Genomic DNA, 56,791 nt, shown 5'->3' with positions numbered 1-56,791 from the left:
GCGTTTAAAATGCTTAAGGCAAAATCGAGAGTAAGTGCCTTTAAATACAAGCTTAAAAAGGCATTGATGGAATTAGGCCCTTCTGGCTTCCCATTTGAAAAGTTGGTAGGCAAATTATTGGCACACGAAGGATTTGAAACAAAGGTTGGTGTGATTGTACAAGGCAATTGCGTTCAGCATGAAGTGGATGTGATAGCGCAAAAAGGTGAAAAACATTATATGATTGAATGTAAATACCATAGTGATCAAGGCAGGTTTTGCAATGTAAAAATTCCTTTGTACATCCATTCCCGTTTTTTAGATGTGGAAAAACAGTGGAGACGTAAAAAGGGTCACCAGAACAAAATCCACAAAGGAGGTTTATATACCAATACACGTTTTACATCTGATGCCATAAACTATGGCAATTGTGTTGGCCTGCTAATGACCAGTTGGGATTATCCAAAGGAGAGTGGACTCAAAGATAGAATTGACCAGGCGGGATTGCACCCCTTAACAGCCTTAACAAGTTTAACGAAAGCTGAGAAAACAAAATTATTGGATGAAGGCATTGTTCTCTGTAAAGAACTCCACGAAAGTCCGAACTTGTTGGATAAAGTAGGGATTCCCAACTCCCGACACAAAAGAATTCTGGAAGATTCACTTGAACTATGCAAAATCTAATCCTAGAACAACCGATGAAAACTAATCAAATAAACATTCACTTTTTGGGGGCAGCAGGTACAGTAACCGGCTCAAAATATTTAGTGGATACAGGAGATAAAAAGATACTCATAGACTGCGGACTTTTTCAAGGGCTAAAGGAATTACGCCTTAAAAACTGGGAGTACCCACCTGTTAATGTTGCAAATATTGATGCTGTTTTGCTCACCCACGGCCATATGGACCATACAGGTTATCTGCCGAGGTTGGTGAAACAAGGCTTCAATGGTTCCATCTATGGTACGAATCCTACTTTGGACATTGCAAAAATCATATTGAACGATAGTGCAAAAATTCAGGAACAGGAAGCAGAACGTGCCAATAAAGAAGGCTATTCCAAACACAGTCTCGCAGAACCGCTTTACGATTTAAAGGATGTAGAAAAAACCATTCCGCATTTTAAGGGCATTCCACAAGCACAATGGATTCCGTTATTTGATGGTATCAGGGCTCGGTTCCAGTACAGCGGGCATATTCTGGGTGCAACTTATATTGAGTTGGATATTTATGGAAAACGCTTTGTCTTCTCTGGAGACATTGGTAGAACCAATGATTTATTGCTCTATCCACCCCTTAAACCAAAAAAAGCGGATATACTTTTCGTTGAATCCACTTACGGAGGAAGGTTTCATCCTGATGAAGTAGAAGCGCTTCCAAAAATCGAAAAATTAATCAACGATACCATCAATAGAGGTGGCAGCTTATTTATTCCCAGTTTTTCGGTAGAGCGTGCACAATTGATGATGCTCATCTTTTGGAAATTAATCAAGGAGAACAAAATTCCCAAAGTACAAATGATTATGGACAGTCCTATGGGTGCCAACGTATTGGAACTGTTTCATAGAACTCGTGATTGGCACAAATTGGAAGATAACGAATGTGACGAAATGTGCTCACACTTTACGGTTGTTAGTAGTTATCGGGAAACAATGGAGTTAAGAACCAATAACAAACCGAAAATTGTAATTGCAGGGAGTGGAATGCTCACAGGTGGAAGAATGCTCAACTATCTTGAAACCCAGGCGCAAAATCCCAACAACACTCTGCTTTTTATAGGCTACCAAGCCGAAGGCACACGTGGCAGAAAATTATTGGAAGGTGAGAAAGAACTAAAAGTCTATGGAAAATGGGTACCTTTTAAAATGCAGGTCGCTGAAATTGAAGGTCTCTCGGCACACGCAGACCACGCAGAACTTATAGAATGGATGGGGGACATTAAAAATAAGCCCGAACGTATATTCATCGTCCACGGTGAAAAAGAAAGTGCAGAAGCATTACAAAAAGGTATCAAGGAAACCTATGGATGGAATACAGAAATTCCGCAATTATACACCATCGAAGAAATAGAATAAATCCCAGCAATCAATAAAATAATGGACCCACACTCAAACATACTAAAATATAAACATCTCGGGATTTACACCCAAAACGAATATGTAGTGTATATGCGTGAGGATTGCCACGTCTGTAGTTCTGAAGGGTTTGTAGCACTAACAAGGATCAGGATATCAAATGCAACCACCTCAATCGTCGCAAGCTTGAACGTTTTGAGTTCCGGCCTTCTTTTACCAAATGAAATAGGCCTTTCGGATGCTGCAGCAAAAAAACTGAATGTTTCCCAAAATGAAATGCTGTATGTTTCCCATTTGGAGCCTATTGAATCGTTAAGCCACGTAAGAGCTAAAATCTATAATCAAAAACTGGATTTTAAAGCCTATAACAACATCATCAACGATATCGTAGAAGGCAATTATTCTAACATTCACCTATCGGCATTTATTACAGCCTGTGCGGGCGACCGAATGGATATTGATGAGATATGCGACCTTACTAAAGCAATGATAGCTTCAGGAAGACAGTTGGACTGGAGTAAAGATATTGTGGTCGATAAACATTGTATTGGTGGTTTACCAGGCAATAGAACAACCCCATTGGTAGTAGCTATTGTTGCCGCTTATGGACTTACAATGCCTAAAACTTCGTCACGTGCCATCACTTCACCAGCTGGTACAGCAGATACGATGGAAGTATTGACCAATGTAACGCTCTCTTCCGAAGAAATAAAAGCTGTAGTCGAAAAAGAAGGAGGATGTTTTGTCTGGGGAGGTACAGCGCAATTAAGTCCTGCCGACGATGTGCTCATTAAAGTTGAAAAAGCTTTGGATATCGATAGTGAAGGTCAGCTCATCGCTTCTGTACTTTCTAAAAAAGCGGCGGCAGGTTCTACTCACGTTGTCATTGATATTCCAATTGGTGAAACCGCCAAGGTTCGCAGTACTGAAATGGCTCTAAAATTAAAAAATCATATGGAAACCGTTGGCACTGCTGTTGGGTTGAAGGCAAAAGCTGTGGTTACTGATGGAACGCAGCCTGTTGGAAGGGGTATCGGTCCCACTTTAGAAGCTATTGATATATTAAAAGTTTTGAAAAATGAAGCTGATGCACCTAAAGACCTAACAGAAAGAGCATTGCTTTTAGCCGCTGAACTATTTGAGCTTTCTGGAAAAGAAGAAAAAGGAAAGGGACTGGAAACAGCACGTCAAATTCTCAAATCTGGAAAAGCTTATGAAAAATTTGTGGCCATTTGCAAAGCACAAGGACGCTTTTCAAAACCTGTTTTAGCACCTCATAAGATGGAAATTACAGCCGAAAGATCCGGAATTTTAAAAAGAATTGATAACCGAAAAATAGCGAAGCTCGCAAAGCTTTCAGGAGCACCTCAATCTATTTCGGCAGGAATTCTATTAAATATCCATTTGGGAGAACAAATAGAAAAGAATCAATTGCTATATACTTTATATGCTGAATCCAAAGGCGAACTTAACTATGCATTGGAATATAAAAATAACCATAACGACATCATAACCATAATTTAAACGTGCTATGAAAACAATATTATTTAGCCTTCCCGGAAATGAAAAACTTACAGAGCTTTTAGCAAAAAAAATGGATGCTGAAATAGGGAAAGCCAACGTGCGTAAATTCCCTGACGGGGAGTCATACACGCGTATATTATCTGATGTTAAAGATAAATGTGTGGTACTAGTATGCACCTTGCACGAACCGGACGAGAAACTGCTGCCTCTATATTTTTTAAGCCACACAGCCAAATCCTTGGGAGCAATGTGCACCTGCTTGGTAGCACCCTATTTGGCGTATATGCGTCAGGACAAAGTATTTAATGAAGGTGAAGGAGTGAATTCCGGTTTTTTTGGAAAATTGATTTCAGGTTTTGCCGATAGCATTATCACAGTTGACCCTCATTTGCATAGAATTAGTTCTTTGGGAGAAGTGTATCAAATTCCAAATAAAGTAATTCACGCTGCTGATGCCATTTCAGAATGGATCAAGAAATACATCAAAAACCCGGTACTTATCGGGCCCGATTTGGAAAGTGAACAATGGGTTTCCGAAGTCGCTAAAAATGCTGGCGCACCTTTTACGGTATTACAGAAAGTACGTCACGGCGACCGTGACGTGGAAGTCTCTGTTCCTGATATGGATAAGTACAAGAATGCCACACCCATTTTGGTAGATGATATTATTTCCACCGCGCGAACAATGATTGAAACCGTACAACATCTGAAAAAAGCAGGAATGAAACCCCCTATCTGCGTAGGCATTCACGCCGTTTTTTCAGGAAATGCCTATCAAGATTTATTGGATTCCGGAGTAGAAAAGATAGTTACCTGCAATACCATTCCGCATCCATCCAATGGCATAGATTTAAGCAATATTATTGCAAAAGAGGTAAAGAAATTAATGCACCATATATGAGAAAACAAGGATTTATAGTACTATTTATCTTATTCAGCATCACAATGACTGGACAAACGGAAATGCTTATAGGGCAGATTTCAGGCAGAGTGGTCATTCGTGAGAATTTTGATGAAAAAGGTGCTTTTCTCAATAAACAAATATTTGAAGCGGGTGAAACAATAAAGAAAAATGGATATTATGAAATTGAGGTAGTTACAGAATTGTTGGATAAAGACAAAAAATTGACCGATAAATACACCACGACCTATCTCTGTAAGCCTGATGAAGCCAGTATTATAATAACGGCTTTGCCGTTTTCCAACCCAAAATCAAGGCAGACCAAGGTTAATACCACCTCTGAAAAATTTAAAAGGCTTTACGATTTGGACAACCTTGAAAATATAGAATTGGAAATGACTTTTGATTCGGGACTGCTCGATTTTTTTGGTTCCAAAAGTATTATAAAGATATATGACCGAAAGTTCAATGACAACAAAAAAACTATTAATTCAAAGATCAATATTAAGACCTATGCGTGGGGGATTCGCATTAAGCAACTAAATTATACTGTTAACGAGAAATTAAATGGACAAGGTCTATTGAACTTTCAAGAATTTATCGAAGAAGACAACAGTTATTTTACAATGACTTATAAATAAAAGAAAATGAATAATTATGACACCCTTTCAGAAGCTGTGAATGGCCTCCAGGCCAGAGGTTACAAATATGATTTTAATTTAAAGCCTCACTGTCTTGAGTGCCCCTCTTTAAAGCTGGAGATACACCCACAGGATTTTTTGGTCAATGAAGTATATAGATTTGAAGGAATGAGCAGTACAGATGACAACAGTATATTATTTGATATCTCTTCCCGTTATGGGGTCAGGGGGATTTTGGTAGATGCATACGGTATCTATTCAGAAAATATTTCGGAAACAATGCGAACCAAACTAAGACAAATTAACCAGTAAATTCAGGAATTATGGAACATCACGACGAACACAAGGAGGAGTCAAAGAATTCAGCGAAGCGGGAAGCAAGAAAAGAAGAAGCTAACTTAAAGGATGACCTTGCTGAAAAAACAAAACATGGGCACAATAAGGCGATGGACCGGGACATGATGGATCATGACAGGGGGAAACATGACGATGATGAACCCGCTCATGGCCATGCAGGTCATGATCACCATAAAATGATGATTGAAGATTTTAAGAAGCGTTTTTGGGTAACTCTTGTTTTAACTATCCCAATCCTCTTTCTGTCGCCAATGATCCAGGATTTCTTTGGGTACAAATATCTTCTACCAGGAAATAAGTACATCCTTTTTGCCCTCTCGACTGTTGTTTACTTCTATGGAGGCTGGCCATTTTTGAAAGGCTTTTGGTCTGAAGTGAAAAAAGCTGCCCCAGGGATGATGACCCTCATTTCTATGGCAATTACAGTGGCTTATCTCTACAGTTCTGCCACGGTCTTTGGTCTCGAGGGTGTTGACTTTTTCTGGGAACTCGCTACGCTTATTGCTATTATGCTGGTAGGGCATTGGATTGAAATGAAATCTGTTTTGGGTGCTTCCAAAGCTTTACAGCTTTTGGTGAGTATGATGCCTGCGGAAGCGCATCGGGTAAACGGAGATCAGATTGAAGATGTAAAGCTGGATACGCTAAAAAAAGGAGATATAATTCTTGTTAAACCTGGTGAAAAAGTGCCTGCAGATGCTATAATCGTGGAGGGTGAAAGCTACCTGAATGAGTCGATGCTTACCGGGGAATCAAAACCGGTAAAGAAAAGTACAGATCAAAAAATAATTGGTGGATCTATTAACGGCAATGGATCCTTAAAGGCTAAAGTCGAACATACCGGGAAGGATAGCTATCTCAATAAGGTGATCACTATGGTGGAGGAAGCGCAAAAATCCAAATCCAAAATGCAAAACCTTTCCGACAGGGCCGCAAAATGGTTGACCTACATAGCATTGGGTATTGGTTTTGGCACTCTTGCGGTTTGGTTGATCTTAGGCTTTCCTTTTGTGTACGCACTTGAGAGAATGGTGACGGTTATGGTCATTGCCTGCCCCCATGCGCTAGGACTGGCAATTCCACTTGTAGTCGCAATTTCTACAGCAGTATCTGCCCAAAATGGATTGTTAATTCGTAACCGAACGGCTTTTGAAGAATCCCGAAAAATTACCGCCTTACTTTTTGATAAAACCGGAACCCTTACTAAAGGGGACTTCGGCGTCACCCGTATCGAATCTGTGAATGATAAATTCTCCAAGGAAGAGATTCTAAGGCTTTCCAGCGCGTTAGAACAGAGTTCTGAACACCCTATTGCTGTTGGGATCATCAAAAAAGTAAAAGATGATAAAGTCCCTATTCCAAAACCAGAAAACTTTAATGCCATTACCGGCAAAGGAGTCGAGGCCACTGTAGAGGGAAAAGAGGTGAAAGTAGTAAGTCCTGGATACTTGCGGGATGAAAATATCAACATCCCCGAAGATGCCTATAGCGATGCAGCCGAAACTGTGGTTTTTGTATTGATCAACGGTGAATTAGCCGGGTATATCGCGCTTGCCGATGAGATTAGACCCGAGTCTGCAGACGCCATCAGGATATTTAAAGAGAACAATATTAAAGTTTTTATGGCAACAGGGGATAATGAGAGGACCGCTAAAGGAGTTAGTGACAAACTCGGTCTGGATGGATATTATGCAGAAGTCTTACCCCATCAAAAAGTGGAAATAGTTAAAGAATTGGAAAGTAAGGGAGAATTTGTGGCCATGACCGGTGACGGGGTTAATGATGCGCCGGCTTTGGCTCAGGCGAACGTTGGTATTGCAGTAGGTTCGGGAACAGATGTGGCTGCAGAAACTGCCGATATCATCCTGGTCAACAGTAATCCTCAGGATATTGCCAATCTAATCCTTTTTGGAAAAGCTACTTATGATAAGATGATTCAGAACCTGGTATGGGCAACGGGTTATAACGTTGTAGCCATTCCATTAGCTGCCGGAGTACTTTATTCCACAGGTTTTGTGTTAGGACCTGCCGTTGGGGCCGTGTTTATGAGTTTGAGTACAGTTATTGTTGCAATTAATGCGCAGTTACTGAAGAAAAAGATTGGAAAATAGGAGAAAAAGTTCTTGGAAAATTTCATTTAATTTTCATGAAAAATTTTGCAATGGAGACACTTGCAAAGGCTAAAATATTTCTTTCTCACTGATTAGAATTATAAAGGGAAATCAAGGGTCCAATTTTTACTTTGAAAAATAATATGTTTAGTTTTTAATGATATGTTTTGAAATAATTAAACCCGATTAAAATTAGGATATGACGAGACACAGAATAATGATACAGAAGTGGAAATATGATGAGGTTGGTCAGGATATAAAAAGAAGTACCTCAAGAGATCCTAATGAGATTTCTGCACCACTTGAACATTTGGAAGAGCTTAAGAACAGCGACTACAAAATTGATGATCATTTTTCCAGGATTTATGGAAGGCAGATAGTTGATGCTACTGGAACAAGAGTGGGAAAGCTGAAGGATTTTTTGTTCGACAAAACCCAGAAAAGAATAAGATACCTCGTTGTGGGATTAGAGATAAATGTAAAAGAGGATAAGGATGTTTTAATTCCCATAGGAAGAGCAGAACTAAATCAAGAGAAACAAAAAATTGTTGTTCAGGAACAAGTAAGTGCTGAGAAACTAAAAACATTGCCCACCTATAAAAACTTAAAAAGTCTCGCTATTGAAGATGAAAAGAAGACTCTGCTAATTTTTTCCGCAAAACAAAAGGAGGAAATCAGTTATACGCAAGGGAATTTTTACAACCAGGAGGATTTCAATGAAAGGACTTTTTTCGGTTCTGATGAAGAATGAGGAAATGCAGGTCTACTTATAGTCAAAGGAATTCAGCTTATTAAATGAAAGCCCGGAATTTCCTTTTTTTGAAGTTATATTGAAGGTTGATTGATTTTTTTTAAAGAATTATATGTCTGAATATAAAAAGAACAGCCTTTCCCTTACCGGTGCGGTGGCAATGGGAACAGGTGTAATGATTGGTGCAGGGATTTTTGCGCTCCTTGGGCAGGTGGCCGAACTCTCCGGGGAATACTTTGCATATGCTTTTATCCTGGGAGGAATTATTTCCGGTTTTAGTGCCTACTCTTATATTAAAATGTCCAATGCTTATCCTTCAGCAGGAGGGATAGCTATGTACCTGCAAAAAGCGTATGGCAAAGGAACTATTACAGCTGCCGCATCTTTGCTCATGGCCTTTTCTATGATTATTAATGAAAGCCTGGTCGCCAGGACATTTGGGAGTTACACCTTGCAGCTATTTGATGCTGGGGAAAGAAGCTTCTGGGTTCCAGCCTTAGGGGTAGGATTGCTTATAACAGCCTTTGTTGTAAATATTCTTGGAAATAAAGCAATTGGAAAAATCTCCCTTTATATGGCAGCTTTAAAAATTGGAGGTTTAATTATTTTTGCAGCTGGAGCCCTTTGGGCTTCCGGGGTGGATCTGGATGCGGCTGTTCCTTCTGAAGAACGCAAAAACAGCATTGTTGATTATGTTGCTGCACTTGCCTTATCTATTTTGGCATATAAAGGTTTTACTACTATAACCAATAGCGGGAGTGAAATTGAAAAGCCTCACAAAAATGTTAGTAGGGCCATAGTAATTTCTTTATCAACTTGTGTGGTAATCTATTTTTTAGTAGCTCTGGCTGTAGGATCGAATCTTTCTATTACTCAAATAATAGAAGCAAAAGATTACTCGCTTGCGGAAGCTGCTCGGCCCCTGTTCGGGGATTTTGGATTAATCTTTACCGTTGGAATTGCTATTATAGCAACGGTTTCCGGGGTGATCGCCAGTATTTTTGCAGTTTCCCGGATGACAGGAATGCTCACAGATATGCATTTAATCCCCCATAGCCATCTTGGAATGTCTGGAACTATCCAAAGGCATATGCTGATATATATAGTAGTAATTGCAATTATCTTGACCATATTCTTTGACCTAAGCCGAATTGCTTCTTTGGGTGCTATTTTCTACCTGGTCATGGATATAATCGTTCATGTGGGGGTTTTGAGATATCTGAGAAAGGAAGTAAAAGCAAAATCAGCTATTTTGATTACAGCAATTATTCTTGATGTTGTTGTTCTTCTTGCCTTCTTGATTGTAAAATCTCAAACTGACATATTTATAATTTATGTCGCGGTTCCTTCTATTATTCTAATTTTTATTGCTGAATTTTTCTTTCTGAAAAACAGGTTTGACGAAGGGGAAGCTGATATGCATTCCCATGAGTAAATACAAATTCTACTTTTACAGAATAGTAGCGTAAATTATTTTAACTAAAAACGTAATTAAATGACCCATAAATATAAAATATCAGGAATGACCTGCAACGGCTGCCGAAGTACGGTGGAGAAAGCTTTGCAGGGAGTTGAAGGAGTATCTAATGTTGAAGTAAACCTTCAGAATGAACAGGCAGTTATTGAGATGAAGCAGCATGTGCCCGTGGCAAAGCTACAGCAGGCACTGGAAGAAACGAAAGGAAGCTATTCTATTGCTCTACCACTTGAGGATGAAGGTAGTTCTCAAACAATATGACGCATACCTATGCTGTTCACGGGATGACCTGCAACGGCTGCCGTAGCCGTGTCGAAAAAACCTTAAATGAAGTAGAAGGAGTCACAAAGGCTTCGGTAGACCTAGAAAAGGAAGAGGCGATGATAGAGATGGATAAACATATTCCACTTAAAACCTTTCAGAAAAAGCTGGAGGAAGATGGAGGAACTTATTCTATCACTGTGCCGGGAGAGAAACCCAAAAAACCGTCTAAAGAAAATACATAAAAAGCGACGGGAGGATCTGGAACCTTTTATTATCCAATGTACTGCGAGGAGGAAAAAACCTACAACAAACCCGGGGATTGCACGGTGTGTAGGGTGAATCTTGTGGAAGTACCGTTTTCGCAAAAGATGCCTCAGTGATTTACCTCCCTCATGCATCCTAAAACAGTAGAGGATGAAATGGGTTCCTGCCCAATTTGCGGGATGGATCTTGTGCCTATGGAAGGAGGTGTGGATGGAGATGATAAGACTTAAGAAACTGCTGAAGAAGTTCTTGACTGCTACTGTCTTCACCGTTCCTAATTTAATAGCAGCGATGTCTGAGGAAATGTTTTCAGATAATCCACTGTTAGAGCTAATGGATTGAAAGTACCGGAAATGGGTTCATTTAGGGCTATCTGTTCCTGTTGTTTTTTATGCCACCTGGATGTTTTTTGAACGAGCTTATTGAAAACAAGACCCTGGGTATTCCAGTTGCAGCAGGATTGCCGTAGTCATTTTTAGTAATACTTCTTTCACCTATAATTGCTGCCTTGGCTATTGCAGCCCTGTTGCGGTAATAGCAAATGCTTGGCGTCTTAGAGCTGCAAAGGTTTAGCATATAATGAAAATCTATGGTTCCTTGACAAAGACATTACAATCTAAATTACCATTATCCTGGGATAGTGAATGTATTTTCTAAAATAATAGAACAGGGCGAAATCCATAATAACTAATTTGTTCAAAATTGATACAAATTACGTTATGGATTTCAAAAGAGAGAGAGATGCGAATAAGCGGCTATGGTGTCTGATTTTCGCTTCAATAGTAATTGTAGAGTTGGGATGGTGGATAGCAGAAGAAGTTTTCTGTGAGCCTGTAATAGAGGTTGATTCTAAAGGAGAGAAAGAAATTTCACCTAATGATTCTTTTTTTGTAGGATTTCAGGATGAATTTCAGGGTCTATTTATATTGGCTTCTCAAAAATTATAACATAGATAAAAACAAATAAATAATAAAATGTCAGAAACATTGCTAATCCTTGGATTCATTATACTATTAATAGCTATACATGATTTCTTTTACACTACTCTTTCCGCCAGTGGGGCGGGTTTTATTTCTGAAAATGTGGCAATTTTATCAGATAGGATACTACAGTTCTGTGTGGGGATTTTTGGGAGAAAGCTTTATAACTATCACGGGCTATTCATAAATCTCATGATCCTCGCAGTATGGCTTTCTATGATTTGGTTTGGACTTTTCCTGGTTTATTCTTCCAACCCCGAGGATATTACTAACAGTAGCGGCAGAGTAGCAAATTTCTGGGAACGGCTCTATTTTACTGGATATATACTTTCTACTCTGGGGATGGGAAATTTTAAACCTATATCGCCTTTTTTTGAACTGGTTACGAGCTGCTTTTCCTTCTTTGGATTCATTTTTTTCACCAGCTCGATGACTTATTTTCTTTCAGTTTCATCTGCTGTGGTAAAGAAAAGAACCCTGGCGAAAAGCATCCATAATTTGGGTAATAGCCCCCAGGCCATAGCAAATAAGTTACTTAGACTAGATTCCCCCTATAGTTACCTACAGATCCTTGACCTTCAGGAGAAGGTAGACGAACATTCCGTAAGTCATCAGGCTTATCCTGTTGTTCATTACTACAGTCGGTCCCAAGTGAAAGACTCGTTCAGTATTAATATCACAAGATTAGATGAGGCTTTATCAATTCTTCTTAAATCTAACAAGGGAGAAAATTTTCGGGAGGAATTGAAAATTTTGCGTTCTTCTCTGTCAGATTTTCTTCGAAATCTAGATAAAAATTTCTCCCGCAGCTTGCCTAAAGCTGAAGTTTCCCCAGGCAATGAAGATTTACCGCGCAGTTTGACTCAAAGAAACTCACAAGAGTTGGTTGAGCGTAGGCGTATTTTGGGGAGCTTGCTTAGAAGCGAGGGCCTTAGCTGGCACCAGGTCGTGGAACAGGATCAAGAAAGCTAAAAAATATGTCATAATTAACAATTATATCCTCTATTCTGAATAAAAAACTTAAAAATAAAATGTCTCTCCTAGCGGAATCGATTTTTACTATAGATAGCCATGGATAAAATTACATTCAAATATTCTTCTTTTTTTTAAAATAAAATGATAGAAATACTATTGAAGAACTAATACTTTACTCTCTTTAAAGTTAATAAGAGGATAAGTTTAAATCATAGTTAAATAGAGCGGTTAAATGTCGATTTAGTATTTATAGACTTATCAGTCATATGTCAGTCTTTAACAGCCTGTTAACCACTGCTGTATATGGTTTTGTGTACCTTGCTAACAGATTGATAACAAGGAATTCCACTAAAAATAGACCATTATGAAAATCAAATCCTTTTTCTCTTTAATCTGCTTATTAACTATATCCTTCGCAACTTTTTCGCAGGAATCGGTAGGACTGGAGGTTGTAGCAGATAATCTAGTTTCCCCTGTGGCATTTGTTGAATCTCCTGATGAATCTGGAAGGTATTTCATCGTTGACCAGGTAGGGGTGATCCGAATTCATACTCCCCAAAAAGGACTTTTGGAAGAACCATTCTTAAATCTGAAAAATAAGATAGTTGAACTAAAAGATGCCCATGAAGAACGAGGTTTGTTAGGACTTGCTTTTCACCCCAATTATAGTGAAAACGGCAGGTTCTTCGTCTATTATAGTGCACCCCTGAGTGGGGATGGTCCCGAGAACTGGGATCATACCAGCCACATTTCAGAATTCAGGGTCTCTCCGGATAACCCCGATATGGCTGACAAAGCTTCAGAAAAGATCATTCTGAAGGTCGATCAGCCACAGGATAATCACAATGCTGGGACTTTGGCCTTTGGGCCAGACAATTACCTCTACATTGCCCTTGGCGATGGAGGAGGAGCAAACGATATCGATATGGGCCATGTCCCCGATTGGTATGAAAAAAATGCAGGAGGAAACGGTCAGGATGTAGAGCAAAACCTGCTGGGCAGTATCCTGAGAATTGACGTAAATGGAGATGCTCCTTATGATATTCCTGAAGACAATCCTTTTGTAGATAAGGAGGGAATGGACGAGATCTACGCCTATGGGCTTAGGAATCCATACAGGTTCTCCTTTGATATGAAAGGAAACAAAGATCTCATTGCGGGGGATGCGGGACAGGTACTTTGGGAAGAAGTAAGTGTAATCACAAAAGGTGGCAATTATGGATGGAATGTCAAGGAAGGCACTCACTGCTTCAATGTTTATAACAACGATAAAGAGAAGGAGGAATGTCCTGAAAAAGATAAGATAGGCAACCCTCTAATAAATCCCGTCATCGAGTTTAAACAGGGTGGCCTTGACGATGGAGGCAATGGACTGGTCGTAATAGGAGGCTATGTTTACAGGGGTAAAGACCTTAAAAATATGGACGGGAAATACATTTTTGGTACCTGGACACAGCATCATGGAAAACCTGCGGGAGCCGTGTTCATGTCAACTCCAAAAGAGACCGGCATGTGGGATTTTCAAGAGCTGAAAATTGCTCAGACCAACTCTACTTCAGTTGGCCATTATTTGCTGTCTTTCGGTCAGAACAAGGAAGGAGAAATGTTTGTGCTTACAACCGATGAAGAAGGCCCTGTAGGTACTACCGGAAAGGTTTTCAAAATGACTTCGGGGAATTAAAAAAAGACATTTTAAATACACGCGGAACCACCCTTTTTTAGGGTGGTTCCTTATTTATGAAAGATCATATCTTAAATGATAAAGTTACACCGTAAGTAGCAGGATTCCCGAGGTGAACTGCTCCAAAGTTATAGCCGTAGCTAATATATTTTTTATCAAAAATATTACGGCTCCATAGCATGAGCTTAAAGTCCCGGTAGGAGACCCCAATATTTCCGTGGTACAGGTTGTACGGTTCCTGCCTTAGATTATTTGCAAGATCGAAATAATGTTCCCCCAGGTACTTCCATTCTGTACGGGCTGAGAACTCCCAGTTGTCATTCAGTCCCAGGCTTGACTCGTATTGTAGAGCGAGCATTGAAGTTATTTCCGGAGTGTAGATTTGTTTGTTACCTTCAAGATTGACTTCACCGGCATCTTGCGCCACGAGCAGCGACTCATAACCGGCGTCTGTAAGACCAAAATCATAACCAAGTTCAAGGCCGGTGGCCAATAAGGCTTTTAGCTCTACTTCCATACCTTTGCTCGTGAGTTTTCCGGTGTTTCGTGTGACGATAACCCCATCGGGCATGACTAAGGTCGGTACCTGTACGTCGGTCACTTCCGTATAAAAAACAGTGGCATTCAACAGTAGCTTATTCTCTAAAAAAGAGTTTTTAGTGCCTATTTCATAATTATAGCTGAACTCTGGTTTGTACTCGTACAAAGGTGGCTGTGTAGGGTCTGTACTTAAAGGAGTGAGGCCTCCCGCCCTAAAACCACGACTATAGGTAAGGAAAACGAGGTTCTCTTCTGAAAGATCATAGGTAAGACCAACCTTAGGCGAGAAGGCATTGAAACTCGCAGTAGCGGTAGAGTCTGGTTGATATTCAAAGAGAGGTTCAGTATCAGAGTCCAATTGATATTCTCCAAGCACAGACTGCTTCTTGTATTCATGATCGTATCGCAATCCAGCGATGGCCCCGATGTTCTCGGTAAGCTGATAATTTAGCTGCCCAAAAAAGGCAATTCCTTTACCTGTTGATTCTGTAGTATTGATTAGCGAATAGTTGGTGTCTTCAGATCCCATAAGGGCGGCATCTTCCCCCAAATGGGTCGCCTGTTTTACCGGGCTTTCCTGATAGAACATAAAAGTTCCTGCCGTCCATTCCAGGTTTTTGTCCGATCTACTGGGAGAGGAGAATCTAAATTCCTGTGTAGCTACTTTTACCGTGTTCCAGTCTTTTCCATAGTCATTGATGATGGACACAGCATCCAGAGGAGAGAAGTCTGCATCAATTGGGCTTTCATAATACCTGTAATTCTGCTGGTAGGCAGTTTGTGAACTAAAATTAAAATTCCTCCCTTTGTGATCAATGACCAGAGATGTATTGAATGTGTTGTCCTTCATTGTGGAAAGTTGATTCTGGTTTAGAGTGTAAGGGTTTTCAAAAGCCGCTTCTACACCCATGTTCAGAGGAAATGCACCGTCATTCTCTGCTGTGAAGTGTTTTAGATTTAAGGTGGCATTCCAGGTGGGGCTAAAAAGGTACTTCAGATAGTAATTTCCCGAGAAATTTTTCTGATCATCATAACTGGAGCCGGTGAATTCATTGGTGTAAAATCCTTCTCTTTCCTCATATAATCCGGCTGCACCAAAAAAGAGTTTCTCTCCTAAGGGGGTTCTTATTCCGGCAATGTACCGCTGTTGGCTGTAATTGCCCAGGCTAGCTTCTCCAAATATGGTGGTTTCATTTTGAGGCTCCCGGGTTATAATGTTGATCACTCCCCCCATGGCATTTCTTCCGTAGAGAGTTCCCTGAGGTCCGCGCAGGACTTCTATTCTTTCAATATCAAAAAGTTGGGTGATATAGGTATCAAGATTGTACTGGTTTACACCGTCAATATAAGTTGCAATGGCCGGATCATAGGAGGTAGTAACAACTCCCCTTATTGAGGTAACGGTTCTTCTATCCCCGGGATCACTTGCGTAGAGGTTAGGGGAAATTGCTGTTAGATCATTGACATTCTGGATCTGGCTCTGTTCTATGTTTTCAGCAGAAAGACTGGTAACACTAAGGGGGATCTCCTGGATCACCTCTTCCCTTTTTTGAGCAGTCACAACCACTTCCCTGAGGCGTTCTCCTTCGGAACCTAAAATCACTTCCAGTTCAGTTATTGCTGAATCGACGGTAATATTTCTTATAGTTTCTGAAAACCCTGATTTTCGAATCCTCATTACATATGAGCCAAAGGGTATTTCCTGAAAAGAAAAATTTCCATCGACTCCGGTACGGGCTTGAAAAGAGGTATTCAATAACCTTATCTCAACATTTGCCAAGGGCTCAGAAGAATCTGAAATCACTTTTCCTTGCAAAGTGCCAGGTTCCTGTGCGTTTAACAGAAAGGTGAAAAGGCTGAAAAGAATTCCGAAGAATAATTTTTTGTCCATTCTTTATTAGTTTGGGTTCTGTTATATAAAACTGACTTTCGAAAAAGCAGGTTGAGAATATGTACAAAACTTAGGATGAGCAGTCCGAAGAATTCCCGGGTGGCTTCTATCCAGGGCTTATCATCAGACATGGAACCGGTGATATTTTCCGCGGAATGCAAGCTGAACCAGGTGAAGACGCCATTGGGAGCAAAGAATAAATAAACAGCGTACGAAACGAAAACGACCAGCCCTGCATAATGTAAAATTTTACTATCCTTCCGGAAAATAGCCAGCATGGAGACTAGCGCTCCATATCCGTAAATAGACATCCATAAAAGTGGGTCCGGGTCGTTGTGTTGTATAAAGGCAGAAACAAGAAAAATTACTGCAAAAAGTGCATTGGCTATTTTCACAAAAAGTTGGTTTTGAACATTAGTCACCTCTTCGACCCACCAGGAGCCGGAGCTTTTCATCTAAAGTTATGCACGGATTTTAGAAGTATCGCCAATTTAACTCCAGGATTGTTATTCCTCTAAATCTATGGTCTCTTTCTCGAGCGTACCTTCAAAATATGGAACCGGGCGTTCCCTTTTTTCTTCCTCTGTTTCTACTATGCCGTTCTCTCTTATGTCATTTATCAGCCATTGCATTTCCATGATCTCCCTACGCTGCGCCTTAATGATTTCATCTGCCAGCTCTCTTACCCTAACATCTTCTATTTGAGAACGTTCGCTGGTTAAAATTGCGATGGAATGATGAGGTATCATGCCTTCCATATAATCTGTATCCGAAACGGTTACCTGGCTTCGTACCAGCCATATCGCCCCACCTATTAATATGACTCCAAAAGCAAGAGTGAGCATATTGGCTTTCCTGTTATTGTACATGTTGAGCATATACAATAACATAATAATGATCATTGCTCCTCCCATGATCATTGTCATAAACAACCGGGTTTCACTAAACCAAAAATGATCTATAATTTGATAAGAATTTGTATACATCAGGAAGAACATAGCAAGCATTGATGTGGCTATCATTAAAAAAAATTTTAGATAAGCCTTTTGGTTGTTTTGATTATTTTCCATTTTTTAAATTGTTTGGTTAGAAATTATTTTGATTTAAAATTAATTTGATTGGGTATTGAAGGCTTTTGCAAATTAAATAGCCTGAAAATATAATTACATAAAAATTGTGTTAAATCTAATTTTTGTCTTTGGGAGTGATTTTCAGGATGACTTTATTTACCATAACCTTTAAAGAGCTGTAGTCCTTGAATTAATAGTTTACTAAGAGTGAAATAGGCTGGAACTCCCGGCTCAATAAGCTTTTTCAAGGTAGGACAAACTTCATTTTTATATGAGTACGCTGCGTTCCTTTCAAAAAAAACGATCAGTGGAACACTATCCTCTGTGACTAAATATTTTTCTCTCATCTTTTTAGCTTATAAGAATTATTAGTTATCTGATTTTACCTGGGCATGATTAATTCCTGCCACAATCATTACGCCCCCTATAATGTTTCCGATAAGGGCAGGTAGTGTATAATTGCCGAGGACGGACCACCATCCTGCCTGGTTCATAAAAGCCAGAGTGAAAGTTTCCACAGAGCCTGCTATAACATGACTAAAATGTCCTATTCCAATAATATTGGACGCTGATTCCTTTATTTCAGTCATGGGAACCACCTTATCACAAAGTACTTCTACCTGCCTATTGGGGAATACTTTAAGAATTCGGGTTTTCGGTGCTCGCGGAGGTTTAGGGCCGTAGGTATGACGTCCTGCTTCAGCAATGTAGTAATTTTCTTCTTCGTCAAAAGTAACATCTACCGGATAGGAGAGGCCTGTGTTCACTGCCTCTATACTGTAACCTTCAGGAACAACAATGTCTCCTGTATTAATTTCTCGCTGAGAAGGTTGATTCACAACTTCTTCAGGAGTAGCTGTACACGTTCTTTCAGCATCTTTACAGGAAATAAAAGCAAAAGAAAATAAGAAATAGTAGAAGTATATTTTTTTCATTTTTAACGAAATTCTAATTGATATTGATTCCATTGAAGCTCATGCTTCTTAATGCGCAGGTCTTTTTTTGAGTTATTTTATTTAATCCTTTTTAATGTTTATAGTTTGATGTCAGTTTCCAGACCAAAAAAGCCCTTATCCAGAGTTCCATTTTTTGGCTTACCAGATGACACACAATTTTATGTAGTACTCTTTTATATTACTCCTGTATTTACATTTCATTGGCTACTGTTTGGGCCTGCTGAATAGAACAAAGGGCAGAGTTAGCGGATTTTAACTAAATTAAAATTACAATAACACGCAGTCAGGGAGACTTAAATTTTATGTGTAATATGTTAGTTTTTATGGTTTTAATTATTTTTTAAGAATAAATATTACCATTTGTTAATAATATTTATGTCAGAGTGGGTAAATTTTGAAGAGGTAAGTTAACCGATACAGAGGTGGTGATTCAGAAGTTATTTTGGAAAGAAATAAAATTGTTCTACTTAAAAAATGGTGAAAGCTAAATTTTTGAATTCTAAGTAAGGAGGATATTTAATTTGTAGGCAACGGTGAGGAAATAGTAAAGTGAAAATCATATCTAATATCGAAGTCCAACCTAAGTTGGTTATGCTAAAGGTTTAATGTAGCTCCTGTTAAAATATACAAAGTATTACGCTGTTTTCTGACGTAGTTATCCATTCTATACTGTGGCCCCAGGTAGAAATCCCAAGATCCTATGGAATTAGCCGCCAGTTGAAAGGCAATACGTTGCTCAGGCTGAGGTTTGAAGCTACTTGACATGCTGTACAGTGCTTCTGTGGACAGTTTCAGGTCAAATGTTTTACTTATAGCTCTTGATAATCCTAACTGATACCGAAGCCTGAAAATGTTAATAGAAGGGCTAAATCGCTGTTCAAAACGAACACGATGCCACCACCCAATCCAAATATTACTGTTTTCATTATAATACTGTTGTAAAATTCTGGCAAAATTTTCCTGTTCTGAGTCAAAAGATTTCCTGAATCGATAGCGTATTCCAATGCTGAAATTTGAATCTTCTCCGGTAGAATATTTGACCCATGAGTTTATTTCTAAATGTTCAGTTACGTCTTCAGAAAAATTATTGACATCAATTTCATCGATAAGAATTCCCCTGTTTGCCAGGCCGAATGAATAAGACCATTTTGTCTCCGTGGAGAAATTCAACGTAAAAGTTGGCTCCAACATTAGTGCTTCAGTCTCCTGAGAAAAGACTTTGGGAGTGGTTAATATGAAAAGAGCAATGAAAATTACATTTGCAGAAAAGAATTTCTTCATTGCAGCGAAGCCGGAACATTCTAAAATGAAATTGTTGCTGTTTTTAATATCAAATGGATTTGAAATTTTTAAAGTGGTCGGGGGGGGGCGAAAAAATCTTTGTATTAAAATTAATGGGTAGAAAAGAAAGGCTACTTTTTTTAGCAGCCTTTCAATAGTCTTCAGCACACCAGTTGCAGTGATTTACGCAGTTGGACATGCCTCTTACTAGTTCTTCATTTCTCATAGTTAATTTTTTTAATTTGTTTCGAAATTACAGCTTAACGACGAAAAAGACCTTTTGGTTTTAAGGGCAAAACTTTAATTATTATGGGTTTTATGAAATTTTTAGGAGACTTTAAAATCTGTTTATTGTTTGACTTGTTACACATTCCAAAGTAAGTTTTCAGTAAACAACCTCTTGAATTCTGAGATTAGATTTAATTTTTTTGAATTAGCACTACATACGACGCATTACCTTTAACTGTTGTATTTCTCACATCTTTAATGTTCATAGAAGTCTAAGTCACCCAATTTCTGAACTGTTTGTCTAAATAAAGGTGGCAATCCAAAGCGCTTCGCTGAAAAATTATAGAAAGTGCGAACGCAGGTCTATTTTGAATAAGTTAAATTTTCAATGTGAAATTTGCCTTTTAATGAGATCAAAAACGAACAATTTAAATGTGAATCTGGAAAAATTTAATATTCTGTACTTATTCTGTACTAGGGTAAAATAAAAAAGGCCTTCGATTTCTCGAAAGCCTTGATTTTACTGGTAGCGAGAACGAGATTTGAACTCGTGACCTCCGGGTTATGAATCCGACGCTCTAACCAACTGAGCTACCTCGCCATGTTTCTAAAAGAGGCTACCTGTAAGGGCTGTGCTATCTTTTAGCGGGTGCAAATATAAAAACATTTTATCTTGCCGCAAACTATCTTTTAGTAATTATTTAAATTGATTTCTTTTTATGTTTCTAATTAATATTTATATTGCCCGAAACTAACAAAACCGCAGCATGGACGATAAAATAAAGTTTGAAATGGAATTTCCAATCCAGGCTTCCCCTTCTTTACTCTACAACTATATCGCAACCCCGTCAGGCTTAAGTGAGTGGTATGCAGATAATGTAAATTCGCGCGGAGAATTATTTACCTTTATTTGGAACGGAAGCGAAGAAAAAGCAAAATTACTGAGCAAGAAATCTGGAGAAAGAGTGAAGTTTCGGTGGTTAGCCGATGATGATACACAATATTTTTTTGAATTGCGTATCCAGGTAGACGAGATCACCAAAGATGTTTCTATTATGATTACCGACTTTGCTGAAGAAGATGAAATAGATGAAGGGAAAATGTTGTGGGAAAATATGATTTCAGATCTTAAACAAGTACTGGGTTCAGTTTAGAAATCCCTTATTTAATACTACCTTTGCCCGTTTTAAAAACGGGTTTTTTTATGGTTAATATCAACGGACAGTTGTTTGAAGAAAAAGAGGCCTCTCTTTCTATTGCTAACCGTGGCTTTGCTTATGGAGATGCGGTGTTTGAGACTATTCGCGTAATCAATGGCAGGATCATTTTCTGGGAAGATCATTATTTTAGGTTAATGGCATCTATGCGCATTATGAGAATGGATATTCCTGCTACTTTCTCTCCTGAATTTCTTGAAGCTGAAATTTTACAAATTGTACGTGAAAATGACCTTTTTGACACCCAGGCACGTGTGAAGCTCAATGTGTCCCGACAAGCAGGTGGTTTCTACACACCTCAAACCAACGAAATAGACTATCTCATTACTGCTGAAGCTCTCCCTGATGCTTTCTACCTTTTAAATGAAGACTTCTATGAAGTTGAACTTTTTAAGGATCATTACGTAGCTAAGGGATTACTCTCTACGTTAAAAACTAATAACAGGGCGGTGAATGTCTTGGCAGGTATTTACGCCATTGAAAATGATTACCACAACTGTTTGCTGCTCAACGAGCAAAAAAATGTTGTTGAGGCACTCAATGGTAATATCTTTTTGGTAGTTGGGAATGTTATTAAAACGCCTCCAATAACCGACGGTTGTTTAAAGGGGATCACCCGTGGGAAGATCCTGGAAATCATAAAGAAACTGCCCGATTACACTTTTGAAGAGGCTTCTATCTCTCCCTTTGAATTGCAAAAGGCAGATGAGATGTTTATTTCAAACGTAGTAATGGGAATACAGCCGGTCAAAAAATACCGAAAGAAAGAGTACAGCAGTGAAGTGGCTAAAGTGTTGCTTGGCCGTCTAAATACGCTGGCCAGATTAAGCTAGTTGTATGAAGGATTCTCTGGAGCGTTAGACCAGATTATATAGTTGCCACCTAACTGGATCATTTTATCTTTCCAGAAAGTGCGTGGTTTACGGTTTAAAATGTCTTTATGATCGTTGTTTTCGGCCACTATCCAGGAATTTGCATTGAGTTCCTGGTTTAATTGATCAAATTCCCACCCGGAGTAGCCTAAAAAGAATTTAATCTCTTTATCACTAATGAGGTCCTCATTGATAAGTCCTTTAACCGCCTCAAAATTTCCGCCCCAGTAAATTCCGCTGGCAATCTCAACGCTATCAGGAATAAGATCGGGGACTTTGTGGATAAAGTAAAGATTGTCCTGCTCCACAGGTCCGCCATTGTACACCTTGAAATTCCCGGTAATATCTGGCAGAAGATCTTTGAGTGCAAAATCGAGTTCCTTGTTCAGGATAAAACCCACAGAGCCGCTCTCGGTATGATCGGCAATGAGCACCACAGATCTATTGAAGGAGAGGTCTCCTGTAATGGCAGGCTCGGCAATAAGAAGTAATCCTTTGGCAGGTTTTAGTGTAGTCATTTCTTCAATAGTTTCTGCAATCTTTTACCTAAATCTAAAAAAATATTGTACAGCGTCAAATGAGAATATACAATATTTAACAAAAAAACTCCCCCGTTTGGGAGAGTTTAATATTTTATTAGCTTTTGTGAATGTTAGTTCACAGCTTTTTGAAGATCTGCACCTGCTTTGAATTTTACTACATTCTTAGCACCAATCTTAATAGTTTTTCCTGTTTGAGGGTTTCTTCCTTCTCTTGCAGCTCTTTTAGAAACTGACCAGGAACCAAATCCTACTAATGAAACGCGATCTCCTTTTTTAAGAGATTTCTCAACATTCTCAAGAAAAGATTCTAGCGCTTTTTTTGCAGCTGCTTTAGAAATCCCGGCATTTTCAGCCATTGCATCAATTAAATCTGTTTTGTTCATAATCTGAGTTTTTAATAGTTGTTGGTTGAACTTTTAATAATTTGCTTTACAAATTTATATGGAAAACTTTCCCATGCAAGTAATATCAAGGGAAAAGCCGGATATTGTTAATAACTTCGGTAAATTGTTGATAACCTTAGTTGATTTTTTTGGAAATACGCTAATATCAGCATTTATAAGGCCTCACAGAACTTTGGCGTTAGGATAAAATTCATAGCCGTTCAAAAGATCCATAATCGGCATCTTTTTCTTTCCGGGAAGCTGAACTTCCGTAAGTACCAGGAATCCTTCTTTTACCGCCACTTTTACTGTTTTTCCTTCCTGTACAATTTTCCCGGTAACATTTTCGTGTTCAGTTTTTTCAATATCGCTGGCGTAGATCTTCATGATCTCCTCCTTGTTGCCATTACTCAACATGGTCCAGGCGGTAGGATAGGGGCTTAGTCCGCGAATAAGGTTGTAGGTGTTTTCTAAAGGTGCTTCCCAGTTCACCCTGGTATTTTCCCTGTCTAGCTTATAGGCGGTCTTTAAATCGTCGCTTTCAGGTTGGGCAGTCGTTTTAACCTCTCCTTTCTTAATGGCCTCTAAAGTCTCTAGAATAAGGTGAGATCCGGTCTGCATAAGTTTGTCGTGCAATTCTCCGGCACTTTCAGTAGGGGTGATGGCTATTTTTTCCTGCATGATCATTTCCCCGGTGTCAATCTTTTCGTCTATAAAAAAGGTCGACACGCCGGTTTCTTTTTCTCCGTTAATTATAGCCCAGTTAATAGGGGCTGCCCCGCGGTACTGGGGTAGTAATGACGCATGAAGGTTAAAAGTTCCAAATTCCGGCATTTTCCAAACTACTTCGGGCAGCATTCTAAAAGCCACTACTACCTGTAAATTAGCGCTGAGTTCCTTTAGTTCGGCTAAAAAATCATCCGACTTTAAGTTTACCGGTTGCAGTACTTTCAGGTTTTGCTGAATTGCAAATTGCTTTACTGCCGATGCCTGGAGTTTTCTTCCCCTACCTGCAGGCCTATCGGGTGCTGTGATAACTCCCACAACATTATATCCTGCTTCCACTATGGCTTTGAGTGAATAAACAGCAAATTCGGGCGTACCCATAAAGACAATTCTCAAATCTCTCATAAATGTTTTAATTTATATTTATTAGATGCAGTGATAGCCAAAGCTCCTTTCTCAACCAGTAACTGTAAGACCTTAATGATTTGATCTTCCTGGAAATCAAGTCTTTCAACCATCTCTCGTGAAGTGTATTGCTGCGCTTCCAGGAGGCCTATAATTGCAAAGTAAATCCTTTTCATCTCCTCACGGTCAAGTTTGGTCTTTAAAGGCCGGCAAACAGAACAAATTCCGCAGGGCTCAGTTTCCTTTTCTCCAAAATACTGCAACAGTTGTTCACTTTTACACTGCCTGTCGTTCTCAACATATGCAAGCACCTGCTCAATTTTTTCCTGTTTAGTCTTCCCCTGAAGTTTTATGTAAGGTATTAAAGGATTAATAGTGATGTCGTCTTCCCGGGGCACCAAAAATGTGATTTTTGTGTCGTGTTGATCGTGTTCAAAATTAACTATATCTTCTTTTTGAAGCTGTTGGAGCAGCTTTGTCGCTTCCTGAACTGTAGTTCCTGCTTTCCCGGCTATCACCTGTAAATTTAGTTCAACCATGCTGTCAAAAGCCCCGCCATAGGTGCGTAAAATGGATTTTACAACAGCATCAAACTGCGGATTTGCTTCCAGGTACCAGTTGATCTGTTTTCCTGTAACCAAAAACTGAATTCGTGTTTTCTTCTGAAATTGCTCTGCCAGCGTCAGGATGCTCATCCTGTCCAGTAACTGCATCGTATTATAGGCGAGCAAAGTGTTAAGCTCGTATTTTTGGCAAAACTGGTAAAAGTTGAAATAGTGCTCTGTGCCTTCACCTTCGCCATAGGCTATCCTAAAATAAGAATTCAGTTTTTTGTAAACCAGTTTTACCATCTCAACTCCCGGAAGCGTGGCCAAAAACTGATTTTTAAGCAGGGGAATATCACTCTTGTTGGTTAGCACAACTGCTTTGGCAGGTTTCCCATCCCTTCCGGCCCTTCCGGCTTCCTGAAAATAGCTTTCAAGGCTCTCGGGCAGGTTCAAATGTATCACTGTACGCACATTTGCCTTGTCTATACCCATCCCAAAGGCGCTGGTGGCTACCATTACCCTTTTATCTTCTTTAAGCCATTGCTGCAGGCGTAAGGATTTTTCAGATTTTGGGAGTCCGCCGTGGAAAGAGGTGGCAGAAATGCCCTTTTTGAGCAGGTATTGCTCCAGTTCAATAGTGGCCTTGCGAGACCTAACATAGATAATTCCTGCTTCGTTGTGCTCCCGGAGCAATTGCTCCATGTAGTAATTTTTGTCCTGGGCCTCTTTTACAATATATGCCAGGTTTTCTCTTCGGAAGGATTTCTGAAGCAGTTTTACATCCTTCAATTCCAGTTGCTGCGCGATATCCTTTACTACCGGAAGTGTTGCCGTGGCAGTCAACGCCACTACATTAACATCAGGTTTTAGTTGGCGCAGCAAAGATATGTTGCGGTAGGCAGGTCTAAAGTCATGGCCCCATTGTGAAATACAGTGCGCTTCATCTACAGCAATAAGGTTTACCTGCATTTGTTTGATGCGTTCCTGCACCAGCTCCTGCTGCAATCTTTCGGGGGAGAGGTAGAGGAACTTGTAATTTCCGTAGATGCAATTATCCAGCATGGTGTCCACTTCCCTAAAATGGATTCCGCCGGTGAGTGCCATGGCTTTGATGTTTTTTGCCTGCAGGGCCTTTACCTGGTCTTCCATGAGGGCGACCAGGGGCGAGATAACGATGCAAATTCCGGGTTGTATGATGGCGGGGACCTGAAAACAAAGGGATTTTCCGCCGCCGGTGGGCAGCAGGGCAATGACGTCCTGCTTCCGAAGTAATTGTTCAATAATGTCATTTTGCAGCGGTCTAAAGCTGTCAAAGCCCCAGTATTGCTTTAATATGTCTTCGGGGCTATTCAAGGTGGTTAAGAATAAACAGGGTCCGTTCGGCAATGGTGCCTTCGGGGACTTCTATAGCTTCATAACCGTGAAAGGCATAGCTGCGGGCCAGCTCATCATGAATCTCTACTGCCTGCTCATAACTTTCATAGCGTTCGTTGTCTTCAGTATATATCTGCTTCCACGGAGGCAAAATAAACACCCTGTCATAAACATATTCTTTGCACACGCGATTAAATACGGGAGGATATTCATTTCCGAAGTAATTCATGTAAGCCACAACATCGGGCACACCGCGATCTAGAAAGACCATGTTGGTCTTCTTCTCATGAGCCTCCTTAAACTGCTTAATTCTTCCTTCGAGCAAGAGTTCGCTAAAGAGCAGAGGGTCTTTAAGAAACAATTGATCAATTCCCTTTTTTTGAGACTCTCTTATGATCTCCCGTGACACTTCATGAAAACAAAAATATCCGTGTTTTTCAAGGGCTTCAATGACAGATGTCTTTCCTGTACCGGGACCGCCGGTTATTACAATCTTTCTGGTATTCACCCGGCAAATTTCGCGATTTGCATCCAATTTAAAAAATAGATTCTAAAATGTATCTTTGCAGGAATCATGAAGCAAGATTATTATGAGCGAAGCTAAAGACCCGGAAGAATTTTATCGCAAGCTAAAGTCGCAATTGCTGGACACTGCAAGCTGGCCGTCTATTTATTTATATAAATTTATAGTGCCCACAAAACCTGAGAAAATACAGGGGGTTGAAGAGATCTTCAACAATATGGGCGCCGTTATTAATACAAAGCAGTCCAAAAAGGGGAACTATACGAGTGTTTCTGTAAATGTGAAAATGCAGGATCCCGATGCGGTTATAGCCAAATACAAGGAAGTAGGACAAAAAATTGAAGGAGTGATCTCACTCTAAATAATTGCAGGATAATTTAGTAGAGCTGCTTTTTTCCTGAATAATTTATTTAATTTGCAGTCGATAAACTTCTGCAGTATATTATCACCTAATATTATTCATTTTGACAAACGAATTAGAATATAACTCCGAAAGGAGTAAACTCATCATTCCTGAGTATGGAAGACATATTCAAAAGATGGTTGAACACGCCGTAGAGATCGCAGATGATGAAGAGCGCAATAAAGTTGCGAAAGCTATAATTTCAGTGATGGGGAATCTCAATCCTCACCTTCGGGATGTACCCGATTTTCAGCATAAACTTTGGGACCAGTTGTTCATAATAAGTGATTTTAAACTTGATGTAGAAAGTCCTTACCCAAAACCATCCAGGGAAATACTGGAAGAGAGACCTGAACGTATGACTTACCCGCAAAACTTTCCGAAGTATCGTTTCTACGGAAATAACATTAAGCGGATGATCGATGAGGCAAATAAATTTGAAGATGGGCCCGAAAAAGAAGGTCTTGTCTTCACAATTGCCAATCACATGAAGAAGTCTTACCTGAGCTGGAATAAAGATTCTGTTGATGACAAAGTGATCTTTGAGCATTTAAGGGAACTAAGTGACGGTAAGATCAATTTAAAAAATACCGAAGAGGACCTTAGCGAAGCTTCAGAACTTTTGAGAAGCAACAAGAAATTCACCTCTAAAAAGCCGGTTAAAAAGTCAAATAACAGAACACGCAGCCGTAAACGATACTAAAATTACGAATTTTCTATGGGATCTTTTCAAATTGAAGGAGGGCATGCTTTAAAAGGGGAAATTCAACCCCAGGGAGCAAAGAACGAAGCTCTGCAAATTCTTTGTGCCGTATTGCTCACTTCCGAAAAAGTTACAATAAATAATATTCCCGACATCCTGGATGTCAATAAGCTTATTCACCTGCTAAAACAGCTGGGTGTGAAGGTAGAAAAAATTGGAAAGGGATCTTATACTTTCCAGTCCGATGAGCTTGACCTTGATTACCTTAAGAGTGAAAAATTCAAGGAAGAAGGAAGTGGACTTCGGGGTTCAATAATGATCGTGGGGCCAATGCTGGCAAGATTTGGTCAGGGTTATATCCCAAGGCCGGGTGGCGATAAAATTGGGCGTAGAAGACTCGATACGCATTTTGAAGGCTTTATAAAACTTGGAGCCGACTTCCGTTATAATAAAGAGGAACGGTTTTACGGGGTGGAAGCGCCAAATGGTTTGAAGGGTACTTACATGTTGCTCGAAGAAGCCTCGGTAACCGGAACTGCCAATATTGTGATGGCAGCTGTACTTGCAAAAGGCAAGACTACTATTTATAATGCCGCTTGCGAACCATACCTGCAACAACTTTGCAATATGCTTAACAGTATGGGCGCAAAGATAAGCGGGGTAGGTTCAAATTTACTGGAAATTGAAGGAGTGGAATCTTTAGGAGGTTGTACGCATACCATACTTCCCGACATGATCGAGATTGGCTCCTGGATTGGCCTTGCCGCCATGACCAAAAGTGAGATCACTATAAAGAATGTAGGCTGGGAACACTTAGGTTTGATCCCCGCTACTTTTAGAAAGTTAGGTATTCAAATGGAGCGAAAAGGGGATGATATTTACATTCCGGCTCATACCAATGGTTATGAAGTGCAAAGTTTTATTGATGGCTCCATTATGAGTATCAGTGATGCACCATGGCCAGGATTCACACCCGATCTTTTGAGTATCATGCTGGTTGTGGCTACCCAGGCGAAAGGCGATGTGCTCATTCATCAAAAGATGTTTGAAAGCCGACTCTTCTTCGTCGATAAGTTAATAGACATGGGGGCCAAGATCATTCTTTGTGACCCGCACAGGGCTACAGTGATAGGACATGATTTCAAGTCTCAGCTAAAAGCTACGACCATGGTTTCTCCTGACATACGCGCAGGGATTTCCCTTTTAATTGCAGCGCTTTCTGCAAAGGGAACTTCAATAATTCATAATATCGAGCAAATCGACAGGGGTTATGAAAATATTGATGAGCGCCTGCAGGCTATTGGAGCCAGAATTAAGAGAGTAGCTTAATCGGAAAGAACCAAGAGTCAAGAGACAAGAATCAAGACTAAACAGATATAAAAAAAGCTGCCGGAAAGAGATTTTTCCGGCAGCTTTTTTTATTCGTATACATTATACCTTATACAATATACAATTGTTTAGTGGCTTTGCATTTCGGCTTTACGTTTCTTAAGTTGTTTTTCGAGGTCTTTAACGGTTTCGGCAGCAGCGGCTTCAAAGCTGTCAGAATTTGAGGAGGCATGGATCTTTGGGCCCGGAAGGCTCAATTCTATAGCACAGGTTTTCCCGTTGCCGTTGGTTGATTTTTCTTCCTTAAACATTACATCTGCAGAGATGATCCAGTCATATTTATTTTCAAGTTTATCAAGTTTTCTCTGAACAAGTTGTTCTGCCGAAAGTTTTGTGTCTGCGTGTACAAATTGAATGTTTGTCTTCATATTCTTCTTTTTTACTTAAAATATACTTCTTCAAGATAGCAAAATTGCTTCGAAAAGTGGTTAGTTTATAAAAAATATAACGTTCCAAAAATGGCATTTTCCTCAGTCTTTTCCTACTGCTGAAGCCTGGAAGCAACTTCTTTAAAAGTTACCTTATTATTTTCCTGAAGTTCATATTCAAAAATTGATTTTCCCTGTACATGGCCATCATCATAGATTGCCAGCACCCAGTTTTCAGTGATTACCTGTACCTGCCTGAATTCCATAGTGCCACCAAGCACAGGATCTAACGGAATCAGATCTTTTTGCTGTTTTAAAGCCTCAGTAATATGTTTTTTGGGATCCTGAATGTCTTCAAATTTCTTTCCGAAGTAAACCGGGATAGTCTCCTGATCTTCAGTTATAACCGGGCGGTTTTGCAGGGAGTCTATGAGCTGCCTTTTCTGGGTGAGTTCCTGTGAAAGGGAATCAATTTCCTGATTTTTGGACTCTAGCTCCCTATTCTGATTGTTGCAGCTGCTTAAGGCTCCCAAAAAGAGGAGCCAAAGTGCCATTTTTGGAAGGTATGATCTATAAGTCATAGATGTTGTTGTATGAATTGCCTGGAGTGACAAAGAACTCGCCGGTCACGTATCTAAAATGGCGTTCTATTCCCGCGATTTTCTTAAGGTCTTCTTCATCTAATTTTACATTGATGCTTTCCAGGTTTGAAATAATGTGTTTCCCGGTAGTAGATTTAGGGATAACTGCTGTGCCACGAGAGACCGCCCACTTGATGAGCACCTGCGCCGGGGAAACATTGTGCTTCTCAGCAATTTCAACAATTGCAGGTTCTTCTAAAAGAGAAGGTTCATCTTCAGCTTTCATTTGCGCACTGCGATCGCCACTTCCTAGCGGAGAATAGGCGGTATTGTGAATATTGTTTTCGCGGCAAAACTGTATAAGTTCAGGTTGTGGTAAGAATGGGTGGAGTTCTACCTGGTTCATTTCAGGGGTTTCGGTAGTTTGTGACATAAGGTCGTCCAGCTTTTTACTGCTGAAGTTTGATACCCCAATGTGCTTAACCAGACCTTGCTTTTTTGCTTCGATCATGGCATTCCAGGTTTCAATAATAGGGACTTCTTCAAGAGAAAGATAGTCGTCATCGTTAGACGGGAAACCAACCCCGTGTTTAAAAGCTACCGGCCAGTGCATAAGGTAGAGGTCGAGGTAATCTAATTGTAGATCGTCTAAAGTCTTTTTAAGGGCAGGAATTACGTGCTCTTTTTTGTGAGAATCGTTCCATAGTTTAGAGGTAACCCAAACATCTTCCCTTTTTATTTTGCCCTGAGCAAATATGTCTTTAAATGCACGTCCAATTTCGGCTTCATTGCCATAAGTGGAGGCACAATCTATATGGCGATAACCGTTATTAAGTGCAATTTTTACTGCTTCTTCAACTTTTCCCTTACCCGATTTCCAGGTGCCCAGGCCTATAGCCGGCATGGTATCTCCGTTTTTAAATTTAAGTGTTTCCATAATATTGTTTTATAAGCTTAAATTAATGAGGAAAAGGCTGCTGCCAAAGGAATTTCTATGGTTTAGCAAATATTTAGTGTTCAGTGCTCAGTATTCGTATTAGTAAGTACCCGGTAAAGATTTGAATGCTGTGGTTTTGCCGTAGTACTGAGTTGTTTTAAACTCCGCAAAACGCTCAACCCTATTCAGGACTTCACAAACCTTAAACCTTAAACCCTGAACCTTGAACCTTGAACCTTGAACCCATTATCGTCTTGGGTGAAATTCTTCCATCACCTTGCGCAGGTGGGAACGGTCAAGGTGAACGTAGATTTCGGTAGTGGTGATGCTCTCGTGCCCCAGCATTTGCTGAATGGCCCGTAAATCGGCTCCGTTTTCAAGTAAGTGTGTTGCAAAGGAATGCCTGAAGGTGTGCGGACTAATATTTTTATGTAGTCCGGTTATGGTGGCCAGTCTCTTTATTATGGTGAAGATCATGGCGCGGGTGAGCTGTTTACCACGGCGATTAAGAAATAAAGTGTCTTCGTGGCCTTTTTGAATATCCTGATGCGCTCTTATATGGTGCATGTAAAGCTCAATGTATTTGCAGGTAGTTTCGGCTATGGGTACAAATCGCGATTTACTTCCTTTTCCTGTTACCTTAATAAAGCCTTCCTCAAAAAATAGATCGCTAAGGCGTAGATTGGTTAATTCAGAAACCCGGAGCCCGCAGCCGTACAGGGTTTCCAGGATGGCGCGGTTCCTTTCTCCTTCAGGTTTATTAAGGTCTATGGCCGCGATAAGAGTATCGATTTCTTCCGTAGAAAGCGTGTGGGGTAGTTTACGTCCTGTTTTTGGAGATTCAATTAACTCGAGAGGGTTGGTTTGTCGGTAATCTTCAAAGACCAGATAGCTAAAGAATCCGCGGAGGCCCGAAATTATCCTGGCTTGTGAACGGGCGTTCATAGTTTTGGCAAGCGTGTAAATGAACTGTTGCACTTCTTCTTCAGAAATAGACAGGGGCGAGACTTTATTGTTATTTAGTTGTAGCCAGTTTGAAAGTTTCTCCACATCCAGACTGTAATTCTCGATGGTATTTGCAGCCAGGCCTCGCTCAATTTTGAGGTAATGGCGATAGTCTTTCAAGGCATTTTTCCAGTTCACAGGCTAAAAATAGGGGCTAAAAGTACGGATTTACGAGTACTTTAATATAAAGTGAGTTTTTCTTAACACTATGCCTCCTACATTTGTCCCTGAACTTTTAAAAATGAAATTTATGAAAAAGTCAATTTTGTTTATCGCAGCGATGGTATTTAGTACAACATTTGTAACTGCACAGGAATTCGTTTACTTTGGAGCAAAAGGAGGGGTGAACTTCTCGACCTTTTCAGGAGACGGATGGTCAGATTTTGAGGATGAAAGTGCAAGAACCGCATATCACTTAGGTTTAGTTGCTGAAATCCCTTTATCAGATCGTTTCTCAATCCAGCCCGAGGTACTTTATTCTGCTCAGGGATACGACATCGTAGAAATTGAAGATGGAAACGACCTGGAACATAAATTGGATTATGTAACTGTTCCCGTTATGGCTAAGTTCTATTTAGTAAAAGGGCTAAGTCTTGAAGCCGGTCCACAGTTCGGTTTTCTTGCAGATCATGAAATAGGAACTGGAGAAAACGATGTTGATGTATCTGATGATAACATTAATAAGTTCGATCTTAGTCTTGGACTGGGAGCCTCTTACAAATTCAACAACTTTTTCCTTTATGGACGTTACAATGCGGGTATGACCGACATTTATGACATTGAAGGAGTTGAAGCCAAGAACTCTGTAGTACAGGCTGGGATTGGATTCTTGTTCTAAGAAAAACTGAAAATTAATAAAGAGGTTGTCTTTAATCAAGGCAGCCTTTTTTTTGTGCCTATTGAAACTACCTGTGAATGTGAGGTTTTCCTTTCAAAGGAATTTTACTTAGTCGATAAGAGTAATATGTAAATTACTAATTTAGTGATAGATAACCTTTAAAACTTTGAGTTATGAAGAAATTTTTATGTTCTCTTATTTTTATTGCAGTAGGTTTTACATCAACCTATGCTCAGCGCGATATTAGGTTAGGAGTGAATGCAGGAATTCCGGTAGGGGATATTTCAGATGCATCAGACTTTAATGTGGGCGCAGACATTGCTTATCTCATGGGGTTTGAGAATTTCCAGTTAGGGCCTATGGTAGGGTACAATCACTTTTTTGTAGATGAGTTTGATGATGTTTCTTTTCTGCCTCTTGCTGCAACAGCAAGGTTTAGCCTCGCCAATCTTGAATTGGGAGCCGATCTTGGTTATGCCCTAGGTATTAGTGATGGGACAGACGGTGGTTTTTACTATAAACCCAAGATTGGGTTCAACCTCCTCGGGGTGGGCCTTATTGCATCTTACACCGGGATAAGTATAGATGGCGGCACGGCAGCTTCCGTTAACCTTGGGGTAGAATTCCGGCTCTAAAAAAGATTGAATTAAAAAATGACATTTTTGAGCCTGTTAAAAGCGGAAGCTGTGGTTTCCGTTTTTTTATTTTCTATTTTTACTTTATGAAAATATTGATCATTAACGGGCCCAACCTCAATTTACTCGGCAGCCGTGAACCAGGAACCTACGGAAGCCAAACTTTTGAAGATTACTTTCAAAACCTGGAAAAGAAATTTCCGCAAGTAGAATTAGCCTCTTATCAATCTAATATTGAAGGGGAAATCATAGACCGGCTTCATGCGGCCGATAAGGAATTTGATGGTATTGTGCTTAACGCTGCAGCCTACACGCATACTTCAGTCGGGATTGGAGACGCTGTAAAAGCGATTTCAAAGCCGGTGGTAGAAGTGCATATTTCCAATACTTCGGCCAGGGAAGAATTTCGGCATAGATCTTTCATTGCGCCCAATGCCAAAGGCGTGATCCTGGGGTTTGGATTGCAGAGTTATGAACTGGCTGTCTTGAGTTTTACTGAAGCATGAAAAAAGCGTTCATAAACTGGAGTTCGGGGAAAGATGCGGCCTTTGCTCTTTATCTCACTCAACAGCAGAAAGAATATTCCGTAGAAAAGTTGCTTACCACAGTTAATTCTGAAGTTGACAGGATTTCTATGCATGGCCTTCGGAGTGATTTATTGCTGAAACAGGCTCAAAGTATTGGTATTCCCCTGGAAGTTCTTCCGCTTGCGGGAAATGTTTCTATGACAACCTATAATAAAGTCATGGAAGAGGAAATGCTGAAGCTGAAGAATTCCGGATTCAATTACAGTATTTTTGGTGATATCTTCCTGGAAGATTTAAAGCTTTACCGGGAACAGCAGCTTCAAAAAGTGGAAATTGAAGGGGTTTTTCCGCTGTGGAAAAAAGATACTTCAGCCCTCATGAAGGAAATACTCGCCGCCGGATTTAAAGCTATAACTGTGAGCGTAAATGCAAAGTTTTTGGATAGGTCTTTCTGCGGAAGGCTTGTAGATGAAAGTTTCCTTGCCGATTTACCTTCAGGCGTAGATCCTGCCGGGGAGAATGGGGAATTTCATATTTTCGTTTTTGACGGACCTATATTTTCCCACCCAGTAACCTTCCAAAAAGGACAAATTGTAGAGAAATTTTTTGCTTCCGCAGGAGATGAAGAAGATGATTGCTTTAAAAAAGAGAAGGAAGCCTGGGACACCAAATTTTATTATTGCGACCTGATTTCGATTTGAAAATTTGCCAATTTGAAAATTTGAAGATTTGAAAGTTAGGAATTAGAACTTGGTGCTTGGTACTTAATATTTGGTGCTTGGAATTTTAGATTTTCTCACTACTAATATCTCATATCTAATTAACACAAATTTATCCTCCACTTTTGTGAGATGTTCATGCTAACAATTAAATTAGGGCATGGAAAGGAATATTGTGAAAAAAGGTTTTGTTTTTAAACGCTTTGAGGCCGAGAATATCCCTCCTTTTGACAAGCTTTTTGAGATTTTTAAAGAGCTTATCACTCATACTTCCGGAGATTTTGATGAGGCTATAGAATGGCTAAGACAGCTGGATGTTGAATATAAACTCACCGATGAAAACTACACTATAGATGATTTTATAGAAGACCTTAAGAAAAAAGGCTACATCCGTGAGGAAATTGAGGGGAGTGGAGGAATGGCTATTACGGCCAAGACCGAAAGAGCCATTAGGCAGCAGGCGCTCAATCAAATCTTCGGAAAACTGCGCAAAAGTCGGTCAGGGAACCACAGCACCAAGCAGTTGGGGCTGGGCGATGAGCACACGGGAGAATTCAGAAATTATAATTTTGGAGATTCGCTCGATAAAATCTCCATGACAGAATCTTTGCGAAATGCCCAGATACAGCATGGCGCCGATGATTTCCGGATGACCGAAGACGATCTTGTAGTCGAAGAAACCCATCATAAGAGCCAAATGAGTACCGTGCTTATGATAGACATAAGCCACAGTATGATACTTTATGGCGAAGACAGGATCACCCCGGCGAAGAAAGTCGCCATGGCCCTGGCCGAGCTCATTACTACCAGGTATCCAAAAGATACCCTCGATATACTCGTTTTTGGGAATGACGCCTGGCGCATTTCTATAGGAGACCTGCCTTACCTACAGGTGGGGCCATATCATACCAATACTGTAGCCGGGCTTGAACTGGCTATGGATTTGCTTAGGCGCAAGCGTAACACCAACAAACAGATCTTTATGATCACCGATGGGAAACCCAGCTGTTTGAGAGAGCGGGATGGAGGGTATTATCAAAACAGTGTGGGGCTAGATCCATATATTGTCGAGAAATGCTACAATGCCGCGAGCCAGGCACGTAAACTGCATATTCCTATTACCACTTTTATGATAGCGCAAGATCCTTATCTGGAGCGCTTTGTAAGGGAATTTACACAGGCTAACCAGGGGAAGGCATTCTTCACCGGACTTAAAGGTCTTGGAGAAATGATCTTTGAAGATTACGAGACCAACCGCAAGAAAAGAATTAAAGGTTAAAATATTAAAGGCCCAAAAATGGCCTTTTTCAAACAAATTTTCAGGACATGGATATACAAAAGCTCAGCACCTTTGGAGCATTAAAGGACTATGGCTATAAAAGCAAAAGCATAAAAGAGGAACTCAGGCAAAATCTGCTGAAGAGAATTAAGAACAATGAACCGGCTTTTGAAGGGATTCACGGGTATGAAAATACGGTAATTCCCGAAGTAGAGCGGGCAATCCTCTCAAAGCACAATATTAACTTTCTTGGGTTGAGGGGGCAGGCTAAAACCCGCCTCGCCAGAATGATGGTAAATCTTCTGGATGAGTATATCCCTATAGTTGAAGGTTCCGAAATCAATGATGATCCTTTTCGTCCTATTTCGCGCTACGCCCGTGAACTTTTGGAAGAGCAGGGAGACGAGACACCAATTTCCTGGATTCACAGGAATGACAGGTTTTTCGAAAAACTTGCCACGCCCGATGTGACCGTAGCCGATATTATTGGGGATGTAGACCCAATCAAAGCTGCCAACCTGAAACTGAATTATGCCGATGACCGCGTAATTCACTACGGAATGATTCCGCGTGCCAACCGCAGTATTTTTGTGATCAATGAGCTGCCCGATCTACAGGCGAGAATACAGGTGGCTCTATTTAATATCTTACAGGAAGGAGATATTCAAATTCGTGGATTTAAGCTGCGGTTGCCTTTAGACATGCAATTTGTATTCACTGCAAACCCTGAAGATTATACCAATCGCGGAAGTATTGTTACGCCTCTTAAAGACAGGATTGGCTCCCAAATTCTCACTCACTACCCAGTAGACGTGAAAACTGCCAAAAAGATCACGCATCAGGAAGCCAGGCTGGAGCCGGGGCAGCTGGAAATGGTTCAGGTTCCCGAACTTGCCAAAGACCTCCTGGAGCAAATAAGTTTTGAGGCGCGAGACCATGAATATGTTGATTCCCGCAGCGGGATAAGTGCGCGGCTGAGTATTACCGCATTTGAAAACCTTATAAGTACAGCCGAGCGCAGGGGTGTCAAAAATGGCGAAAATAAGACCCTTCTCCGGCTGGGGGATTTTCTTGGGGTTATTCCTTCGATTACCGGAAAGATTGAACTGGTTTATGAAGGAGAGCAGGAAGGAAGTGCTATGGTAGCCCAGGAACTTATAGGAGAAGCCGTAAAATCACTTTTCCCAACCATGTTTCCGAAGATCGAAAAGCTGCAGAAGCCCGATGCCGAAGATCCTTATTCCGAAATTGTGGAATGGTTCTTCTCCGAAAGTGGCTTTGAATTGCTTGATGAAACTTCGGATGCCGACTATAAAAAAGCGCTTGACTCCATTCCGGCACTGGAAGATTTGGTGAATAAATATCAGCCCAACGTACCTGAAGAAGACAAATATTTTCTGAAGGAGTTTGTGCTTTGGGGGCTGGTAGAATACAAAAAGCTGAATAAATTCCGGTTTTCGCAGGGAATGCAATTCAAGGATATGTACGGAAGCTATATAGAAGGACTTAGAAATGAATAAGGGATAAGGAGTAATGATTTATTATTTTAGATTGAATATTTGGTATTGAAATTCCAAGCACCAAATTCCAAACATTGAGTTCCATACTTTCTCTGAATTGCCGTCAGTTCGAGTTTTTTTATTTGCCCTGAAAGGGGCGAAGAAAAAAGTATCGAGAACAGAGGCAATGCCTGATGCCAAATTCCAAAATCTAATCATCAGGTTTTAAGCACCAAAAACCCACCCCGCCTACGGGCACCCTTCCGAAGGAGGGGACAAGCTGAAAATAAAAAAAACCTCCGGAAGTTTTTCCGGAGGTTTTTTTATTCTGTGGAACTAAATAACCCGCTCCACATTATAAATTATACATTATTCAATATACAATATACCTTCTAAAGGTGTATCACTTCCCCGTAAGCATCGGCTACGGCTTCCATCACTGCTTCACTCATGGTTGGGTGAGGGTGAATGGCTTTTAGTACCTCGTGCCCTGTAGTTTCCAGTTTTCGGCCAAGAACAGCTTCAGCGATCATATCGGTAACACCGGCACCAATCATGTGGCAGCCTAACCATTCGCCGTATTTGGCGTCAAAGATCACTTTTACAAATCCGTCAGGAGTTCCTGCAGCTTTTGCTTTTCCGGAAGCAGAGAATGGGAATTTCCCAACCTTCAGCTCATAACCGGCCTCTTTAGCTTGCTTTTCGGTCATACCTACTGAAGCTATTTCAGGGGTGGCATAAGTACATCCGGGAATATTTCCGTAGTCAATAGGCTCAACATGCATTCCCTTGATCTTCTCAACACAGGTAATCCCTTCCGCAGAAGCTACGTGAGCTAGTGCAGGGCCTGCAACTACATCTCCAATAGCATAGATTCCCTTCACGTTGGTCTCGTAGAAATCGTTAACAAGGATCTTATCCCTGTCAGTTTTGATACCTAATTCTTCAAGCCCGATGTTTTCAAGGTTAGATTTGATACCCACGGCTGAAAGTACAACTTCGGCCTCAAGGGTTTCCATACCTTTTTTAGTTTTAACCTGTGCTTTTACAAGGTCTCCCGAGGTATCAACACTCTCTACAGAAGAGCTGGTCATTACTTTTATTCCGGCTTTTTTGAAGCTGCGCTCAAATTGTTTTGAGATTTCCTCATCTTCAAGCGGCACCAGGTTAGGAAGAAACTCAACAATAGTAACCTCTGTACCCATAGTCTTGTAGAAGTGGGCGAACTCAACTCCAATGGCGCCCGATCCTACCACGATCATAGATTTTGGCTGCTTCTCAAGGCTCATTGCCTGGCGGTAACCAATCACTTTTTTGCCATCTTGCGGAAGGTTTGGCAGTTCTCTTGAACGTGCTCCTGTAGCGATGATAATATGATCTGCAGAATATTCTGTTTTCTTATCGTTTTTATCGGTAACCTCGATCTTTTTGCCAGATTTCAGTTTTCCGAAACCGTCAATAACCTCGATTTTATTTTTCTTCATCAGGAACTGCACTCCTTTGCTCATTCCATCGGCCACATTTCGGCTGCGTTTGATAACGGCACCAAAATCTTTTTCGGCTTTTTCTACTTTTAATCCGTAGTCCCCTGCATGGTTGAGGTATTCAAAGACCTGGGCACTTTTAAGAAGGGCTTTGGTAGGAATACACCCCCAGTTAAGACAAACGCCTCCAAGATTTTCTTTTTCTATAACCGCCGTCTTGAATCCTAATTGTGATGCACGAATGGCAGTCACGTAGCCTCCAGGACCACTTCCTAAAACTATAACGTCATATTTACTCATTATTCGGAATTTTATGTAACTGAATTTAAGACAGCGAATTTACGGAAATTAACCTTAAACCGAAAGTATATGGTTTCGGGAAATCCTTTCAAAAATGCCCTTTTTGACACCCGGGCAAAAAAATATCCTCTTCCCCTGAAGGGAAAAGGATATTTTATCTATAAACCGATTATTTCTTATTGGATATCGAGGGCCTGCATCACAGCATCATGGTCGGAAATGTCAATGCTCATTTCATCTATAAATTCAGATGGCACAACTACAAATTTGAAGTATTGGTTTTGAAGGTAATCTTCACTTAAAGTTTCTAGATCAAAATTTCCGGTGATCAATACCTCCACGTCTTCGTCTGTGTGGTTAAAGGAGTACTGGATAATTCTTCCGTCTTCAAGAAAATAAGATTTTGGTAATAAATTCCATGTCTCCACGTTGTCTATAACTTCAAGTCTGTAAGCTAAAATAGCATCAGACTCATAAATCTCGACATCGGCGGGAATTTGGAAGAAGTGGTTGTATAAATTGAAGTCACTGTCAAAAGTAAAATTTCTGGCAGTCAGGTCTCCAAAAGTCTGTCCCAGGATATTGACTCCCGGTTGTCCTGGAGGGCCTTGTGGGCCAACTTCTCCGTCGTCGGAGCAGGAGGTAAGGCTAAAACTGACTAGTGCAAAAAGAAAGAATATTTTTTTCATTTTTATTAGGATTTAGGTTTAGATTCAAATTCTATACTGGCCGAATTCACGCAGTAGCGCTGGCCGGTGTCGGTGGGGCCATCGTCAAAAACATGCCCAAGGTGACTGCCGCAGTTAGCACAAAGAATTTCAGTTCTAATCATGCCAAAGCTCCTGTCTTGTACGTATTCTATCGCGCCATCTAAAGCTTCGTCAAAACTGGGCCAGCCACAGTTGCTCTCAAATTTTTGGCCGCTTTCAAAGAGTTTGGCGTCACAGGCAGCACAGCAATAAGCTCCTTCCTGAAAGTGCATGTTATATTTTCCTGAATGAGGCGCTTCTGTGCCTTTTTCGCGCAGTACCCGGTATTGTTCTTCTGAAAGTTGCTTTCGCCATTCAGCTTCTGAGCGTTCTATGGGATATTTCTTAATCATATAATTTTGTTTTGTCTAAATATAAAAATTAGGGGGTGTTGGCATTCTTAAACAATTGGTAAACTTTATTCCTGCTATTTTTTCTTCGGAATAAAATCCATGGCAACCCCGTTAATACAATGTCTTTTTCCGGTTGTATTTCGAGGTCCGTCATTAAAGACATGGCCCAGGTGTCCGCCGCAATTCGCGCAAAGTACCTCTAGAGCGCTGAAGCCTCCTGTCCTGTCGGGCCTGTAGTCTACATTCTTTTCATCTACAGGGCGGTCAAAACTTGGCCATCCGGTTCCGCTTTCAAATTTGTGGCGGGTTTTATACAATTCGTTACCACAGGCAGCACAAACAAATGTTCCGGGTTCTTCAATACGGTTGAGTTTACTGGAAAAGGCCCTTTCGGTTCCTTTTTTCCGAAGTACCTGAAATTCTGCTGTAGTTAATTCCGATTTCCACTGAGCTTCAGTTTTGGAAACAGGATAGGTTTTTTGGTTTTTGGCCTCTTGCGCATTTGAGTTACAGCCAAGGCTAAAAACTAAAATTATAATAGAGATTGTAAGCTTCATAGTTTATTTACTACTGAAGATACAAGAACTATACCGAAAGAAAATCAACAATTTTCTTAATTACATCATAATTACCTAATATGCGGCGGTGGCCCAGTCCTTTGGTGGTCATAAGCTCACTATTTTCTAGCTTTTCATGAATATCATAAGCCGAATTGATGTGCACATCCACATCATCTTCATCATGAATAACAAGGGTGGGAATTTTGACTCCTTCCGCAGAAACTGCACCCGAGAGTTTATTCATATCTTCATCAAACTTCCTGTCAAAATAGCTTTTCATTTTGTCTGCTACTTTGTTATTCATCTTCATGTTACGGGCGAACTCGCGGGTGATGTGCGTAATGCTGTTCGCGGTACCTATAATGACCAGTTTTTTAACGGGCAGGCCATTTGAAACTGCCTTTAGAGACGCCATACCACCCAGGGAATGCCCTATGGCTGCTTCAAAAGGTCTGTATTTTTTTTCCAGGACTTCAATAGCTTCTATGAAGTGAGGCATCATGCTCATTTTTCCCGATGCTTTTCCATGAGCCGGGGCATCAAAACTCACCACAGCAAAACCTGCTTTTATAAGGGCTTCGGCCATTACAGCGAGTTGGGTGCCGCGGCCGCTCCAGCCGTGAGAAAGCAGTATTTTTCGGGAAGATTCGCCGTATTGGTAAACTACAATCTCCCGTTGAAAATGAGGAAGGACTAACTTTTCCTGCTTACTTTTTCTGTCCATTTTCTTTTCCCGTTCCGGAAGTTTGTACCTGAAAGGGGTTAGAAAAAGCCGAGCCGCAAACCTACTGGCCAAAAAAGGGGAAAGGGTGGTAAGTATTTTTCCTGTGGCCAAAATATAGGAGGGAACCAGGAGCCTCTGCACAGGAGTTTGATCTTTTTTTTGTTGTGTCATAAAAGGGAGAAAGTGTGCAAGGTACGAATATGAATCTTTACGGGGCAAGCTGTACAGCGCCTTTTCAAGATTGGCAGGTATTTTGTTAAACCTAATTTAAAGCTTCAAGTGGAGCCGGTTCGATTTATTAACTTTAACAAAAATAAAACTATCATGAAATTGAGACAAATAACTATAGTGGCTAGTTTTTTACTCCTGTTGGCAGGATGTAAAACAAACCCTTTTACCGGTGAAAGAAACCTGAATTTTGTTTCTAACTCGCAGATTTTTCCGGCTTCTTTTCAGCAGTATAATGAAGTCCTGGCGCAGAGTGAGGTGGTTAAAAATACTTCGGAAGCAAGAATGATCGAGAATGTAGGAAGAAAAATTGCTGTTGCTGCAGAAAGGTATCTAAACGCCAATGGCTACCAGGGATATCTTGATGGCTATGAATGGGAATATTCTTTGATAAAGGATGACCAGGTGAACGCCTGGGCTATGCCTGGTGGTAAGATTGCCTTTTATACTGGTATCATGCCTATTGCCCAAAATGAAACAGGGGTTGCTGCCATTATGGCTCACGAGGTAGCCCACGCCGTGGCAAATCACGGGGCACAACGTATGAGTGCCGCACAGCTACAACAGGTAGGTGGCGCAGTTGTAGGAGCTGCAGTTGGTGGTAAGAGTGAAAGTACCCAACAAATTATAGCACAGGCTTACGGCCTTGGTACCAACCTTGGCGGAATGTTGCCTTTTAGCCGAAGCCATGAAAGTGAAGCAGACAGGATTGGTTTAACGCTTATGGCTATTGCCGGTTACGATCCGGCTGAGGCTGCCAACCTTTGGAGAAGGATGGCGCAGCAAAGTGGAGGGCAATCACAGCCAGAGTTTCTAAGTACGCACCCTAATCCTCAAACCCGTATTAACAACATAGAACAATGGGCTCCCCAGGCTAAAGCCGAGGCCCAGAAGTACGGAGTAACTTCTTTTAAATAGAGGTCTTAAAAAAACAGTATTTTAGGAGCTGCCAAAATTGGCAGCTCTTTTAATTTGTTACTCCATGAAACAACTCCCCAAGGGAAGTAAAAAATTGCTCAATGCCTGGGCTTTTTACGACTGGGCAAATTCGGTTTACAGCCTTGTAATAGCTTCTACCATTTTTCCTATTTTCTATGCTGCTCTCACTATCGTGAAAAATGAAGAAGGCAGGGTGATACAGGATACCGTGCAGCTTTTTGGTTTTAACTTCAATAACGATTCCCTCATTAGTTACGTGACCGCCATGGCATTTATGCTGGTGGCGGTGATAAGTCCGTTCCTCTCGGGGATTGCAGACTATGTGGGGAATAAAAAGAACTTCCTGAAATTCTTCTGCTACCTTGGCGCCCTGTCTTGCATAGGGTTATTCTGGTTTAGTCTTGAAAACCTCATTTTTGGACTGGTCTGTTATTTTCTTGCATTGGTGGGATTCTGGGCCAGCCTTGTCTTTTATAATTCATACCTGCCCGATATTGCCTTTCCTAACCAACAGGATAAGGTAAGTGCAAAAGGATTTTCTTTGGGGTATATTGGGAGTGTTATCCTGCTCATCCTGTGTCTTATGCTGGTACTAAACTATGAGTGGTTTGGGTTTGAAAGTGAAGCCATGCCCACCCGTATTTCATTCGTGCTTACCGGCATCTGGTGGATTGGGTTTAGCCAGATCACTTATTACTATCTTCCAAAAGGCAACAAGAAAGAAAAACTCACGCGAGATGTACTTTTTAACGGGTACAAAGAAATTAGAATGATCTGGAGGTCTTTTGAAAATAATTTGCAGTTAAAGAAGTATCTGCGGGCCTTTTTCGTGTACAGTATGGCGGTACAAACCGTGATGTTGATCGCCACTTATTTTGGCATAGAAGAAGTGAACTGGACAGGGCAGGATGCAACAACAGGATTAATTGTAAGTATACTGTTAATACAGCTGGTGGCTGTGGCAGGAGCAACTATTACCTCCCGGATTTCTTCAAAAATGGGAAATATTGAGACCCTTATCCTGGTAAATGTAATGTGGATTGGCATTTGCGTTTATGCGTTTTTTGTGAAAACACCCATGCAGTTCTATATCGCTGCAGGGCTGGTTGGGCTGGTAATGGGCGGTATACAAACCCTTTCGCGATCCACCTACTCAAAAATGCTTCCCGAAGGTACGTTAGATACCACTAGTTACTTCAGTTTTTATGATGTTTCAGAAAAAATAGGCATTGTGATAGGGATGTCGCTTTATGGCTTGGTTACACAGGTATTTGGGAGCATTAGATATTCTATTCTTTTTCTTACAGCCTTCTTTTTGATTGGAGTATTTTTATTGCTGAAGGTGCCTCGTACGGGGAAACTTTCAAAAAAAGAAGCGGCTTAAAAACCCCTTTTTGACACCCTGCCGGGATGAGGTCTTTAAGCCGCAGTTACTTCTGAAGTTTTTTAGTTTTTGCTGATAGATCCAGAACCCATAGTCCTGAAATCCTCTTTTTTAGGATTTCCCCTGTATTCGATATCTCCCGAACCCGGAGTGCTGGCTTTTAAAGATTCTGATGCATAAACCTGAATATCTCCCGATCCTGTTACCATTGCAGAAACGTTTTTACACCTAAAATCGAAAGCACTTATATCTCCAGATCCTGTTACCTTGCAATCAAAATCTTCGGCCTTGCCAGAGAGGTCAATATCCCCAGATCCTGTAATACTTGCTGAAGCATTCCTGGTTTCAACCGGAAGTTTTACATTACCCGAACCGGTGATGTTGATAGAAAAATTGCTGGATTTCACCAGGTCACTGGAGCGTATGTCGCCAGACCCTGTTAAACTAACCTCTTCAATATCTGTAAAAGGAACGGTAATGGTAATGCCCTTATTTCGGGAAGGATTTAAAGAATAGCCTTTCTCAACTGAAATTTTGAGCCTTCCGCCACTAACTTCGGTTTCAATATGCTGTTGCAGGTTCTCTTCAGCCTCAATTTTTAAACTTCCTTCCCTGCCTTTTACCAGGATCACATCCATAGAGCCGGTAAGCGATACTGCATCATAACTTGATACTGTCCTGGTTTTTGAAACCATATTCCCGTTGCCATCTATTTTTTTGGTTCCCTGCCACCATTGTGCCTGTGTTGCGGTGATACAAAAGAGGGCTAAAAAAAGTGTTGATAATAATTTTTTCATGATTATTGTTTTTTGGGTGATTGATGTTCTTTAAATATTAATCGGTAAAGGAAACACTGCCATAGCTGGAATCTACATAGATTTTTCCTCCTGTATTTTCGGTGCGGTGGTATCCCTGGTAATAATTATCACTGCCGCTGTGGTTGCGTTTATTTACAGTGAAGTTACTGTTATTTACTCCATTAACACCTCCATAAGCCGTTTTTATCTCAAAGCTAAAAGAGGCTTCCCTGTCATATCCCAGCTTCACTCCCGTGTAATCGCTGTTGATATTGATGTCTTTAAAGCTGGGCATGATCTTTTGAATTACCAGTGAACCGTAATCCATATTGAGATTGAGGCTGCCGTACAAAAGTCCAAGTTTTATTCCCAGGTAATCGCCTTCTCCTTTCATGTTCTTTAATTTTTCCACTTTTAGGGAGCCGTAGTCGTTGTTGAAAGATAGATGTTCTACTTTCAGAATGTTGGAATCTGTATAATCGGCACTCAGGTCCAGGGTTCCGGCTTCATCTATGGTGAACTCAGAGTAATCGGCGTTGATCCTGGCACGTTTTACATAGCCAATGCTGCTGTTTCGGGTGTAGTCAAAATCCAACTCATTGTTGTTCCCGTGAAGTTCGCCTATCATGATCTTTCCGTAGTCACAGGAGATTTGAGCATCACCTTTCAGCTTGTCGAGGTTAATGCTTCCGTAGTCATTAGAGAGATCTACGCTGTTGGTCACCGGGGCTTTCACCCTGTAATTGATTTCTATGTTGACATTGCTGCTGCTACCGCCAAAAAGGCTTCCCCAAAAAGAATTGTTATTGTTTTTCTCAAGGATGGTTCTTGCTGTTACCTGCCCACTGGTTTGATTAAAAGCAACATCAATTTCCCTTAGGCGCTGTTCTACTTTTTCTTCGTCATTCCCGTTGGTGCGAACAATGACATCTATTTCTACCCGGTTCTGGTTCCAGGTTACGATGTCGATGTTGCCATAGCTGTTGGAGATCTTCAGCATATCATTGGCCGAGACTTTAAATTCTTTCTTTACGCGCTTTTGTTTGGTGTATTTTCCTCTAAGATCTCCTTCTGCACAGGCTACTGCCGGGATAAGGAAGAGAACGATCAAAGCCTTATATAGTTTTGTTTTCATGATTTGTGTTTTTTAGGGTATTTATATCATTTACTTTTTCAAGTACCATTTTTAACAGGTCAATTCTTTTTTGAAAATTTGTTATCATAGCGTAGATCACTCTTTGGTCGTGGCCGCTTTTTCCCAGGTCTTTTTTTAAGGTTTCATAATCTTTTTCAAGGATGTCCAGTTGAGTTAGGGCATCATTGATCACTGCTTCATTTTCTGGTGTTTTTTGCTCCTTTAATGCGGCTAGCTCAGTTCTTATAACCGAGGAATAGAATTCCTGGGTCTGCTTCATCTCTGGTGAAACATTTGCCAGTTCCTGTTCTCCTGTAAAGGGGTTGTTAAATATCCCCTGGAAGATGAGCACAGCCACAAGAAAACTTGCTGCTACTGCCATCACAGGTAGCCACAGGCTAATTAATCCGTTGTGCCTGGGTTTCTTTGTTTGAGAGCGTTGCCGTAGTTTTTCCCTGAAGCGATCTTCATGCCGTGGTGTAGGCTCGGCAATATCGAAATCCAGCCCCTCAAAAAGGTCCTTTAAATCGTTATCATTTTTCATAGCTCAGTAATTTGGTGCGTAGGCTTTCTTTAGCCCGTGAAATTGTTGTTCTGCAATTGGCGTAGGTAATGTTTAAGATTTCACATATCTCCTCGTAATCATAACCTTCAATTAAATGGAGGGTTAAGGCTACCCGGTAATTTTCTTTTAAAGATTCCATGGTCTTTAAGATCATCTTTACTTTTGGATTCTGCTCTTCTTCTTCGGAAGCTATCCCTGCCGATTCATCGGCTTCATGCCTGAATTGGTCGTGGTATTCCACTTCAGTATACCGGGTGTTTTTATTGTACACTCCTATGCTGTGGTTTACCACTATCCTTTTAAGCCATGCGCCAAATGTTGATGTCCCTTCAAAAGTGTCAAGTTTGTCAAAGGCTTTTAAGAAGCATTCCTGCATAATATCTTCAGCTTCCGCAGAGTCTTTTACAATACGCAGCGCCACGTTATACATCGCTTTGCTGTACTTGTTGTACACTTTCATTTGGGCACGCTCGTCTCCCCGGCGGCATTTCTCCAAAAGCTCATCAATATGTGTGGTGGTTAGTGTCAAAATCTAAAAGCTTTACTATAAAGATGAGGTAGAACAAAGTTTGTTACAGTTTTGCAGAATTTTCTTTTAATTGATTTTCTGAACGTTGGCATAACAATTGAAATAATGTGTCTAAAATGTGCTTTAAATGCCTGTTATACAGCATGAGTAAAGGTAGTAAAGTAACTAAATAGATTGTGATATAATAACTGCAGTGACAGTTTGACTTAAAAACAGATATGGGCAGAACAAAATTTAAAAATCTTGACAGTCTGTCATTACAGGGAATAGATGAAGATGCAGAATTGATTCCCCTAATGACGCCTGAAGATGAAGAAGAAATAAATAAGGAAGACCTTCCTGAAATATTACCTATCTTACCCTTGAGAAATACAGTGCTATTTCCCGGGGTGGTAATACCTATCACGGCAGGTCGCGATACTTCTATAAAACTTATTAATGAAGCCAACAACGATACTAAAGTTATTGGGGTGGTTTCTCAAAAAGATGAGAAAGTAGAAAATCCTACCGCACAGGACATCAATAAAATTGGGGTAGTTGCGAGGATTCTTAGGGTGCTTAAAATGCCCGATGGAAATACCACCGTGATCATCCAGGGTAAAAAACGGTTTGAAGTAGATGAAGTAATTGCCGATAAGCCATTTTTGAAGGCCAGGATCATTGAAGTGCCCGAGGCACGTCCTGCCGAAGAAAATGAGGAATTTAAAGCCATTATTGATTCTATCAAAGAACTGGCTTTACAAATTATAAAGAACAGCCCAAATATACCTTCGGAAGCTTCTTTCGCCATACAGAATATTGAGAGTCCTTCGTTCCTGATCAATTTTGTTTCTTCAAACATGAATCTTTCAGTAGAGGAGAAACAGAAGCTACTTGAAACGAATGATCTTAAAGAACGGGCACTTTCCACGCTTAAGTTCATGAATGTGGAGTATCACAAGCTGGAACTTCGCAATGACATTCAAAGCAAGGTGCAAAGTGACATGAGCCAGCAGCAGCGGGAATATTTTCTTCACCAGCAAATGAAAACCATCCAGGAAGAACTGGGTGGTGTTTCTCATGAAGGGGAAGTGGAAGAAATGCGCGCCAGGGCAAAAAAGAAGAAATGGCCTGAAAATGTAAAAGAACACTTCACTAAAGAATTGTCTAAAATGCAGCGGATGAATCCGCAGGTGGCCGAGTATTCCATTCAGAGGAATTATCTGGACCTGTTCCTGGACCTGCCGTGGAACGACTTCAGTAAAGATAAATTTGACCTTAAGCGAGCCCAGCGTATTCTTGACCGTGATCACTATGGCCTTGAAGATGTGAAGCAAAGGATTATAGAATACCTTGCGGTTCTTAAGTTGAGAAATGACATGAAATCACCTATTTTATGTCTCTACGGGCCCCCGGGAGTTGGTAAGACCAGTCTGGGCCGTTCTGTTGCCGAAGCTTTGGGTAGGGAATATGTGCGGGTTTCCCTTGGCGGACTTAGAGATGAAGCCGAAATAAGGGGACATAGAAAAACTTACATCGGTGCTATGCCTGGAAGGATCATTCAGTCTCTCAAAAAGGCAGGGACCAGCAACCCTGTTTTTGTTCTTGACGAAATTGATAAACTGAGTATAGGCCATAGCGGAGATCCTTCTTCAGCTTTACTGGAGGTGTTGGATCCCGAACAAAACAGTGAATTTCACGACAATTTCCTGGAGATGCCCTTTGACCTTTCCAAAGTGATGTTCATAGCTACGGCAAATAATTTGGGTAACATTCAGCCGGCCCTGCGTGACAGGATGGAGATCATCAACGTGACCGGGTACACCATTGAAGAGAAAGTTGAGATTGCGAAACAGCATTTACTTCCGAAGCAATTAAAAGAACACGGCCTTACCAAAGACAACCTGAAGATTGGCAAAAAACAACTGGAGAAGATAGTTGAAGGTTACACCCGGGAATCTGGTGTGCGTAGCCTTGAAAAGCAGATTGCCAAAATGGTGCGATATGCCGCCAAGAACATGGCGATGGAAGAGCAGTATAACGTTAAGATCAAAGATTCGGATATTCTTGATGTTTTGGGCAGCCCCAAACTCGAGCGCAACAAATATGAAGATAACGAGACTGCCGGGGTGGTTACAGGCCTGGCCTGGACGCAGGTAGGAGGAGATATCCTGTTTATTGAATCTATTCTTTCTAAAGGAAAAGGCTCCCTCAATATTACCGGGAACCTGGGGAAAGTGATGAAAGAATCGGCTACTATTGCTTTGGAATATATTAAAGGAAATGCTGAAGCCCTTGGGATAGACCCCGAGGTAATGGAGAAATATAATGTGCACATTCACGTGCCCGAAGGTGCTACTCCAAAAGATGGCCCCAGTGCAGGAATTACCATGCTTACTTCCCTTGTGTCGTTATTCACCCAGCGAAAAGTGAAGAAAAGCATCGCCATGACAGGAGAGATCACCTTGCGGGGTAAAGTGCTTCCGGTGGGCGGGATCAAAGAAAAGATCCTCGCTGCAAAAAGGGCCCACATTAAAGAGATCATACTTTGTGTAGAAAACCGAAGGGATATAGAAGATATTAAAGAAGAATATCTTAATGGCCTAACTTTTCATTATGTGAAGGAAATGTCTGAGGTTATTGACCTGGCTATCCTCGATGAGAAGGTTAAAAATCCTAAACAGTTATAGAAAGTAATTGAAAACGGGCCCCGCTAACAGCGGGGCTTTTTTTGTTTAAGAACGATTTCCTTTTAAACCTGTAAGAAATACCTATTTTTGCAGAGGTGCCAAAAATGGCATTTTTGAGAGTCTCTATTTCTGGCTCTTTAAGCCGAAGAACAAACATTTATGAACAGAAAGATCACCATTGCAATAGACGGGTTTTCATCAACAGGTAAAAGTACCGTGGCAAAGCAGCTAGCCAAAGAGTTAGGCTATGTGTACGTAGATACTGGCGCAATGTACAGGGCAGTTACCCTTTATGCGCTGCGGAAAAAATTTATTTCTGAAAATAATTTCGATGTTGCCGGACTCATAGCCGATCTTTCCCTTATAAAACTGAAGTTTATCTTTAATCCTGAAGTGGGTTTTGGTGAAATGTATTTAAATGGTGAGAATGTGGAAAAAGAGATCCGACAAATGCAGGTTTCACAATATGTGAGTAAGATTGCAGCGGTGCCACAGGTACGTGAAATGCTGGTTGCACAACAACAGGAAATGGGCAGGGAAAAAGGCATTGTAATGGACGGGCGTGATATTGGGACAGTGGTTTTTCCAAATGCCGAGCTTAAAATTTTCATGACAGCCAGCGCCCGGGAGCGTGCCCAGAGAAGGTTCAAGGAACTTTCTGAAAGGGGAGAAGAAGTGACCTACCAGCAGGTGCTTGAAAATGTTGAAGAAAGAGACCTTTTAGACACCACAAGAAAAGATTCCCCTCTTGTAAAAGCAGAAGACGCAAAAGAAATAGACAATTCCCACCTCACGCTTGAAGGACAATTTGAGAAGATCCTCGAGTTGTACGATGAGGCAATTAACAATTAGCAAGCACCAAATTCCAATCTTTCAATTTGAGAATTTGAAAATTTGTGGATTTGAAAATTTAAAATAACCTCTCGACGAGCCTGTCCTGAGCGATAGCCGAAGGACTCAAGGTGACAATGCTTTTTGGATTTAGAGCGTGGTGACAATGTCTTTCGATTCTGCCCGTGGTGACAAAGCCTCTCGACTGCGCTGGAGGAAACTATGCAGCATCTGCGAAAATCAGCGTAGTCTTCGGGAAATTCTAAGGTTGAAAGGAATGTCTCAAAAAATTTTTCGTGTATTCGTGGCAAAAAACTGCTAACAAACCTCCTTTGATAATTGTTAATTGATTATTGCAAATTGTTATAAATAGTTGTATTTTTGCACTCCTTTTAGCAATAGGTCGGGAGACTAAAAGGGTTGAAAATCAATATTATAAACACTTCTGTGTTCTTTTATTGCAAATATCTTCCGGAAGAATACAGGATACAAATTAATTATCAGCAATGGCTGAAGAAACAAAAAATCAAGAAGTTCAGGGTTCTGAAAACGCTGAAATTCAACCGGTAGCAGGTATGGAGACTAAGTCTCAACCTGATGCAGAGGTACAGCAACAAGATCCTGAGCAATTCTTAAAGGAATTCAACTGGCACAACTACGAAGAAGGAATTGATCCTATCGACGATCAAAAGCTGGAAGAATTTGAAAAGCTTGTAGCAGAAAATTTCGTTGACACTTTACATGATGAAGTAGTTACCGGAAAAGTGATCAACATCACAGATCGTGATGCGATCATTGACATCAATGCAAAAAGTGAAGGTGTAATTTCTCTTAATGAGTTCCGTTACAACCCAGATCTTAAAGTTGGAGATGAAGTAGAGGTATTGATCGATGTTCGTGAAGATGCTACAGGACAGTTGATCCTTTCTCACCGTAAGGCTCGTGTTATTATGGCATGGGATCGTGTGAACAAAGCACACGACGAAAGTCTTATCGTGAACGGTTACGTGAAATGTCGCACAAAAGGTGGTATGATCGTAGACGTATTTGGTATTGAAGCTTTCCTTCCTGGTTCACAAATCGATGTGAAACCAATCAGGGATTACGATGCATACGTAGGTAAAACAATGGAATTCAAAGTTGTGAAGATTAACCACGAATTCAAAAACGTTGTTGTATCTCACAAAGCACTTATCGAAGCCGATATCGAAGAGCAGAAAAAAGAGATCATTGGGCAGCTTGAAAAAGGTCAGGTACTTGAAGGTACTGTTAAGAACATCACTTCTTACGGTGTATTCGTTGACCTTGGAGGTGTTGACGGACTTGTTCACATCACCGATCTTAGCTGGTCACGTATCAACCATCCAAATGAGATCGTTGAACTTGATCAAAAACTGAACGTTGTTATCCTTGACTTTGATGAGGCTAAAACAAGAATCCAGTTAGGTCTTAAACAACTTAGCAAACACCCATGGGAAGCTCTTGACGAGAACCTTAAAGTAGGTGACAAAGTAAAAGGTAAAGTAGTTGTGATCGCAGATTACGGTGCATTTATCGAAGTTGCTGAAGGTGTTGAAGGTCTTATCCACGTTTCTGAAATGTCATGGAGTACTCACCTGCGCTCAGCTCAGGACTTCGTGAACGTTGGAGATGAGGTTGAAGCTCAAATCCTTACTTTAGATCGTGAAGACAGAAAAATGTCTCTTGGTATCAAGCAATTGACTCCAGATCCATGGACTGACATCACTTCTAAGTACCCTGTAGGTTCAAGACACACAGGTATTGTTCGTAACTTCACTAACTTCGGAGTGTTCGTAGAACTTGAAGAAGGAATTGACGGACTTATCTATATTTCTGACCTTTCATGGACCAAGAAGATCAAGCATCCAAGTGAATTCACTAACGTAGGTGATAAACTTGAGGTAGTTGTTCTTGAATTAGATGTAGAAGGACGTAAGTTAAGCCTTGGTCACAAGCAAACTGAGTCTAACCCATGGGATAAATACGAATCTGAATTCGCTGTAGGAACTACTCACACAGCTGCAATTACAGAGATCGTTGACAAAGGTGCGACTATAGATTTTAATGAAGATATCACTGCATTCGTTCCGCAACGTCACCTTGAAAAAGAAGACGGAAGCAAACTGAAGCAGGGAGAATCTGCAGAATTCCAAATCATTGAATTCAATAAAGAATTCAAGAGAGTGGTAGCATCTCACACTGCTATCCACAAGGAAGAAGAGCAGCAAATTGTAAAGCAGGCCCAAAAGAAAGCCGCTGCACAACAAGCTCAAAGCAACACTACTATTGGTGATGTTAACGCAGAACTTCAGGCGTTGAAAGATAAAATGGAAGGAAAGAACTAATTTCCTGAAATTTTTAAATATTTAAAACCTCTCCGGGAAACCGGAGAGGTTTTTTTATGGATAAAACCGGTTCATTTTACAATTAAGTTGCTTTAAATCAGTAAAATACCTATAAGGGGGTATTGCCTTGAGTGGAACTTTCGGGTAACTTTCTCTTTCATTTTAAAAACAGATGTTATGAAATTTCCATTATTAAAAGGTATTTATCTTCTTATGTTCTTAAGCGTATTTTTGGGGTGCGATTCAGAAGATGAAGACCGCGAGCCGCAATTACCCGAAGTAGTTACAGTAAGTGATGAATTTGAAACTGTTATCACCTATACTTCTGTCCAAATTTCAGGAACCGTTATGGAAACTGACAGTGAAATTCAGTCTTATGGTGTTGTTTGGGGTACCAATCCCAATCCCACTCTTGAAGATAATGTTGCATTACCCGAAGGGCAAAGTGCTACCACCTCCATATCGAAAAGTACTCAAAAACAATCTGAAAGCTCTTTTGTGGTGAAGATTGAAGACCTCAATCCCGGGATCAATTATTACTTCAGAACCTTTGCTACAAATGAGGCGGGTACGGCTTATGGAGAAGAGCTGAGTGTTGAAACAGATAGCCTGGAAGGATCTAAATGGGAAATTACTTACCATCATGATGAAGATACTTCCTGGATTGGCCATGTAGTTTTTCATGAAGATGGTACGGCTTTTTATACCGAGCCCGCAGCACCCGAGGTATACGATCTATGGGGAGAGTGGAGTATGGAAGGCAAAGTTTTAACCTATGATATGATCCCTGATGATGAAGGCGAGAGCTACATTCTTACAGGTGAGCTCCATGAGAATGAAATGAGCGGAACATACACTTTTCTTACTTCCAACGGAATGACACACCGGCCGTGGACTGCCACGCTCATAGAATAATTATAGATTATCAGGCGTCTATCTTGCAATTAATACCTGGTAACTGCCATGGGAATGTACTGCGGAATGAAGATTTTAGAACAATTTTTGGATTTGGTTTAAAACGATAAATAGAACTTCTTAAAATTTGGAATTACCCGAAACTCAGCTTGTGAAAATGCTGGAGAAGCCTTATCTTCAATAAAAACCAACCAATCATGTCCAAAACCATTATATTCAGGAATCGTCCTGCAGGGAAGCCTTCCGCATCAGATTTTGAAACTGTTGAAGAGAACGACCCAAAGCCGGGAGAAGGAGAGATTCTGCTCAAAGCACTATATATTTCGGTAGATCCATATCTGCGTGGAAGAATGAGAAATGAAGAATCTTATATTCCTCCTTTTCAGCTCAATGAGCCGCTGGAATCTATGGTGGTGGCCGAGGTTGTGGAAAGCAAGAACCAAAATTTTCAAAAAGGAGAGTATGTTTCAGGAATGCTAAAATGGAAGGAGCTGCAGGTATCTGCCGGTACCGGCTTGAACAGAGTAGATACCGAACTCGCACCTTTACCAGCCTTTCTTGGCGTGCTGGGATTAACGGGGCTAACTGCTTACCTGGCGCTTGATAAAATTGGTAGACTTAAACCTGGAGAGACCCTTGTAGTTTCGGGTGCAGCCGGCGCTGTGGGAAACATAGCCGGGCAAATCGGAAAGATTAAAGGCTGCATGGTAGTGGGAATTGCCGGTAGTGATGAAAAAGTAAAACATCTGGAAGAAAAATTTGGCCTTGACAAAGCACTAAACTACAATAAAGAGGAAGACATGGCCGATGCCATTAGAAGGATTTGTACCGATGGGGTAGATGTTTACTTTGACAATGTAGGAGGTGAAATTCTGGATGCCGTGTTGCAAACCATCAATAAAGACGCCCGAATCATTAATTGTGGTGCGATATCTCTTTATAATGAAACTGATGTACCAACAGGACCACGTCCCGAAAATATTCTCATCAAAAAAACAGCTTTGATGCAGGGCTTTTTAATTCGTGATCACGCAAAAGACTTCGGAAGAGCGCTGCGGCAGTTAAGCAGCTGGTTAAAGGATGGAAGCCTCGATTATGATGAAACCACCGTAGAAGGCTTTGATAAACTCCCTGAAGCGTTTATAGGTCTGTTTGAAGGGCGTAACATGGGTAAAATGGTCGTGAAGGTTTAACTCTCAAAGTTCAAGGTTTAAGGAAGTAAAAATCATATCCGGTAATGAAAAAATTTACCGGCAATTAACCCGCAACCTAGAAACCCGCAACTTATAAGGCGTGAAAGGTTCAGCCTAAATATTCTTTCCCCTGCAAAATTTGCTCAAGCACTCTTTTGTGTATGTTTAGATCTTTTTCACTGTACAGTACAAAAATGATATTTTTGAGATGTTTCAGAGAAGAAATGCTTTCTATGAATTTTGTGAAAGCCACTTTTGCAGCATCTTCTACAGGGTATCCAAAAATGCCGGTTGAGATAGCCGGAAAAGCAATAGAAGAAATTTGCTTCTCTTCAGCTAGCTTCAGAGCATTTGAATAACAGTTAGCCAATAACCTATCTTCCGGCTTGTCCTGCCCGTAAACCGGCCCCAGGCAATGAATAACGTACTGGTTTGGGAGATTATACGCTTTTGTTATTACAGCTTCTCCGGGTTTTATAGGTGCCATTGACCGGGCTTCACTAGTAAGCTCTGGGCCTGCGGCTGTGTGGATAGCTCCCGCGACTCCGCCGCCGGTTTCCAGCTGCGCATTGGCTGCATTGACCACTGCCTCACAATCTCCCTGATTCGCAATATCACCCTGCCGCAGCTCTATTGTTACTCCCGATATAGATTTTTTCATACTTCTCTAAAATAGCAAATTTTTATCCCTCTTCAAACGCTTCCTGATTTTAATCATGCTTTTCAATTGCTGTATTTTTTAATTTACAATAAATTAAATCAGAGTGTTATGAAAGATAAAGTTGTAATTATTACAGGCGCGGCCTCGGGAATAGGAGAGGCCACAGCTCTTCTTTTTGGCCGCGAAGGTGCTAAAGTTGTAGTTTCTGATATTAATTCTGAAGTAGGAGAGGAAGTAGTGAAACGCATTAAGAAATCGGGTGGTACAGCCAGTTTCTTTAAAGCAGATGTAGCCTCAGCTGCCGAAAATAAGGCCCTGGTAGATTTTGCTGTAAAAAATTACGGGAAGCTTGATATTGCTGTGAATAATGCAGGTATTGGGGGCGAGGCAAACAAGATTGGAGATATGAGCCTGGAGGGTTGGCACAGGGTGATAGATATTAACCTGCACAGCATTTTCTACGGAATGAAGTACCAAATCGCAGCTATGCTAAAAAATGGCCAGGGGAGCATCATCAATATCTCTTCTATTTTAGGTAGTGTGGGCTTTGAAGGTTCTGCCGGGTATGTTGCTGCAAAACATGCTGCTGTGGGTTTAACTCGTAATGCGGCAATAGAATATTCTTCTCAGAATATTAGGATCAATGCTGTGGGACCGGCATTTATTGACACTCCTTTGTTAGACCAGCTTGATGAGGATATAAAAAAACATTTGATTTCTTTACACCCCATAGGACGTTTGGGCAGGAGCAATGAAGTAGCCGAGTTGATCCTTTGGCTCGGCAGCGACAAAGCTTCATTTGCCACCGGAGCATATTATCCTATAGACGGCGGCTACCTGGCAAGATAAGATTGAAGTACGAAGGTAGAAGTACGAAGGTTAAATAAAATTTGGAAGTACGAAGTGTTTAAAAAATAAAAGAGGCTGTCTGAAAAGGCAGTCTTTTTTTGTATAAAAAGGTGGAGCTGCTTATTTTTAAAGTATGAGCAG

At 40.7% G+C, this 56,791-nt stretch carries 57 protein-coding genes, 1 tRNA gene and 1 pseudogene (1 of these 59 cut by a window edge); 34 read left to right on the top strand and 25 right to left on the bottom strand.

The features are described from left to right. The 15 genes from OQ279_RS09235 to OQ279_RS09165 all read left to right on the top strand — a co-directional run. Positions 1-663: the 3' portion of an ATP cone domain-containing protein gene (locus OQ279_RS09235; RefSeq protein WP_189602877.1), read on the top strand. Its footprint begins 177 nt before the window's first position; the window shows 663 of its 840 coding nt (coding positions 178-840); its start codon lies off the left edge, out of view; it ends in the stop codon at positions 661-663. Between the two features lie 14 nt (positions 664-677). Beyond that, on the top strand, positions 678-2,054 hold the full coding sequence (locus tag OQ279_RS09230) for an MBL fold metallo-hydrolase RNA specificity domain-containing protein (protein WP_266069663.1): 1,377 nt from the start codon (positions 678-680) through the stop codon (positions 2,052-2,054). A 21-nt stretch (positions 2,055-2,075) separates the two neighbouring features. After that, entirely contained in the window at positions 2,076-3,578 is a 1,503-nt protein-coding gene (locus OQ279_RS09225; protein ID WP_189602879.1) for a thymidine phosphorylase family protein, read from the top strand. 7 nt (positions 3,579-3,585) lie between these two features. After that, positions 3,586-4,479: a ribose-phosphate pyrophosphokinase gene (locus OQ279_RS09220; protein WP_189602880.1), complete on the top strand. Its 894-nt coding sequence runs from the start codon at positions 3,586-3,588 to the stop codon at positions 4,477-4,479. Further along, positions 4,476-5,120, top strand: coding sequence for a hypothetical protein (locus OQ279_RS09215; protein WP_266069597.1), 645 nt, complete (start codon positions 4,476-4,478; stop codon positions 5,118-5,120). Before OQ279_RS09220 ends, OQ279_RS09215 begins: the two co-directional genes overlap by 4 nt. 6 nt (positions 5,121-5,126) lie before the next feature. Continuing rightward, positions 5,127-5,432, top strand: a complete 306-nt coding sequence (locus OQ279_RS09210) for a phosphoribosylpyrophosphate synthetase (protein WP_266069596.1) — start codon at positions 5,127-5,129, stop codon at positions 5,430-5,432. An 11-nt stretch (positions 5,433-5,443) separates the two neighbouring features. Next, a complete protein-coding gene (locus tag OQ279_RS09205; RefSeq protein ID WP_266069595.1) occupies positions 5,444-7,588 on the top strand; it encodes a copper-translocating P-type ATPase in 2,145 nt (714 codons plus the stop codon). 199 nt (positions 7,589-7,787) lie between these two features. Further along, on the top strand, positions 7,788-8,339 hold the full coding sequence (locus OQ279_RS09200) for a PRC-barrel domain-containing protein (protein ID WP_189602884.1): 552 nt from the start codon (positions 7,788-7,790) through the stop codon (positions 8,337-8,339). Between the two features lie 112 nt (positions 8,340-8,451). Then, complete coding sequence (locus OQ279_RS09195; protein ID WP_189602885.1) at positions 8,452-9,774, top strand: APC family permease; 1,323 nt, start codon at positions 8,452-8,454, stop codon at positions 9,772-9,774. A gap of 60 nt (positions 9,775-9,834) precedes the next feature. Further along, positions 9,835-10,077: a heavy-metal-associated domain-containing protein gene (locus tag OQ279_RS09190; protein ID WP_189602886.1), complete on the top strand. Its 243-nt coding sequence runs from the start codon at positions 9,835-9,837 to the stop codon at positions 10,075-10,077. After that, positions 10,074-10,322 carry a heavy-metal-associated domain-containing protein gene (locus OQ279_RS09185; protein WP_189602887.1) on the top strand — a complete coding sequence of 83 codons (249 nt, stop codon included), beginning with the start codon at positions 10,074-10,076 and terminating at the stop codon, positions 10,320-10,322. The genes OQ279_RS09190 and OQ279_RS09185 overlap by 4 nt, the downstream gene beginning before the upstream one ends. Before the next feature lie 150 nt (positions 10,323-10,472). Beyond that, positions 10,473-10,574 (top strand): heavy metal-binding domain-containing protein, encoded by a 102-nt coding sequence (locus OQ279_RS09180; RefSeq protein ID WP_265164187.1) that lies wholly within the window; start codon positions 10,473-10,475, stop codon positions 10,572-10,574. A 489-nt stretch (positions 10,575-11,063) separates the two neighbouring features. Next, positions 11,064-11,291 (top strand): hypothetical protein, encoded by a 228-nt coding sequence (locus OQ279_RS09175; RefSeq protein WP_266069594.1) that lies wholly within the window; start codon positions 11,064-11,066, stop codon positions 11,289-11,291. Between the two features lie 27 nt (positions 11,292-11,318). Next, positions 11,319-12,296 carry an ion channel gene (locus OQ279_RS09170; protein WP_189602888.1) on the top strand — a complete coding sequence of 326 codons (978 nt, stop codon included), beginning with the start codon at positions 11,319-11,321 and terminating at the stop codon, positions 12,294-12,296. 367 nt (positions 12,297-12,663) lie between these two features. Further along, entirely contained in the window at positions 12,664-13,980 is a 1,317-nt protein-coding gene (locus tag OQ279_RS09165; protein ID WP_266069593.1) for a PQQ-dependent sugar dehydrogenase, read from the top strand. Positions 13,981-14,044: 64 nt separating this feature from the next. On the opposite strand, the gene OQ279_RS09160 is transcribed toward OQ279_RS09165, so the two are convergent. From OQ279_RS09160 to OQ279_RS09135, 6 genes are all read right to left on the bottom strand, one after another. Then, positions 14,045-16,411 (bottom strand): TonB-dependent receptor, encoded by a 2,367-nt coding sequence (locus tag OQ279_RS09160; RefSeq protein ID WP_266069592.1) that lies wholly within the window; start codon positions 16,409-16,411, stop codon positions 14,045-14,047. Continuing rightward, positions 16,357-16,866, bottom strand: a complete 510-nt coding sequence (locus tag OQ279_RS09155; RefSeq protein WP_266069591.1) for a transmembrane 220 family protein — start codon at positions 16,864-16,866, stop codon at positions 16,357-16,359. The genes OQ279_RS09160 and OQ279_RS09155 overlap by 55 nt, the downstream gene beginning before the upstream one ends. A 51-nt stretch (positions 16,867-16,917) precedes the next feature. Then, complete coding sequence (locus tag OQ279_RS09150; protein ID WP_306419770.1) at positions 16,918-17,433, bottom strand: DUF305 domain-containing protein; 516 nt, start codon at positions 17,431-17,433, stop codon at positions 16,918-16,920. Between the two features lie 416 nt (positions 17,434-17,849). Continuing rightward, on the bottom strand, positions 17,850-18,416 hold the full coding sequence (locus tag OQ279_RS09145; RefSeq protein WP_266069590.1) for a formate/nitrite transporter family protein: 567 nt from the start codon (positions 18,414-18,416) through the stop codon (positions 17,850-17,852). 615 nt (positions 18,417-19,031) lie between these two features. Next, positions 19,032-19,718 (bottom strand): DUF2490 domain-containing protein, encoded by a 687-nt coding sequence (locus tag OQ279_RS09140; RefSeq protein ID WP_266069589.1) that lies wholly within the window; start codon positions 19,716-19,718, stop codon positions 19,032-19,034. Between the two features lie 752 nt (positions 19,719-20,470). Beyond that, a tRNA-Met gene (locus OQ279_RS09135) sits at positions 20,471-20,547 on the bottom strand. Between the two features lie 166 nt (positions 20,548-20,713). Between OQ279_RS09135 and OQ279_RS09130 the strand changes: the two genes are divergently transcribed. After that, positions 20,714-21,100 (top strand): START-like domain-containing protein, encoded by a 387-nt coding sequence (locus OQ279_RS09130; protein WP_266069588.1) that lies wholly within the window; start codon positions 20,714-20,716, stop codon positions 21,098-21,100. 50 nt (positions 21,101-21,150) lie between these two features. Further along, the gene (locus OQ279_RS09125; RefSeq protein ID WP_266069587.1) at positions 21,151-21,996 is read left to right on the top strand and encodes an aminotransferase class IV; all 846 of its coding nucleotides are present in this window, start codon (positions 21,151-21,153) and stop codon (positions 21,994-21,996) included. Here OQ279_RS09125 and OQ279_RS09120 read toward each other — a convergent pair. From OQ279_RS09120 to OQ279_RS09100, 5 genes and pseudogenes are all read right to left on the bottom strand, one after another. Beyond that, positions 21,993-22,553 carry a YqgE/AlgH family protein gene (locus OQ279_RS09120; protein WP_266069586.1) on the bottom strand — a complete coding sequence of 187 codons (561 nt, stop codon included), beginning with the start codon at positions 22,551-22,553 and terminating at the stop codon, positions 21,993-21,995. The genes OQ279_RS09125 and OQ279_RS09120 overlap by 4 nt on opposite strands. Positions 22,554-22,687: 134 nt before the next feature. After that, positions 22,688-22,969 (bottom strand): annotated as a pseudogene (locus tag OQ279_RS09115) (HU family DNA-binding protein); the annotation flags it as partial. A 174-nt stretch (positions 22,970-23,143) separates the two neighbouring features. Further along, the gene (gene fmt / locus OQ279_RS09110; RefSeq protein WP_266069585.1) at positions 23,144-24,091 is read right to left on the bottom strand and encodes a methionyl-tRNA formyltransferase; all 948 of its coding nucleotides are present in this window, start codon (positions 24,089-24,091) and stop codon (positions 23,144-23,146) included. Beyond that, the gene (locus tag OQ279_RS09105) at positions 24,088-25,992 is read right to left on the bottom strand and encodes a RecQ family ATP-dependent DNA helicase (protein WP_266069584.1); all 1,905 of its coding nucleotides are present in this window, start codon (positions 25,990-25,992) and stop codon (positions 24,088-24,090) included. The genes fmt and OQ279_RS09105 overlap by 4 nt, the downstream gene beginning before the upstream one ends. Then, a complete protein-coding gene (locus OQ279_RS09100) occupies positions 25,985-26,521 on the bottom strand; it encodes an AAA family ATPase (protein WP_266069583.1) in 537 nt (178 codons plus the stop codon). The genes OQ279_RS09105 and OQ279_RS09100 overlap by 8 nt, the downstream gene beginning before the upstream one ends. A gap of 82 nt (positions 26,522-26,603) precedes the next feature. On the opposite strand from OQ279_RS09100, the gene OQ279_RS09095 reads away from it, so the two are divergent. The 3 genes from OQ279_RS09095 to murA all read left to right on the top strand — a co-directional run bounded on the left by OQ279_RS09095 (position 26,604) and on the right by murA (position 28,971). Continuing rightward, a complete protein-coding gene (locus OQ279_RS09095) occupies positions 26,604-26,897 on the top strand; it encodes a DUF493 family protein (protein ID WP_266069581.1) in 294 nt (97 codons plus the stop codon). Between the two features lie 103 nt (positions 26,898-27,000). Next, on the top strand, positions 27,001-27,642 hold the full coding sequence (locus OQ279_RS09090; protein WP_266069580.1) for a DUF4290 domain-containing protein: 642 nt from the start codon (positions 27,001-27,003) through the stop codon (positions 27,640-27,642). A 15-nt stretch (positions 27,643-27,657) separates the two neighbouring features. Continuing rightward, entirely contained in the window at positions 27,658-28,971 is a 1,314-nt protein-coding gene (murA, locus tag OQ279_RS09085; RefSeq protein WP_266069579.1) for a UDP-N-acetylglucosamine 1-carboxyvinyltransferase, read from the top strand. A gap of 128 nt (positions 28,972-29,099) precedes the next feature. Here the strand turns inward: murA and OQ279_RS09080 are convergent, their stop codons facing one another. The 4 genes from OQ279_RS09080 to xerD form a co-directional block, all read right to left on the bottom strand. Beyond that, positions 29,100-29,399: an HPF/RaiA family ribosome-associated protein gene (locus OQ279_RS09080; protein WP_266069578.1), complete on the bottom strand. Its 300-nt coding sequence runs from the start codon at positions 29,397-29,399 to the stop codon at positions 29,100-29,102. A 113-nt stretch (positions 29,400-29,512) separates the two neighbouring features. After that, complete coding sequence (locus OQ279_RS09075) at positions 29,513-29,980, bottom strand: hypothetical protein (protein ID WP_266069577.1); 468 nt, start codon at positions 29,978-29,980, stop codon at positions 29,513-29,515. After that, positions 29,970-30,917 (bottom strand): aldo/keto reductase, encoded by a 948-nt coding sequence (locus tag OQ279_RS09070; protein ID WP_266069576.1) that lies wholly within the window; start codon positions 30,915-30,917, stop codon positions 29,970-29,972. Before OQ279_RS09070 ends, OQ279_RS09075 begins: the two co-directional genes overlap by 11 nt. Before the next feature lie 246 nt (positions 30,918-31,163). Beyond that, positions 31,164-32,060 carry a site-specific tyrosine recombinase XerD gene (xerD, locus tag OQ279_RS09065; protein WP_266069575.1) on the bottom strand — a complete coding sequence of 299 codons (897 nt, stop codon included), beginning with the start codon at positions 32,058-32,060 and terminating at the stop codon, positions 31,164-31,166. Between the two features lie 112 nt (positions 32,061-32,172). On the opposite strand from xerD, the gene OQ279_RS09060 reads away from it, so the two are divergent. The 6 genes from OQ279_RS09060 (at position 32,173) to OQ279_RS09035 (ending at position 37,440) form a co-directional block, all read left to right on the top strand. Beyond that, complete coding sequence (locus tag OQ279_RS09060; protein ID WP_266069574.1) at positions 32,173-32,760, top strand: porin family protein; 588 nt, start codon at positions 32,173-32,175, stop codon at positions 32,758-32,760. 173 nt (positions 32,761-32,933) lie between these two features. Then, positions 32,934-33,395: a hypothetical protein gene (locus OQ279_RS09055; RefSeq protein WP_266069573.1), complete on the top strand. Its 462-nt coding sequence runs from the start codon at positions 32,934-32,936 to the stop codon at positions 33,393-33,395. An 86-nt stretch (positions 33,396-33,481) separates the two neighbouring features. Further along, positions 33,482-33,901, top strand: coding sequence for a type II 3-dehydroquinate dehydratase (gene aroQ, locus OQ279_RS09050; protein ID WP_266069572.1), 420 nt, complete (start codon positions 33,482-33,484; stop codon positions 33,899-33,901). After that, on the top strand, positions 33,898-34,623 hold the full coding sequence (locus OQ279_RS09045) for a Dph6-related ATP pyrophosphatase (RefSeq protein ID WP_266069571.1): 726 nt from the start codon (positions 33,898-33,900) through the stop codon (positions 34,621-34,623). Before aroQ ends, OQ279_RS09045 begins: the two co-directional genes overlap by 4 nt. A 178-nt stretch (positions 34,624-34,801) precedes the next feature. Further along, positions 34,802-35,920, top strand: coding sequence for a vWA domain-containing protein (locus OQ279_RS09040; RefSeq protein ID WP_266069570.1), 1,119 nt, complete (start codon positions 34,802-34,804; stop codon positions 35,918-35,920). A 47-nt stretch (positions 35,921-35,967) separates the two neighbouring features. After that, positions 35,968-37,440 carry a magnesium chelatase gene (locus OQ279_RS09035; RefSeq protein ID WP_266069569.1) on the top strand — a complete coding sequence of 491 codons (1,473 nt, stop codon included), beginning with the start codon at positions 35,968-35,970 and terminating at the stop codon, positions 37,438-37,440. Between the two features lie 371 nt (positions 37,441-37,811). On the opposite strand, the gene lpdA is transcribed toward OQ279_RS09035, so the two are convergent. The 5 genes from lpdA to OQ279_RS09010 all read right to left on the bottom strand — a co-directional run bounded on the left by lpdA (position 37,812) and on the right by OQ279_RS09010 (position 41,760). Beyond that, entirely contained in the window at positions 37,812-39,203 is a 1,392-nt protein-coding gene (gene lpdA, locus OQ279_RS09030) for a dihydrolipoyl dehydrogenase (protein ID WP_266069568.1), read from the bottom strand. Between the two features lie 176 nt (positions 39,204-39,379). Beyond that, positions 39,380-39,892 (bottom strand): hypothetical protein, encoded by a 513-nt coding sequence (locus tag OQ279_RS09025; RefSeq protein ID WP_266069567.1) that lies wholly within the window; start codon positions 39,890-39,892, stop codon positions 39,380-39,382. Positions 39,893-39,897: 5 nt separating this feature from the next. Then, complete coding sequence (gene msrB / locus OQ279_RS09020) at positions 39,898-40,305, bottom strand: peptide-methionine (R)-S-oxide reductase MsrB (protein WP_266069566.1); 408 nt, start codon at positions 40,303-40,305, stop codon at positions 39,898-39,900. Positions 40,306-40,379: 74 nt separating this feature from the next. Then, positions 40,380-40,862: a peptide-methionine (R)-S-oxide reductase MsrB gene (gene msrB, locus OQ279_RS09015; RefSeq protein ID WP_266069565.1), complete on the bottom strand. Its 483-nt coding sequence runs from the start codon at positions 40,860-40,862 to the stop codon at positions 40,380-40,382. Positions 40,863-40,890: 28 nt separating this feature from the next. Next, positions 40,891-41,760 carry an alpha/beta hydrolase gene (locus tag OQ279_RS09010; RefSeq protein WP_266069564.1) on the bottom strand — a complete coding sequence of 290 codons (870 nt, stop codon included), beginning with the start codon at positions 41,758-41,760 and terminating at the stop codon, positions 40,891-40,893. Positions 41,761-41,913: 153 nt separating this feature from the next. On the opposite strand from OQ279_RS09010, the gene OQ279_RS09005 reads away from it, so the two are divergent. Next, positions 41,914-42,735, top strand: a complete 822-nt coding sequence (locus OQ279_RS09005; protein WP_266069563.1) for a M48 family metallopeptidase — start codon at positions 41,914-41,916, stop codon at positions 42,733-42,735. A gap of 64 nt (positions 42,736-42,799) precedes the next feature. Further along, positions 42,800-44,140, top strand: a complete 1,341-nt coding sequence (locus tag OQ279_RS09000) for an MFS transporter (RefSeq protein WP_266069562.1) — start codon at positions 42,800-42,802, stop codon at positions 44,138-44,140. Between the two features lie 62 nt (positions 44,141-44,202). On the opposite strand, the gene OQ279_RS08995 is transcribed toward OQ279_RS09000, so the two are convergent. The 4 genes from OQ279_RS08995 to OQ279_RS08980 are packed head-to-tail and all read right to left on the bottom strand — an operon-like array spanning position 44,203 to position 47,166. Then, positions 44,203-44,937 (bottom strand): head GIN domain-containing protein, encoded by a 735-nt coding sequence (locus OQ279_RS08995; protein WP_266069561.1) that lies wholly within the window; start codon positions 44,935-44,937, stop codon positions 44,203-44,205. 37 nt (positions 44,938-44,974) lie between these two features. Next, positions 44,975-46,072, bottom strand: a complete 1,098-nt coding sequence (locus OQ279_RS08990) for a hypothetical protein (RefSeq protein WP_266069560.1) — start codon at positions 46,070-46,072, stop codon at positions 44,975-44,977. Then, complete coding sequence (locus OQ279_RS08985) at positions 46,053-46,616, bottom strand: DUF4179 domain-containing protein (RefSeq protein WP_266069559.1); 564 nt, start codon at positions 46,614-46,616, stop codon at positions 46,053-46,055. The genes OQ279_RS08990 and OQ279_RS08985 overlap by 20 nt, the downstream gene beginning before the upstream one ends. Then, positions 46,606-47,166 (bottom strand): RNA polymerase sigma factor, encoded by a 561-nt coding sequence (locus OQ279_RS08980; RefSeq protein WP_266069558.1) that lies wholly within the window; start codon positions 47,164-47,166, stop codon positions 46,606-46,608. Before OQ279_RS08980 ends, OQ279_RS08985 begins: the two co-directional genes overlap by 11 nt. 218 nt (positions 47,167-47,384) lie before the next feature. Between OQ279_RS08980 and lon the strand changes: the two genes are divergently transcribed. The 5 genes from lon to OQ279_RS08955 all read left to right on the top strand — a co-directional run bounded on the left by lon (position 47,385) and on the right by OQ279_RS08955 (position 55,140). Beyond that, on the top strand, positions 47,385-49,835 hold the full coding sequence (gene lon / locus OQ279_RS08975; RefSeq protein ID WP_266069557.1) for an endopeptidase La: 2,451 nt from the start codon (positions 47,385-47,387) through the stop codon (positions 49,833-49,835). A 159-nt stretch (positions 49,836-49,994) separates the two neighbouring features. Next, complete coding sequence (gene cmk / locus OQ279_RS08970; RefSeq protein ID WP_266069556.1) at positions 49,995-50,687, top strand: (d)CMP kinase; 693 nt, start codon at positions 49,995-49,997, stop codon at positions 50,685-50,687. A gap of 485 nt (positions 50,688-51,172) precedes the next feature. Further along, a complete protein-coding gene (gene rpsA / locus OQ279_RS08965) occupies positions 51,173-53,032 on the top strand; it encodes a 30S ribosomal protein S1 (RefSeq protein ID WP_266069555.1) in 1,860 nt (619 codons plus the stop codon). Positions 53,033-53,209: 177 nt separating this feature from the next. Further along, on the top strand, positions 53,210-53,947 hold the full coding sequence (locus OQ279_RS08960) for a hypothetical protein (RefSeq protein WP_266069554.1): 738 nt from the start codon (positions 53,210-53,212) through the stop codon (positions 53,945-53,947). Between the two features lie 197 nt (positions 53,948-54,144). Next, entirely contained in the window at positions 54,145-55,140 is a 996-nt protein-coding gene (locus tag OQ279_RS08955; protein WP_266069553.1) for an NADP-dependent oxidoreductase, read from the top strand. A gap of 109 nt (positions 55,141-55,249) precedes the next feature. Here the strand turns inward: OQ279_RS08955 and OQ279_RS08950 are convergent, their stop codons facing one another. Continuing rightward, complete coding sequence (locus OQ279_RS08950) at positions 55,250-55,801, bottom strand: macro domain-containing protein (RefSeq protein WP_266069552.1); 552 nt, start codon at positions 55,799-55,801, stop codon at positions 55,250-55,252. A gap of 108 nt (positions 55,802-55,909) precedes the next feature. Here OQ279_RS08950 and OQ279_RS08945 point away from each other — a divergent pair, with 108 nt between their 5' ends. After that, positions 55,910-56,650, top strand: coding sequence for an SDR family NAD(P)-dependent oxidoreductase (locus OQ279_RS08945; protein ID WP_266069551.1), 741 nt, complete (start codon positions 55,910-55,912; stop codon positions 56,648-56,650). The last annotated feature ends 141 nt before the right edge of the window (positions 56,651-56,791 follow it).

It is taken from the genome of Salinimicrobium profundisediminis, from assembly GCF_026241755.1.
Lineage (GTDB): Bacteria > Bacteroidota > Bacteroidia > Flavobacteriales > Flavobacteriaceae > Salinimicrobium > Salinimicrobium profundisediminis.
Note: the sequence above shows the minus strand (reverse complement) of the source record. Positions and strands in the feature narration are given on the sequence as shown.

What these genes read in the sequence shown, in the direction of transcription:
- OQ279_RS09165 (WP_266069593.1), top strand. Translation starts at nt 12,664, where the DNA reads ATGAAAATCAAATCCTTTTTCTCTTTAATCTGCTTATTAACTATATCC.
- murA (WP_266069579.1), top strand. Translation starts at nt 27,658, where the DNA reads ATGGGATCTTTTCAAATTGAAGGAGGGCATGCTTTAAAAGGGGAAATT.
- OQ279_RS09150 (WP_306419770.1), bottom strand. Translation starts at nt 17,433, where the DNA reads ATGATAGCCACATCAATGCTTGCTATGTTCTTCCTGATGTATACAAAT.
- OQ279_RS09040 (WP_266069570.1), top strand. Translation starts at nt 34,802, where the DNA reads ATGGAAAGGAATATTGTGAAAAAAGGTTTTGTTTTTAAACGCTTTGAG.
- OQ279_RS09055 (WP_266069573.1), top strand. Translation starts at nt 32,934, where the DNA reads ATGAAGAAATTTTTATGTTCTCTTATTTTTATTGCAGTAGGTTTTACA.
- OQ279_RS08960 (WP_266069554.1), top strand. Translation starts at nt 53,210, where the DNA reads ATGAAATTTCCATTATTAAAAGGTATTTATCTTCTTATGTTCTTAAGC.
- OQ279_RS09120 (WP_266069586.1), bottom strand. Translation starts at nt 22,553, where the DNA reads ATGACTACACTAAAACCTGCCAAAGGATTACTTCTTATTGCCGAGCCT.
- OQ279_RS09070 (WP_266069576.1), bottom strand. Translation starts at nt 30,917, where the DNA reads ATGGAAACACTTAAATTTAAAAACGGAGATACCATGCCGGCTATAGGC.
- OQ279_RS09215 (WP_266069597.1), top strand. Translation starts at nt 4,476, where the DNA reads ATGAGAAAACAAGGATTTATAGTACTATTTATCTTATTCAGCATCACA.
- OQ279_RS09095 (WP_266069581.1), top strand. Translation starts at nt 26,604, where the DNA reads ATGAGCGAAGCTAAAGACCCGGAAGAATTTTATCGCAAGCTAAAGTCG.
- rpsA (WP_266069555.1), top strand. Translation starts at nt 51,173, where the DNA reads ATGGCTGAAGAAACAAAAAATCAAGAAGTTCAGGGTTCTGAAAACGCT.
- OQ279_RS09140 (WP_266069589.1), bottom strand. Translation starts at nt 19,718, where the DNA reads ATGAAGAAATTCTTTTCTGCAAATGTAATTTTCATTGCTCTTTTCATA.
- OQ279_RS09190 (WP_189602886.1), top strand. Translation starts at nt 9,835, where the DNA reads ATGACCCATAAATATAAAATATCAGGAATGACCTGCAACGGCTGCCGA.
- OQ279_RS09125 (WP_266069587.1), top strand. Translation starts at nt 21,151, where the DNA reads ATGGTTAATATCAACGGACAGTTGTTTGAAGAAAAAGAGGCCTCTCTT.
- OQ279_RS09225 (WP_189602879.1), top strand. Translation starts at nt 2,076, where the DNA reads ATGGACCCACACTCAAACATACTAAAATATAAACATCTCGGGATTTAC.
- lon (WP_266069557.1), top strand. Translation starts at nt 47,385, where the DNA reads ATGGGCAGAACAAAATTTAAAAATCTTGACAGTCTGTCATTACAGGGA.
- OQ279_RS09010 (WP_266069564.1), bottom strand. Translation starts at nt 41,760, where the DNA reads ATGACACAACAAAAAAAAGATCAAACTCCTGTGCAGAGGCTCCTGGTT.
- OQ279_RS09045 (WP_266069571.1), top strand. Translation starts at nt 33,898, where the DNA reads ATGAAAAAAGCGTTCATAAACTGGAGTTCGGGGAAAGATGCGGCCTTT.
- OQ279_RS09075 (WP_266069577.1), bottom strand. Translation starts at nt 29,980, where the DNA reads ATGACTTATAGATCATACCTTCCAAAAATGGCACTTTGGCTCCTCTTT.
- OQ279_RS09035 (WP_266069569.1), top strand. Translation starts at nt 35,968, where the DNA reads ATGGATATACAAAAGCTCAGCACCTTTGGAGCATTAAAGGACTATGGC.
- OQ279_RS09060 (WP_266069574.1), top strand. Translation starts at nt 32,173, where the DNA reads ATGAAAAAGTCAATTTTGTTTATCGCAGCGATGGTATTTAGTACAACA.
- OQ279_RS09185 (WP_189602887.1), top strand. Translation starts at nt 10,074, where the DNA reads ATGACGCATACCTATGCTGTTCACGGGATGACCTGCAACGGCTGCCGT.
- OQ279_RS09220 (WP_189602880.1), top strand. Translation starts at nt 3,586, where the DNA reads ATGAAAACAATATTATTTAGCCTTCCCGGAAATGAAAAACTTACAGAG.
- cmk (WP_266069556.1), top strand. Translation starts at nt 49,995, where the DNA reads ATGAACAGAAAGATCACCATTGCAATAGACGGGTTTTCATCAACAGGT.
- lpdA (WP_266069568.1), bottom strand. Translation starts at nt 39,203, where the DNA reads ATGAGTAAATATGACGTTATAGTTTTAGGAAGTGGTCCTGGAGGCTAC.
- OQ279_RS09025 (WP_266069567.1), bottom strand. Translation starts at nt 39,892, where the DNA reads ATGAAAAAAATATTCTTTCTTTTTGCACTAGTCAGTTTTAGCCTTACC.
- OQ279_RS09000 (WP_266069562.1), top strand. Translation starts at nt 42,800, where the DNA reads ATGAAACAACTCCCCAAGGGAAGTAAAAAATTGCTCAATGCCTGGGCT.
- OQ279_RS09230 (WP_266069663.1), top strand. Translation starts at nt 678, where the DNA reads ATGAAAACTAATCAAATAAACATTCACTTTTTGGGGGCAGCAGGTACA.
- msrB (WP_266069566.1), bottom strand. Translation starts at nt 40,305, where the DNA reads ATGATTAAGAAATATCCCATAGAACGCTCAGAAGCTGAATGGCGAAAG.
- fmt (WP_266069585.1), bottom strand. Translation starts at nt 24,091, where the DNA reads ATGAGAGATTTGAGAATTGTCTTTATGGGTACGCCCGAATTTGCTGTT.
- OQ279_RS08985 (WP_266069559.1), bottom strand. Translation starts at nt 46,616, where the DNA reads ATGAAAAATGATAACGATTTAAAGGACCTTTTTGAGGGGCTGGATTTC.
- OQ279_RS09130 (WP_266069588.1), top strand. Translation starts at nt 20,714, where the DNA reads ATGGACGATAAAATAAAGTTTGAAATGGAATTTCCAATCCAGGCTTCC.
- OQ279_RS09180 (WP_265164187.1), top strand. Translation starts at nt 10,473, where the DNA reads ATGCATCCTAAAACAGTAGAGGATGAAATGGGTTCCTGCCCAATTTGC.
- msrB (WP_266069565.1), bottom strand. Translation starts at nt 40,862, where the DNA reads ATGAAGCTTACAATCTCTATTATAATTTTAGTTTTTAGCCTTGGCTGT.
- OQ279_RS08945 (WP_266069551.1), top strand. Translation starts at nt 55,910, where the DNA reads ATGAAAGATAAAGTTGTAATTATTACAGGCGCGGCCTCGGGAATAGGA.
- OQ279_RS09080 (WP_266069578.1), bottom strand. Translation starts at nt 29,399, where the DNA reads ATGAAGACAAACATTCAATTTGTACACGCAGACACAAAACTTTCGGCA.
- OQ279_RS09195 (WP_189602885.1), top strand. Translation starts at nt 8,452, where the DNA reads ATGTCTGAATATAAAAAGAACAGCCTTTCCCTTACCGGTGCGGTGGCA.
- OQ279_RS08950 (WP_266069552.1), bottom strand. Translation starts at nt 55,801, where the DNA reads ATGAAAAAATCTATATCGGGAGTAACAATAGAGCTGCGGCAGGGTGAT.
- OQ279_RS08990 (WP_266069560.1), bottom strand. Translation starts at nt 46,072, where the DNA reads ATGAAAACAAAACTATATAAGGCTTTGATCGTTCTCTTCCTTATCCCG.
- OQ279_RS09205 (WP_266069595.1), top strand. Translation starts at nt 5,444, where the DNA reads ATGGAACATCACGACGAACACAAGGAGGAGTCAAAGAATTCAGCGAAG.
- OQ279_RS09210 (WP_266069596.1), top strand. Translation starts at nt 5,127, where the DNA reads ATGAATAATTATGACACCCTTTCAGAAGCTGTGAATGGCCTCCAGGCC.
- OQ279_RS09200 (WP_189602884.1), top strand. Translation starts at nt 7,788, where the DNA reads ATGACGAGACACAGAATAATGATACAGAAGTGGAAATATGATGAGGTT.
- OQ279_RS08955 (WP_266069553.1), top strand. Translation starts at nt 54,145, where the DNA reads ATGTCCAAAACCATTATATTCAGGAATCGTCCTGCAGGGAAGCCTTCC.
- OQ279_RS08995 (WP_266069561.1), bottom strand. Translation starts at nt 44,937, where the DNA reads ATGAAAAAATTATTATCAACACTTTTTTTAGCCCTCTTTTGTATCACC.
- OQ279_RS09170 (WP_189602888.1), top strand. Translation starts at nt 11,319, where the DNA reads ATGTCAGAAACATTGCTAATCCTTGGATTCATTATACTATTAATAGCT.
- OQ279_RS09160 (WP_266069592.1), bottom strand. Translation starts at nt 16,411, where the DNA reads ATGGACAAAAAATTATTCTTCGGAATTCTTTTCAGCCTTTTCACCTTT.
- OQ279_RS09005 (WP_266069563.1), top strand. Translation starts at nt 41,914, where the DNA reads ATGAAATTGAGACAAATAACTATAGTGGCTAGTTTTTTACTCCTGTTG.
- OQ279_RS09145 (WP_266069590.1), bottom strand. Translation starts at nt 18,416, where the DNA reads ATGAAAAAAATATACTTCTACTATTTCTTATTTTCTTTTGCTTTTATT.
- aroQ (WP_266069572.1), top strand. Translation starts at nt 33,482, where the DNA reads ATGAAAATATTGATCATTAACGGGCCCAACCTCAATTTACTCGGCAGC.
- OQ279_RS09155 (WP_266069591.1), bottom strand. Translation starts at nt 16,866, where the DNA reads ATGAAAAGCTCCGGCTCCTGGTGGGTCGAAGAGGTGACTAATGTTCAA.
- OQ279_RS09175 (WP_266069594.1), top strand. Translation starts at nt 11,064, where the DNA reads ATGGATTTCAAAAGAGAGAGAGATGCGAATAAGCGGCTATGGTGTCTG.